Genomic DNA, 57,671 nt, shown 5'->3' with positions numbered 1-57,671 from the left:
GCGGTGCCCCACGTCCTGACCCAGCGGACACCGGGTACGGCCGCCACCGTCCAGGTCGACCTGCGCCTCGACAGCGAGGAGCCGGGGGCGCGGGCCGGGCTCGCGGTGCTCGGGGACGCGTTCGCCTGGATCGGCCTCCTGCGCGAGCCCGGGGGAGCGGTGCGGCTCGTGCACCGGTTCGCCGAACCGGCCGCCCCGGCGGCACCGGCCGTGCGTTCGGGGCGGTGCGAGGGCGAGCGCGACGCGGCTCCCGCGCGCCCGGCACCCCAGGGCCGAGCCCGGCTGTGGATCGAGATCGGCGCGGGGGCCCGCTGCCGCTTCTCCTACGACGTCGGCGGCGGCCGGCAGTCCTCGGGGCAGGTCTTCGCCGCGAGCGGCCGGGGCTGGGTCGGCGCCCTGCTCGGCCTGTTCGCGCTCGCGCCGACGGGCGCGGGGCACGCCGGGGCCGCCACCTTCACGCGTTTCCGAGTCACCGGGACCCCCTGAGGGTCACCGTCAGCCGTTCGTTCGCAGTATCTCTCCCCCCGCCAGGGGGAGTTACCGAGTCACCCCCACCCCGGCCCGAAGGCCGAGGCATCCACGGAGGAAGACCGATGAACAGAAGTCCACTGAGGAACAGCCCACTGGGAACCGGCCCGAGAAGGAACGGTGTCGGTGGAGCCAGGCGCTTCGCCGTGGCCGTCGCCCTCGGATCCGTGCTCGCGCTGACCGCCACCGCCTGCGGTGACGACGGCAGCGGCAGCGCGGGCGACAAGGGAACCGAGGGCTCCGGAAAGGGCGAGATCACCTTCTGGGACAACAACGGCGGTGTCCGCACCGACATCTGGAAGCAGATCATCGCCGACTTCGAGAAGAAGTACCCGGACATCAAGGTCAACTACGTCGGTATCCCGGCGGCCAGTGCCCAGTCCAAGTACGACACCGCCATCCAGGGCGGCGGCCTGCCCGACGTCGGAGGCGTGGGCACCGCGATGCTCGCCGAGGTCGCCGTCCAGGGGGCGCTTGAGCCGCTCGACAGCAGGATCGAGAAGAGCGCGCTGAACGGAAAGCTGAGCCGGAACCTGCTCGACGTCAGCCGGGCCGCGGGCGGCGGCGACACGCTGTACCAGGTGCCCACCTCCGCCAACAACGGCACGCTCTGGTACCGCACCGACCTGTTCAAGGGGGCCGGCCTGGACGCGCCGGCCTCCTGGTCGAAGTTCTACGCCGCCGCGGCGAAGCTCACGGACGCGGGCAAGAACAAGTTCGGCTTCACCATCCGCGGCGGCGAGGGCTCCATCGCCCCGGCGCTGGACGCGGCGTACGGCCAGACCGGCATCACCTCGTTCTGGGACGGCGACAAGACCACCGTCAACGACCCGAAGAACGTGGCGGCCCTGGAGAAGTACGTCGCCCTCTACAAGAAGGCCACCCCGTCAGCCGACGTCAACAACGACTTCACCAAGATGGTCGCGCAGTGGGACAGCGGCACCATCGGCATGCTGAGCCACAACCTCGGCTCCTACCAGGACCATCTGAAGGCGCTGGGCGCCGGCAAGTTCCGCGGCATCCCGAACCCCACGATGGACGACGGCACGCGGGTGCAGATCTCCAACCCGGTCGACGGGCTGAGCCTGTTCAAGTCCGGCAAGAACAAGGCGGCCGCCTGGAAGTTCATCGAGTTCGCCGTCTCGGCGGCGGAGAACTCCAAGTTCAACGAGTCCGCGGGCCAGGTGCCGGCGAACACCGACGCCGCCAAGGACGCCTGGGTCCAGCGGGCCGAGCCGACCAGGCTGGCCGCCGAGGCGCTGAACGGCACCGGCACCAAGATCGTGCAGCTGCCGTACTACCTGCCCGACTGGAACACCATCTCCAAGGCCGACAACGAGCCGAACTTCCAGAAGGTGCTGCTCGGCAAGATGAGCGTCAAGGACTTCCTGGACACGCTGGCCGACCAGCTGGACAAGGCGCAGGCCGACTGGAAGGCCCATCACTGATCCGGCGAGCCCACCGGGTTCGGCCGCGGTGTGTGCCGTGGCCGGGCCGGGACGGCTTCCCGTGGAACATCCCTGCCGAGCCTCTGCCGGTCCTTCGTCGAAAGGCACACGCCCGTGTCCCTCACGCGCAGACAGGTCACCTCGGCGGCCGCGGCCGCCTTACCGCTCGCCGTCGTCGCCTCCGGCCCCGCGTTCGCCGGTGCGCGTCGTGGGCCGCGCACCCTGTACATCGCCGGCGACTCCACCGCCGCCCAGAAGTACGCCGACGCGGCACCCGAGACCGGGTGGGGCATGGCACTGCCGTTCTTCCTCCACCAGGACGTCGTGGTCGCCAACCACGCGGTGAACGGGCGTAGTTCGAAGAGCTTCATCGACGAGGGGAGACTCGCCGCGATCCTCGGCGTGATCCGGCCCGGCGACCTTCTGCTCGTCCAGTTCGGGCACAACGACGAGAAGAGCGCCGACCCGACGCGCTACACCGAGCCGTGGACGACGTACCAGGACTGTCTGCGGCAGTACCTCGACGGGGCGCGGGCCCGGGGCGCCCGGCCGGTGCTCGCCACTCCGGTGGAGCGCAGAAAGTTCGACGCCGACGGCAACGCGGCGCCGACGCACGGCGACTACCCGGCGTCGATGCGCGCGCTCGGCGCCGAAGAGCGTGTGACGCTCCTCGACATCCAGGCCCAGTCCCTCGCCCTGTGGCAGAGGCTCGGCGTCGAGGAGACGAAGAGGTACTTCAACTGGACCGCGACCGAGCAGGACAACACGCACTTCAACCCGCCCGGAGCCATCGCCGTGGCCCGTCTCGTCGCGGCCGGGCTGCTGCGCCGCCGGGTGCTCGCGCGCCGGGACGTACGCCGTCTCGACGCGGAGATACCCGAGTCCTGGATCACCTGGCCCACCGCCTGACCCCTGAGCCGAAGCAGAAGACCTGACCCCCTGAGCCCAAGGAAAGAGAGGCACACCATGAACACACAGAAATGGCATGGGCATGCCACAAGCTGGCGTGCGGTCACCGTCCGCAGAGCAGCCGCGCTGATCGGCTGCACGGCCCTGGTGCTCGCCGCCACCGGCACCACCGCCGAGGCCGGTCCCCGGGAGCCCGGCCGGCAGACCCTCGCCGCGGGTGACGGCTGGGCGTCCGACGGGACCGGCACCACCGGAGGCTCTGCCGCCGGCGCCGCGCAGGTCAGCACGGTCACGACCTGGGCGCAGTTCAGGGCGGCGCTCGCCGCCGGCGGCAGCGCGCCGAAGATCATCCAGGTCAGGGGCACGATCGACGCCGGGGCCGAGGGCTGCGACTCCTTCGCCGCGCCCGGCTACGACTTCGCCCGGTACCTCGCCGACTACGACCCGGCCGTGTGGGGCTACGACAAGGTGGTCAGCGGTGAGCAGGAGGATCTGCGGGCCGCCTCCGCCGCGAACCAGGACACGGCCATCAAGGCGTACGTTCCCGCCGATACCACCATCGTCGGCATCGGACGGAACGCGGGCTTCAAGGGCGCGAGCCTCCAGATCAAGGACGTCGACAACGTCATCGTCCGCAACCTCTCCTTCGAGAGCCCCCTCGACTGCTTCCCGCAGTGGGACCCCACCGACGGCGACACCGGCAACTGGAACTCCGAGTACGACAGCGCGGTGATCTACGGGGCCACGCACGTCTGGCTCGACCACGACACGTTCACCGACGGCGCCCACCCGGACAGCTCGCTGCCGACGTACTACGGCCGGATCTACGAACAGCACGACGGCGAGCTGGACATCGTCAAGGGCGCCGACTACGTGACGGCCTCCTGGAACGTCTTCGCCGACCACGACAAGACCATCCTGATCGGCAACAGCGACAGCGCGTCCACCGCCGCCGTGGACCGCGGCCACCTGAAGGTCACCCTCCACCACAACCTGTTCACCGGGCTCGTCGAGCGCGCTCCGCGTGTCCGCTTCGGCCAAGTGGACTCGTACAACAACCACTTCGTGGCCGACTCCACGTACGGCTACAGCTACGGCATCGGGATGGAGTCCCAACTCGTCGCCGAGCACAACGCGTTCACGCTGCCGGACACGGTCAGCGCGGCGAAGGTCCTCAAGAGGTGGAAGGACGCGCCGCTGACCGCGGCCGACAACTACGTCAACGGCGTGCTCACCGATCTGATCGCCGTGCACAACGCGGAGATCCCCGCCGAGACGCTCCGGTCCGGCGCCGGATGGACCCCGGTCCTGAGGACGAAGGTCGACCCGACGAGGGCCGTCCCCGGCATCGTCGACCACCGCGCGGGCGCCGGAGAGATCTGCTGACCATGGCCGGACACCCCTTCAGCAGAAGGGCGTTCGTCGCCGCGGGCACCGGGGCCGCACTGGCCTCGGTGTTCGCGGCGCCCGCCCGCGCCACCTGGCGCCCGCCGTTCGGGCGGTACGGCTCGCCGTCCGCGCGGCTCGACGCGAGGACGCTGTACGTCCATCCGGGCGGCCTCGGCGACCACACCACCGTGCAGGCCGCCGTGACCGCCGCGACCGGCGCCGGATTCACCCTGGTCGTCGCACCCGGCGTGTACCGCGAGACGGTCTCGGTCGGAGCGATCGACCCGGCGACCGGCCTGCCCGGCGCCGCGGGCTCCGAAATGACCTGGATCGGCGCCTCAGGCGACCCGCGCGACGTCGTCGTCGTGTACGACAACGCCAACGGCACGCCGAAGCCGGACGGTTCGGGCACCTACGGCACCACGGGGTCGGCGACGACCACCGTGCGCACCGACGGCTTCACGGCCCGCTCGGTCACCTTCGCCAACGACTGGCTGCGCGCCGACCACCCGGGGATCACGGGCACCCAGGCCGTGGCGATCAAGGTGCAGGGCGACCGCTCGGCGTTCCACCGCTGCCGCTTCCTCGGCCACCAGGACACCCTGTACGCCGACTCGATCGCGCTCGGCACCTTCGCCCGGCAGTACTACCGGGACTGCTACGTCGAGGGGGACGTGGACTTCGTCTTCGGGCGGGCGACGGCGGTCTTCGAGCACTGCCGCTTCCGCACCCTGGCCCGCACGGACCTGGCCGCCGCCCCGTACGGCTTCGTGTTCGCGCCGTCCACGGCCGTCGCCGACCCGCGCGGATACCTGGTCACCCGCAGCCGGATCAGCAGTGCCGCGCCGGACGGGTACTACAAGCTGGCCCGCCCCTGGGTGCCAGGCTCGGACCCCACCGCCCGCCCGATGCTGACCGTCCGCGACACCCGCCTGGACGCCGGAATCGACGCGGTCGCGCCCTACACCGACATGTCCGCCGCCCACCCGTGGCAGGACCAGCGTTTCGCCGAGTACCGCAACTGGGGCCCCGGCGCGGTGATCGGCGTCCCGGAGAACCGCCCCCAGCTCACGGACGCGGAGGCCGAGCCGCACACCCGTGCCGCCTATCTCGGCGACTGGTGCCCGTGACCTTCCTGTTCCGTCCGACAGCACGACGAAAGGACCGTTCCTATGGGCTGAGCGGGAGTGGGTCCTGTTGCCAGGACTCGTGCTCGGTCGAACGCCCCGGACGGTGCTGGGCGTTCTGGTTGTCCGCGTTCGCTCCGCGTCCGGGCGGCACGGATCGTGTCCGTGGTCCGGGGATGCGGGGGCGGGGTCCCTCACGCCCCGGGGTTTCCGGTTCGGCCTGGAGGTCCGATGCCCCGCACGATCACTCCGGTCGTGCGGGGGCGGTGCCGTCCGTCGCCGGACCGGGTGCACTCCCGTCAGTCCGGCGTGCTCTGCCCGCGACGACCTTCCTCACCACGGGCAGCACCACCATCGGCGCGACCATGAACTGACGGCCACCGGACGGGGCGAGAGGCTCAACTCGGCCGAAAAGTATGTATCGATCCGGCAAAAGGCCTCGCGTCCACGGACGTTACGCGCGTAGAACACCTGTCATGCATAAGCCATTGCGCCTCGCGGCCGTCGCCGCAGCCTGTGCCGTCGCCGGTGCCGCCCTGTACGGCACCGGCGTCGCCACCGCCGGTCAGTCGACGGCGAACTCGACGCACGAGCCTTACAACATCGGCGTCCTCGTCAAGGACATCGACACCTACTACGGCACCACCGCCGACAGCAACGGGGTCTACCAGGCGTCCCCCGACAGCCAGTACGCCAAGGACCTGGCGCGCCTCGACGCGGCCGCGAAGCGGCACATCGACCAGGCGGCCCGCAAGGCTCACCACCGGCACGAGAAGGCCGCGGTCGTCTTCGACATCGACGACACGCTGCTGCTCTCCCTCGACTACGAGAAGAAGACCAACTACACGTACAACTCGGCCTCCTGGGCCGCCTACGTCGCCCAGGCGGACCGTCCGGCCGTCTTCGGCAGCCCCGACCTCGTCGAGTACGCCGCGTCCAAGGGCGTCGAGGTGTTCTACAACTCGGGCCTGAAGGAGTCGCAGCGCGTCTCCGCGGTCGAGAACCTGAAGAAGATCGGCGTCGACGTCAACCTCGACTCCGCGCACATGTTCCTCAAGGACGCGGCCAACCCGCCCGCCTACCTGAGCGACTGCGCCACCGCCGCCGCCTGGAACTGCACGACGGTGCAGTACAAGTCCGGCACCCGCAAGCACATCGAGTCCCTCGGGTACGACATCGTCGCCAACTTCGGCGACCAGTACTCGGATCTCGACGGCGGCTACGCCGACAAGACCTACAAGCTGCCGAACCCCACGTACTTCGTCAGCTGACACACCCCCATGGTCGAACGCCCCCACCGGTCCTCACCGGTGGGGGCGTTCGTCTGCCGGGCGGCTGTACGGGCCTTCGGGCGGCGCATGGCGGCCGGACCCGAATTCCGTAACACGGAGAAAACCTGAAACCGGTTGAACGGGGGAACAATCCAGCCAGCATCCGCACACCGAGCACGCAGGCAACGAGGAGAAACGCCATGTCCGAAGCGCAAAAGGTCGACAACCGGCCAAGTGCCGCACCACCGGCGGCAGGTGGGGTCGACGGCTTCTTCAAGATATCCGCCAGAGGCTCCACCATCGGCCGTGAGATACGTGGCGGATTCGCCACCTTCTTCACCATGGCGTACATCCTCGTCCTGAACCCCATCATCCTCGGCAGCGCCAAGGACAAGTTCGGGCACACCCTCGACACCGGCCAACTGGTCACCGCCACCGCGCTGGTGGCGTGCGTGATGACCGTCATCATGGGCATCGGCGGCAACCTCCCGCTCGCCATCGCCGCGGGCCTCGGCCTCAACGCCGTCGTCGCCTTCCAGCTGGCGCCGTTGATGAGCTGGGACGACGCGATGGGCCTGGTCGTCCTCGAAGGCGTCCTGATCTGCGTCCTGGTGCTCACCGGCCTCCGGGAAGCGATCATGAACGCGATCCCGCGGCAGCTCAAGCAGGCCATCGGCGTGGGTATCGGACTGTTCATCGCCTTCATCGGCTTCGTGGACGCCGGCTTCGTCAGCCGTATCCCGGACGTCGCGAACACCACCGTGCCGGTGCAGCTCGGTGCCGTGGGCCGGCTCACCGGCTGGCCCGTCCTCGTCTTCTGTCTCGGCGTCCTGCTGACCATCGCGCTGCTCGCCCGCAAGGTGAAGGGCGCGATCCTCATCAGCATCGTCACCATGACGGTCGTGGCGATCGTCATCAACTCGATCGCCGACATCAAGAGCTGGGGCCTGACCAGCCCGAAGGTCCCGGACAAGATCCTCGCGAGCCCGGACTTCGGACTCATCGGTCACTTCAGCCTGTTCGGCGGCTTCGCCGAGGCCGGTGTGCTCACCGCGGTCCTGCTGATCTTCACCCTGGTCCTGTCGGACTTCTTCGACGCCATGGGCACCATCGTCGGGATCAGCGCCGAGGCCGGGCTGCTCGACGAGCAGGGGCAGGTACCGGGCATCGGCCGGGTCCTGTTCATCGACGGCGCGGCCGCCGTCGCGGGCGGCCTGGGCTCGGCCTCCTCCAACACCGCCTACATCGAGTCCGCGGCCGGCGTCGGCGAGGGTGCCCGCACCGGCTTCGCCAACCTGGTCACCGGCGGCCTCTTCGGCCTCGCGCTCTTCCTCACCCCGCTGCTGACCATCGTCCCGCTCCAGGCCGCCGCGCCCGCGCTGATCGCGGTCGGGTTCCTGATGATGACCCACGTCAAGCACATCGACTGGGACAAGTACGAGATCGCGATCCCGGCGTTCCTGACCATCGTCGCGATGCCGTTCACGTACTCCATCACCGACGGGATCGGCGCCGGATTCCTGGCCTACGTCGTCATCAAGGCGGTGCTGGGCAAGGCCAAGGAGGTCAACTGGCTGCTGTGGGCCGTCTCGGCGCTGTTCCTCGTGTACTTCGCGATCGACCCGGTGGAGCAGCTGCTCGGAGTGAAGTGACCGGATCCCTACGTGAGGCGGCCCCGCACCCGGTGGGGTGCGGGGCCGCTTCATGTACGGGTCGTTTCACGTACGGGTCGTTTCACGCACGAGCCGCTTCACGTACGAGCCGCCTCACGTACGACCGTGTCACGTTGGGCCGCTTCACGTACGGGCCCGGTGCGCGTCAGCTCTTCAGCGCCGCCCGCATCATCGCCTTGGCGACCGGTGCCGCCAGTCCGTTGCCGCTGACCTCCGAGCGTGCCGCGTCCGACTGCTCGACCATCACCGCGACGGCGACCTCCTTGCCGTTCGAGTCGGACTTCGCGAACGAGGTGAACCAGGCGTACGGGGTCTTGCTGTTCTTCTCGCCGTGCTGGGCCGTGCCGGTCTTGCCGCCCACGGTCGCGCCGGGGATCAGGGCGTTGGTGCCCGTGCCCTGCTCGACGACCGTCTGCATGGCCGACCGGAGCTGCCGGGCGGTCCCGGAGCTCACGATCTCCTTGGTCGCCGTGCTGTCGTCGTAGTTCTTCAGCACATCGCCGCTGGAGTCGCTGGTCTGCGACACCATGTGCGGAGAGACCAGCTTGCCGTCATTGGCGATGGCGGCGGACACCATGGCCATCTGGAGCGGGGTCGCGGTGACGTCGAACTGCCCGATGCCGGTCAGCGCCGTGGACGACTTGTCCATGCCCGTGGGGTAGACACTGGCGAACGCCCGCACCGGCACGTCCTGCTTCGTGTCGTTGAAGCCGAACTTCTCCGCCATCGCCCTGACCTTGTCCTGGCCCAGGTCGACCGCCATCTTCGCGAAGACGTTGTTGCAGGAGTACTGGAGCGCGACCCGGATCGAGGCGTTCTCGCAGGGCGCGGACGCGTTCTCGTTCTTCAGGAGGGTCGTCGTGTTCGGCAGGGTGTACGGGTCCGGGCTGTGCGTCTTCGTGTCCACGTCCGGGTACAGCCCGTTCTCGAGCGCGGCGGCGGCGACGACCAGCTTGAACGTCGAGCCCGGCGGCAGCGGCTGCCGCAGCGCGCGGTTGACCAGCGGCTTGTCGGGGTCCTTGGTCAGCTTGTTCCAGACGCTGGTGTTGCCCGCGCTGATCGACGTCGGGTCGTACGAGGGGGTCGAGACGACCGCGAGGATCTTGCCGGTCTTCGGGTCGATCGCGACGGCGGCGCCCTTGTTGTTCCCGAGCGCCGAGTACGCGGCCCTCTGAACGGCCGGGTCGATCGTCGTGACCACGTCACCCGGGTCGGTGCGCTTGTTGGTGAGCGTGTCCAGCGGGTTCTTCAGCGTGATGTCCGAGCCGTCGAGCAGCTTCTGGTAGATGCCCTCCAGCTGGGTCGCTCCGTAGACCTGCGAGCTGTAGCCGGTGACCGCCGAGTACAGGCTGCCGTCCTTGTACGTCCGCTTGTACTTGAGGTCGCTCCCTGTCGTCCGCGCGGAGCCGGTGATCGCGTCACCGGCCACGATGATGTTCCCGAGCGGGTTCGCGTACAGCGCGATCGCGTTCCGTCGGTTGTCCTTGTCGTCCGCGAGTGCCCGCCCGTCGTAGAACTGCACCCAGGTCGCCCTGACCAGCAGAGAGAGCACGAGCAGCAGAGTGAAGACGGCGGCACGCCTGATCGTCTTGTTCATCCCGCACAGAAGGACGAGCGGTCAGGGGCGAATCGTTCCCGTCCGCCCGGTTTTCTCATCAATCCCTCATGGGCCGCCGGGCCGATCCTCCATGCGCCACCGGGCCCGTCGTCACCCGGGTCCCTCGCCCGTCAGAGCCTGCGGGTGGCCAGCGTGAGCCGGTCGCGGGCGTCGAACAGGGCGTCCTTGACCATCTGCTCGTGCGCGGGGGTGAGCCTGGCCACGGGCACCGAACAGCTGATCGCGTCACGGGCGGGCGTGCGGTACGGGATCGCCACACCGAAGCAGCGCAGCCCCAGCGTGTTCTCCTCGCGGTCCACCGCGAAGCCCTGCTCCCGCACCTGGTGCAGCTCCTCGATGAGCTTCTCCCGGTCGGTGATCGTGTGCTCGGTCAGCGCGGGGAGCGTCTCGGGCAGCATCTTGCGGACCTGCTCGTCGCCGTAGGTGGCCAGCAGCGCCTTGCCGAGCGAGGTGGAGTGGGCGGGCAGCCGCCGGCCGACCCGGGTGAAGGGGCGCAGATAGTGCTGCGACTGCCGGGTGGCCAGGTAGACGACGTTCGTGCCGTCCAGGCGCGCGAGGTGGATCGTCTCGGTGGTGTCGTCGGAGAGACGGTCGAGGGTGGGGCGGGCGGCGGCGACCACCTCGTCGCCGTCGATGTACGAGGTGCCGACCAGCAGGGCCCGTACGCCGATGCCGTACCGCGTGCCGGTCGCGTCGGTCTCGACCCAGCCGAGCTCCACGAGCGTGCGCAGCAGCATGTACAGGCTGGACTTGGGATATCCGACGGCCTCCTGGACCGCGGCGAGGGAGTGCATTCCGGGCCGGCCGGCGAAGTACTCCAGCAATTCAACGGTCCGCACCGCTGACTTGACCTGCGCCCCGCCGCCTGTCTCGCCTGCCGACATCGCCCTTGACCCCTTCGTTGGACGGGAAATAGTCTCCGACAGGAAATTCACCATCAGAGACAGCGTTCAGCATATCGAACACCCCTGGTGAGTGACACAAGAACGTGGCATCACATGTGAAGGGACCCGCGGTGGCAGCAGCACCAGTCTGGAGTGTCGACCCCCGTACCGGGAAGCAGCGGGAACAGGTCGCCGTGGAGGCCACGGGCCAGGAGGTGGACGACTCCGTCCGCGCCGCGCACGCCACGCGCCCCGCCCTCGCCGACCGCGCCGTGCGCGCCGCGTTCCTGCGTACCGCCGCCGACCTGCTCGAAGGCGCCAAGGACCTGCTCGTCGAGGCGGCCGACGCGGAGACCGCGCTCGGCCCGGTCCGGCTCACCGGTGAACTCGCCCGCACCTGCTACCAGTTGCGCGCGTTCGCCGGAATCGTGGACGAGGGTGCCTTCCTCGACGTCGTGATCAACCACCCGGACGGCACGGCCACCCCGCCGATCCCGGACCTGCGCCGCTACAAGGTGCCGCTGGGCGTCGTCGCCGTGTACTCGGCCTCGAACTTCCCCTTCGCCTTCTCGGTGGCCGGCGGAGACACGGCGAGCGCACTGGCCGCGGGCTGCCCGGTCGTCGTCAAGGCCCACCCCGACCACCCGGCGCTCTCCGAGCTGGTCGCGGCCGTGCTGCGCCGCGCGGCCGGCCGGCACGGCATCCCCGACGGCGTCGTCGGCCTGGTGCACGGCTTCGAGGCCGGCGTCGAACTGGTCAGGCACCCGCTGGTCACGGCGGCCGGGTTCACCGGTTCCGTCCGCGGCGGGCGCGCGCTGTTCGACGCGGCCTCCGCGCGTCCGGTGCCGATCCCGTTCCACGGCGAGCTCGGTTCCCTCAACCCCGTCGTCGTCACCGAGGCCGCGGCCGCCGAGCGCGCCGAGGAGATCGGCGCGGGACTCGCCGGCTCGATGACCCTGGGCGTCGGCCAGTTCTGTGTGAAGCCGGGCCTGGTGCTCGCCCCTGCCGGTGCGGCGGGCGACCGCCTGCTGAAGTCGCTGACCGACGCGGTGAGCGACACCGCTTCCGGGGTCCTGCTCGACCACCGTATGCGCGACAACTTCATCGCCGGAGTCGCCGAGCGCGCCGGACTCCCGGACGTCCAGGCCCCGGTGACACCGGGCGCGGGCGGACAGCACACGGTGAGCCCCGGTTTCCTGACCGTGCCCGCGAGCAGGCTCGCGGCCGAGGGCGAGCACGATCTGCTGCTCGAGGAGTGCTTCGGGCCGCTCACGGTCGTGGCGCGCTACGAGGACGAGTCCGAGGCGGGCGCGGTGCTCTCGCGGCTCCCCGGCAACCTCACGGCCACGGTGCAGCTCTCCGCGGAGGAGGCCGCGGGCGAGGGACGCGGTGCGGAGATCCTCGCCGAACTCACCTCCCTCGCGGGGCGGGTCCTGGTGAACGGCTGGCCGACCGGGGTCGCCGTCGCTCCGGCCCAGCACCACGGAGGGCCGTACCCGGCGACGACCTCGACGTCCACCTCGGTCGGCGGCAGCGCCATCGAGCGCTGGATGCGGCCGGTCGCCTACCAGGGGGTGCCGGAGGCACTGCTGCCGCCCGAGCTGCGCGACGACAATCCGCTGGGGCTGCCCCGCCGCTACGACGGACGCCTGGAGCGCTAGCGCCTGCCGCGGCGGGGCCGGCACCGTGACGGAACGAGCGGGCCCGGTGCCGTGACGGCCTGGCCCGGCCCGGTTCCGTGGCGGACCGGCCCGGCCTGGCCCGGTGGCGTGACAGACCGGCCCGGCCCGGTGTTGTGACGGCCCGGTCCGGTGCCGTGGTGGACCAGGACGGTCCCGTGGCGGAACCCGCCCGGTCCCGTCGTGGGCCGGCCCGTTCCGTCGCGGGCCGCGGGTGCCGCGTGGCCGGAGGCGCGACACCCCGTACCCCCCGGTCGAGCCGGACCTGAGAGACTCGGACCCATGGACGTCACACTCCCCGAACTCCCTTTCCCCCTCCGCACCTACGGCCCCGACGGGCACTGGTCGCACGAGGACGGTGTGCTCACCGGATGGGCCGGCCCCCGGCAGGACCGCTTCGTGCCGCCCACCGGCGAAGGCCTCGACCCGGCCTCCGACGCGCCCCGGCTGCTCGGCTCGCCGGAGGGGGACTTCCAGCTCATCGCCCGCGTGACGGTGGGTTTCGGGGCGGCCTTCGACGCGGGCGTGCTCTACGCCCACGTCGGGGAACGGGCCTGGGCCAAGCTGTGTCTCGAGTACTCCCCGGACGTGCCCACCGTCTGCACGGTGGTCACCCGGGAGCACTCCGACGACGCCAACTCCTTCACCGTGGAGGGCAGTTCCGTCTGGCTGCGGATGAGCCGCACCGGGCGGGCCTTCGCCTTCCACGCCTCCCGCGACGGCGAGCGCTGGACCTTCGTCCGCCTCTTCACCCTGGCGGGGGAGAAGGAGACCGGGGCGGCGCTGGTGGGCTTCATGACCCAGTCGCCGATGGGGGAGGGCTGTGTGGTGACCTACGACCACATCGAGTTCAGGCCCGACTGGCCGAGCGACCTGCGAGACGGAAGCTGAGGGCGAACGTCACCGTGAGCAGGGCCGCGCTGACGGCCAGGCTCAGCCGCATGCCGGACTCGAAACCGCCGGCGACCAGCGCCCCGAACACCGCGATCCCGAGGCCCCCGGACACCTGCCGGGCCGCGTTGAGCACACCGGCCGCCAGCCCCGCACGCTCGGCTGGCACGGCGTCCATCATCGCGGCGGTGAGCGGCGGCACCGTCAGCGCGCACCCGAGCGCCAGCGGGATCAGCAGCACGGCCACCAGCAGCGGGGGCGTGCGGGCGTCGACGCTCAGGAGGGCGAGCAGACCGGCGACGGCCACCGGCTGGCCCACCAGCATCGGCAGCCGGGGGCCGTAGCGTCCCGTGAGCTTGCCGGCCACCACGTTCGTCACCGCGATCAGGCCCGTCATCGGCAGGAACAGCAGCCCGGCCTGAAGCGCGGAATGGTGCTGGACCCGCTGGAAGAAGAGCGAGAAGACGAACACCATGCTGTAGAAGGCCACGCTGACGGCCGAGCCCACGGCGACGGTCGTGGCCACGGTCCGGTCGCGGAACAGCCCGAGCGGCACCACCGGATGCGCCTGGCGCGCCTCGACCCACAGGAACGCCGCGCCCGCGACCACGGCCACCGGCAGCGCGGCCCGGCCCGCCGTCCCGCCCTCGATCACCGCGAAGGCCAGCGCCATGAGGGCGACCACCGCGGTCAGCTGGCCGGGCAGGTCCAGCGGGGCCGGGCGGGGCCGCGAGCGCGGGGCGCGCACGAGCAGCAGCAGGATCACCGCGCCCACCGGCACGTTGACGAAGAAGATGCCGCGCCAGTCCCAGGCCGTGGTCAGCGCGCCGCCCGCCACCGGCCCGAGCGCCACCGCCAGCGAACCGCCCGCCGCCCAGGCGGCCACCGCGCGGGCCCGCCGCGCCGGTTCCGGGTACGCCTGCCGCACCAGCGCCAGCGAGGCCGGGAGCACGACCGCCGCCGCCACGCCCTGCACCACCCGGGCGCCGACGAGGGCCGGCAGGCCCGGGGCCAGTCCGCAGGCCACCGAGGCGAGTGTGAACACCGCCGTGCCCAGCGCGTACGCCCGGCTCGCCCCGGCCCGGTCCGAGAAGGCGCCGGTGGACAGCATCAGCGCGGCGAAGGCCAGGGTGTAGGCGTCCACCACCCACTGGAGACCGGACATCCCGGCGCCGAACGAGGTGCCGATCGCGGGCAGGGCCACGTTCACCACGGACGCGTCGAGACAGGTCAGCGCGAAGCCGAGCAACGCGGCGGTGAGGGTGAGCGCCGAGGAGGGCTTCCCGGACCCCGACTCCCCCTGTTCGAGGCCGGGTTCGTGGGCCCTGGACATCTGGTTCGTTGACATGTCCCCATGCTGCGGATCCGTGGCGCCGTACAGTAGTGGCCTGAATGCCATACGTCCGGAGGTTCTGGCCATGTCCGAGCGGCTCGCCCCGCACCGCGTCACCGTCATCGCCCCCTCTCCCGTCGCGCTGTTCAACCTCGCGATGCCGGAGATGCTGTTCGGCAAGGTCGACGTGGCCGGCCGGCCGGGTTACGAGGTGGTCGTCTGCACGGCCGAGCCGGGCCCCGTGCCCACGACGGGCGGACTCGACCTGTACGTCCCGCACGGTCTGGAGGCCGTTCTGGAGGCGGACACGGTGGTCGTCGCCGGCACCGGGGAGCCGTTCGAGCCGGACCCGCGGATCGTGGCCGCCCTCCGCGAGGCGGCCGCCGCCGGCAAGCGCATCGCGTCCATCTGCACCGGCGCCTTCCAGCTCGCCGAGGCGGGCCTGCTCCAGGGCCGCAGGGCCACCACGTACTGGGCGCACGCCGAGGTGATGCGCAGGCGCTATCCGCAGGTCGAGCTGCGCGGTGACGTGCTGTACGTGCAGGACGGGCCGTTCCTCACCTCGTCCGGCTACGCCGCCGGCATCGACCTGTGTCTGCACATCATCCGTACCGACTACGGCGCCGCCGTCGCCAACGAGGTCGCACGCCTCGCCCTCGTCGCCCCCGTACGGCCCGGCGGCCAGACCCAGTTCACCCAGACCCCGCTGCCCCCCGAGCGCGGCAACGCCTGTGCCGACACCCGCGGCTGGGCCATGCGCAACCTCGACAAGCCGCTCACCCTCACCGACCTGGCCCGGCACGCGGGCGTCAGCGTGCGCACCCTCACCCGCCGGTTCCACGCCGAGAGCGGGGTCAGCCCCCTCCAGTGGCTGGTCCACCAGCGCGTGGAACGCGCCAAGGAGCTCCTGGAGACCACGACCCTGTCGATGGATCAGGTGGCCGCGGCCTGCGGGCTGGGCACCGCCGACTCGCTGCGCGCCCACGTGGTCCGCCGGACCGGTCTCACCCCGAGCGCCTACCGGGCCCAGTTCAGCCGGCACGGAACCGTGACCGGAGCCGTGACGTCCTCCGTTGCATGATCAGTGAACGCCTGACCGGCGGGCTGGTGGTGCGCACCGCCCTGCCCACCGAAGCCGAGACCATCGCAGATCTGCACTTCCGGGCCCGTTCGACGTACTACCCGGACGGCGTCCCGCAGGGCGACGTCGACTGGGCCGAGGCCTGGCGCGGCTCCATCGCGCGCCGCGACGGACATGTGCTGTGCGCCGTCGCACAGGGACGGATCGTCGGCATCGCCTCGTTCCGCACCCCGGAGGGCTCATCCGCCGAGACGGTCAAGCTGTTCCAGTTCCACGTCGACCCCGGCCACTGGCGCGTCGGCATCGGTACGGTCCTGCACGCGGCCTGCGTGGAGGAGTGGCAGGCGGACGGGAAGCGCACGGCGACCCTCGACGTGCACACCGGCAATCTGCGCGCGCAGGACTTCTACGCCCGCCTGGGCTGGGCCCCCGACCCGGAGAACCCGCCCGAGGAGGGCGATCACCACCTGTATCTCCGGTACACCGTGCCCGGGCGTGCGGACGGGACCGGGGACGCGGACAGGACCGGGGAAGCGGCTGTGACCGGGGGCGCGGCCGGGGAATGACCCGAGCCGCTTGAACGTTCACCTATCGGCAGCCCCTGGAGGGTGTCCCCCATCCGCACGACCTGGAGAGAGCCGAAGAATGCGCGTCGAGATCTGGTCGGACATCGCATGTCCCTGGTGCTACGTCGGAAAGGCCCGCTTCGAGAAGGCGCTCGACGCGTTCCCGCACCGTGACGAGGTCGAGGTCGTGCACCGCTCGTTCGAGCTGGACCCCGGCCGCGCCAAGGGCGACATCCAGCCCGTCATCACGATGCTGACCAAGAAGTACGGCATGAGCGCGGCGCAGGCACAGGCGGGCGAGGAGAACCTCGGCACCCAGGCCGCCGCCGAGGGCCTCGCGTACCGCACCCGGGACCGCGACCACGGCAACACCTTCGACATGCACCGGCTGCTGCACCTCGCCAAGGCGCGGGGCCGCCAGGACGAGCTGATCGGCCTGTTCTACGAGGCCAACTTCGCCGAGGAGCGGACCGTCTTCGGCGACGACGAGCGGCTCGTGGAGCTGGCCGTAGCCGCCGGGCTCGGCGCCGCCGAGGTCCGTGAGGTGCTCGCCGACGCGGACGCCTACGCCGACGACGTCCGCGCCGACGAGCGCGAGGCCGCCGAGCTGGGCGCGAACGGCGTCCCCTTCTTCGTCCTTGACCGCACCTACGGCGTCTCCGGCGCGCAGCCCGCCGAGGTCTTCGCCCAGGCGCTGGCCCAGGCCTGGGGTGAGCGTCCGCAGCTCACGCTGATCCAGGACGAGGGCGCCGAGGCCTGTGGTCCGGACGGCTGCGCCGTTCCGCAGGGCTGACAGGCCCGGGCGGGGGTCCCGGCAGCGGAAGACGCAGGTCGGGGCCCATTCATAAGCGTCCCTTGGGGAAACCACGTAGAAGTCCGCAATGGACTTGGGCATCGTCCGGGCCCACAGTGGTCCCATGGAGACCTTCGAGACCCTCGTCCGTGCCGAGTTCGCCCCGAAGAACACCTATCTGAACACCGCGAGCACCGGCCTCCTGCCCGCTCGCACGGTGACCGCGATGCGGGTCGCCGTGGAGTCCGTGGCGGCAGGACAGCCCGCCGACATGTTCGCGGACGTCGAGGCGGCACGCTCGTCGTTCGCCCGTCTCGCCGGGGTGTCCGAGCGCCGGGTGGCCACCGGGGCCTCGGTCGCCGTGTTCAGCGGGCTGATCGCGGCCTCGCTGCCGCCGGGCGCCGAAGTCCTCACCGCCGAGGCGGACTTCAGCTCTGTCGTGACCCCCTTCCACACCCGCGGCGACCTCAAGGTCCGCGCAGTACCACTGGAGCGGATCGCCGAATCCGTGCGCCCCGGCACCGCGCTCGTCGCGGTGAGCGCCGCCCAGTCGGCCGACGGCCGGATCGCCGGACTGGAGGCGATCGGGGAGGCCGCGCGGAAGCACGGAGCCCGTACGTACGTCGACGTGTCCCAGTCCGCCGGCTGGCTGCCGCTGCGCGCGGACGCCTTCGACTTCGTGGCCGGCGTCGCCTTCAAATGGCTGGTGTGCCCGCGCGGCGTGGCCTTCCTGGTCGTCCCGGAGGACCTGGGCGGACTCACCCCGGTCTTCGCCGGCTGGGTCGCGGGCGAGGTCCCCTGGGAGAGCTGCTACGGCCCCGTCGGTGAACTCGCCCACTCCGCAAGGCGGTTCGACGAGAGCCCGGGGCTCTTCGCGTACGCGGGTGCCCGGCATTCGCTGGAACTCGTCGAGGAACTGGGCGTGGAGCGAGTACACGCCCACGACCTGGCCCTCGCCGACCGCTTCCGCGCCGGCCTGCTGGAGCGCGGCCACGAGCCGGTACCCGCCCCCGGCTCCGCGATCGTCTCCGTGCCCGGACTCGGCCGTCTCCAGGGCGAGTTGAGCCGGGCGGGGGTCGAAGTCTCCGACCGCGCGGGCCATCTGAGGGCGGCCTTCCACCTGTACAACACCGCGGACGACGTCGACCGGCTGCTCGACGTGCTGCCCGGCTGAGCCTCCGCCGCACGGCCCCGACACGACGGCGAGGTGTCCCGCCTTACGCGGAACACCTCGCCGGGCGTGTGCCCGCGGCCGGTCGGGCGGCCGGCACACGGGGAGAGCGGGTCACCGGACCGGCGTGAAGTCCCGGGACCCGATGAACTCCGGCCTGCGCACGGGCGCCGCGAACGGCTCCACCGCGGCGTTCTCCACGCTGTTGAACACGATGAAGACGTTGCTGCGCGGGAACGGGGTGATGTTGTCCCCCGAGCCGTGCATGCAGTTGCAGTCGAACCAGGTCGCCGAACCGGCCCTGCCCGTGAAGAGCTTGATGCCGTGCTCGCTCGCGAGTCGGGTCAGCGCCTCGTCGGAGGGCGTTCCGGCGTCCTGCATCTGGAGCGACTTCTTGTAGTTGTCCTTCGGCGTGGCCCCCGCGCACCCGAGGAACGTCCGGTGCGACCCCGGCATGATCATGAGGCCGCCGTTGGTGTCGTGGTTCTCGGTCAGCGCGATCGACACGGACACGGTCCGCATGTTCGGCAGACCGTCCTCGGCGTGCCAGGTCTCGAAGTCCGAGTGCCAGTAGAACCCGCCGGCCCCGAAGCCCGGCTTGACGTTGATCCGCGACTGGTGGACGTACACGTCCGAGCCGAGGATCTGCCGGGCACGGCCGACCACGCGCTCGTCGCGCACGAGACGGGCGAAGACCTCGCTGATCCGGTGCACCTCGAAGACGGACCGGATCTCCCGCGTTCCCGGCTCGACGATCGAGCGTTCGTCGGCGCGGACGGCCGGATCGGTGACGAGCCGCTCCAACTCCCGCCGGTAGACCGCGACCTCGTCCTCGGCGATGAGCTGTTCGACGGAGAGGAAGCCGTCGCGCTCGTAGGAGTGGAGGTCCGGCACCGGTATCGGGCCGGGGGTGTCCGGCGCGCCCCAGAGAACCGGGTCCTGGCGGGGCACGGCCACTTCGGTGGCGGCGCGGCTGGGGTACAGATCGGTGAGTGTGGTCATCGGTGTGTCACACCTCCTCGGGTTCGGTGAGCAGCGGGTAGACGCCGTTCTCGTCGTGGTCCTCCCGCCCGGTGACGGGCGGGTTGAAGACACAGACGCACCGGAAGTCGGTCCTCGGACGCAGGGTGTGGCGCTCGTGACCGTTCAGCAGGTACATCGTGCCCGGCTCGATCCAGTGCTTCCGGCCGGTCTCCTCGTCGGTGAGTTCGGCCTCGCCCTCGACGCAGAGCACGGCCTCGATGTGGTTCGCGTACCACATCGACGTCTCCGTGCCCGCGTACAGGATCGTCTCGTGCAGGGAGAAGCCGACCTTCTCCTTGGCGAGGACGATGCGCTTGCTCTCCCAGGTGCCGGTCGCGGCCTTCACATGCCGGTCGGTGCCTTCGACATCCTTGAACGAACGGACTATCACGGTGGTGCGATCCCTCTCTCTCGTGCTTCTCGTGCTTTCCGGCCGGCCTCGCTGCGGCAGGCTCAGACGGTCTCGCGGACGGCGCGGGCGAGAGTGCGCAGGCCATCGTCGAGCTCGTCGGGGGTGATGGTGAGCGCGGGCAGCAGCTTCACGACCTCGCTCTCGGGGCCGGACGTCTCGATGAGCAGCCCGAGTTCGAAGGCGCGATGGGCGACGCGCCCGGCGCGTGTCTTGTCCTTGAACTCGATGCCCCAGACCAGCCCGCGGCCCCGGTACTCCTTGACGTCGGCGAGGTTCTCCTCGGTGATGGCGATCAGCGCCTGCTCGACCTGCTCGCCGCGGGAGCGGGTCTGCTTCTCCATGGCGGACCCGTCGGCCCAGTAGGCCTCCAGGGCGGCGGCGGCCGTGACGAACGCCGGGTTGTTGCCGCGGAAGGTGCCGTTGTGCTCGCCCGGCTCCCAGATGTCCAGCTCCGACTTGAACAGGCACAGCGACATCGGCAGCCCGTAGCCGCTGATGGACTTGGACACGGTCACGATGTCGGGCACGATCCCCGCCTCCTCGAAGGAGAAGAACGCGCCGGTCCGGCCACAGCCCATCTGGATGTCGTCGACGATCAGCAGCATGTCGCGGCGCTCGCACAGTTCGGCGAGCGCGCGCAGCCACTCGGGCCGCGCGACGTTGATGCCGCCCTCGCCCTGCACGGTCTCGACGATCACCGCGGCGGGCTGGTTGAGGCCCGAGCCCTGGTCCTCGAGAAGCCGCTCGAACCACAGGAAGTCCGGGACCTGGCCGTCGAAGTAGTTGTCGAACGGCATCGGGGTGCCGTGCACCAGCGGGATACCCGCGCCGGCCCGCTTGAAGGCGTTGCCGGTCACGGCGAGCGAGCCGAGCGACATCCCGTGGAAGGCGTTGGTGAACGACACGATCGACTCGCGCCCCTTCACCTTCCGCGCGAGCTTGAGCGCCGACTCGACGGCGTTGGTGCCGGTCGGGCCGGGGAACATCACCTTGTACGGCAGGTCGCGCGGCCGCAGCACCAGGTTCTGGAAGGCCTCCAGGAAGCCGCGCTTCGCGGTCGTCGACATGTCGAGACCGTGAGTGACACCGTCGCGCTCCAGGTAGTCGATCAGGGCCCGTTTGAGCACGGGGTTGTTGTGCCCGTAGTTCAGCGACCCGGCGCCGGCGAAGAAGTCGAGGTACTCGTGTCCGTCCTCGTCGTACATCCGGCTGCCCCGGGCCCGGTCGAAGACCGTGGGCCAGTTGCGGCAGTAGCTGCGTACCTCCGACTCCAGGGTCTCGAAGACGCTCAGGTCGGGCTGGGTGATGGTCAAGGCGATTCGCTCCTCGAAGCGTGGGGGGAGGGGAGAAAGAGGGGTTCGGAAGGGGGCCGAAGGAGGGGAGTTGAAGCAGGGGGCTGAAGCAGGGGGGTCAGAAGGAGAACGGGCCGATGCGGTACAGCACTTCGGGGTCGTGCGGCCCGTCGGGGAACTGCTTCGTCTCGAACAGCACCTCGCGCTCGACGGCCGCGCCGTGACGCCGTGCGTACGACGTGAACAGGCGCTCGGAGGCGGTGTTGCCCGGAGTGATGGTGGTCTCGACGACGGACAGCCCGCGCTCGGCAGCCACCCGCGCGGTCAGTCCGTCGAGCAGGCGCGCGGCGAGTCCTCGGCCGCGGTGTGCCTCGTCGACGGCCACCTGCCACACGAGGAGGGTCCGTGGCCGCTCGGGGCGCACGTACGCGGTGACGAAACCGACGGGCAGCCCGTCCGCGTCGCGAGCCACCGCCGAGGTGCCGGCGAAGTCACGGCACCACAGCAGGTAGCTGTACGAGGAGTTCAGGTCGAGGGTTCGGGAGTCCTTGGCGATACGCCAGAGGGCGGCCCCGTCGGCCACCTCAGGACGGTCGAACCGAAGGCCCTCCGGCATTTCCAGGAATTCCGCTGACAGGTCTGCTCGGGCGGCGGTCATGCGGATTGAATTTACCGGCGAAAAGTTGAAATTGCATCGTCGGACGGGGTTACGTACGGCGCTCTCGCGTGTTATCACGCGCCCGTGAATGATCACCGGCAGAGGTGGCTCTATGGGAGGAATTGCCCGGAAAATACCATAGAAAACGGACCCACTGTGGAGCGTGTCACAGGGGGGAAATGTGGAGGAGGTCTCCTCGAATCACACCTGCCCGCGTCCGCGAAACCTTTGCGTTTAGGTGCAGGGAGAACGGGAAGGAGAATGCGGGAAGCTGTATCAAAAGAATTCGGGTACGAATTGACGTCAGGATAGTGGAGGGAAGGGGAATTGCAATTCCCGCCGCGTCGCCGTCCGAGATCCCGGGGACTCCTCGGCCCGGCGGAGGCGCGGACCCCTCCGCCGGTCGCCGACGGGTCAGCCCCAGGCCAGTGCCACGGCCCGGCGCGCCCCCTCCGGGTCCACCTCGAAGCCGGACTCGGCCAGCGCCGCGCCGAGCCCCGCGAGGCTGGAGTGGACCGCGCCGCGGGTGGCGTCGGGGCCGTAGTGGTTCACGCGGATCATCGACTGCGCGAGAGCGCCGCCGCCCGAGGCGAGCGGCAGCGCGGGATCCGCGGCCAGCGCCTTCGCGACCACCGAGGACGCGTCCACGTCCTGCGGCACCCGCAGGGTGGTGGCGACGGGTGCCGCGTCGGAGGCGGCGTCCACGTACGGCGCGAGACCGCTGCCGAGGGCCAGGGCGCCCGCCCGGGTCGCCGCGGCGGCCGAGGCGTGACGGGCCATCACTGCGTCCAGTCCCTCGCCCTCGATCCGCTCGACGCACGCCTCCAGCGCCAGCATCTCCAACTGCGCCGGAGCGTGCAGCAGCGCCTTGCGGCCCCCGTCGACCCACCGCTCCTTCCAGTCCAGCAGCGAGAGGTAGGAACGGCGCGGCGCGGCGGGGTTCGCAGCCATCCGCGCCCACGCCCGCTCGCTCACCGACACCGCGGACACCCCGGCGGGGCCGCCCATCGCCTTCTGCGCCCCGATCACGCACAGGTCGACGCCCCAGGCGTCCGGCAGCACCGGCTCGGCGCCGATCGACGCGACGGCGTCCAGGTAGAAGAGGGCGCCGTGTTCGCGTACGACCTCGCCGATCTCACCCACGGGGTTGGTGTTGCCGGTGGCGGCCTCGGCGTGCACGAGCGAGACGAAGTCGATCGACGGGTGCTCGGCGAAGGCCTCGCGGACCTGCTCGGCGGTGGCCGCGGTGTGGAACGGGACCGCCAGATCGATCACCTTCGCCCCGCAGTCCCTCAGCCAGTTCCCGAACGTCTGGCCGTAGGGGCCGGTGATGACGTTCAGGGCGGTGGTGCCGGGACCGGCCGTCCCCCGGATGGCCCCTTCCAGGGGGAGCAGCGCCTCGCCCTGCATGATCACGACGTTCTGCTCGGTCGAGAGCAGGCGGGCGACGCGGTCCTCGATCGACGCGAAACGGGCGGCGCTCAGCGGGGCGAGGTCCAGGAAGGGGTGTGTCACGACGGTGCTCTCTTCACTCACTGGGGTACAGGTGACGAGATTAACTGTCGCGCCCCCGCCCCCGCCTACTGATGACTTCTTAGGTCGAACGGCCCTGTAGCCATCGGTTTGATTTGAGTACCTCAAACTTCTCCTTATAATCGGAACCCACAGTTCCCTGACAGGAAGGCCCGCCGTGAACACCCTCCCCGGCCGCCGGACCCGAGTCCTGGCCGCCATCACCCTGACGGCCGGGCTGACGCTCGTCGCTGCCTGCACCTCGAGTGGCAGCGGCGGCAGCGGCTCCAAGACCGCCTCCGGCGGGGTCGAGCTCGTCAAGGCGGGCCAGCTCACCACGTGCACCCACCTGCCCTACCCGCCGTTCCAGTCGGAGATCGACGGCAAGGTGCAGGGCTTCGACGTGTCCCTGATCGACCTTGTCGCCAAGAACCTGGGCGTGAAGCAGCAGATCCTCGACACACCGTTCGAGAACTTCAAGACCGGCGCCTTCCTCAACTCCGGCGACTGCGACCTGGCCGCGGCCGGTATGACGATCACGCCCGAGCGTGCGAAGAACGTCGACTTCTCCGACCCCTACTTCGACGCCACCCAGGCCGTCCTGGTCGACAAGGGCGCGGGCGTCACCTCGCTCGCCGACGTGAAGTCCAAGGGCGTCAAGCTCGGCGCCCAGGCCCAGACCACCGGCGAGGACTACGCCAAGAAGCAGGGCTTCGACCCGGTTTCCTTCGAGACCTCCGACGCCGTCCTGAACGGCCTGCGCACCGGCCAGGTCAAGGCCGTCATCATCGACTACCCGGTCGTCCAGGGCTGGCTGAAGAACAAGGCCAACGCCGACGCCTTCAAGGTGGTCGACAACCTCAACACCGGTGAGCAGTACGGCTTCACGGTGAAGAAGGGCAACACGAAGCTGGTCGCCGCGATCAACAAGGCGCTGGCGGACGCGAAGGCCGACGGCACCTACAAGAAGCTGTACGAGAAGTGGATCGGGCCGTACGACGCCTCGGCGGCCTCCCCGTCAGCCTCGGCCTCCTGACCCCATGGCCGGTATCGACCTACAACTCCAGCCAAGCAAAAAGGGCCTGACCCGGCGTCAGAAGCGCCGCCTGTCGCGCGGCGTGCAGTACGTCGTATTCGTCGCCGTCGTGATCGCCCTCGCGGTCACGGCGGACTGGGGCCGGCTGAAGAACCAGTTCGCCCAGTGGACCATCGCCCGGCAGATGTTCCCGGACGTCCTCACGCTGGCGTTGAAGAACACCGTGATCTACACGGTGTCCGGCTTCGTCGTCGGCCTGGTGCTCGGTCTGGTCATCGCGCTGATGCGGCTGTCCTCCGTGGGCCCGTACCGCTGGGTGGCCGGTGTCTACATCGAGATCTTCCGCGGTCTGCCCGCCCTGCTGATCTTCGTCTTCATCGGGGTGGCCGTCCCTCTCGCCTTCCCCGGCACGGAGATCGTCGGCGGCACCTACGGCAAGGCCGCCCTGGGCCTCGGTCTGATCGGCGCCGCGTACATGGCGGAGACGTTCCGCGCGGGCATCCAGGCCGTACCCAAGGGGCAGATGGAGGCGGCCCGTTCACTGGGCTTCTCGCCCGCCCGCGCGATGGTCTCGGTCATCATCCCGCAGGCGTTCCGGATCATCCTCCCGCCCCTCACCAACGAGCTGATCATGCTCTTCAAGGACTCCTCCCTCGTTCTGCTCCTCGGGGTGACGCTGGAGGAGCGCGAACTGTCCAAGTTCGGCCGCGACCTGGCCAGTACGACCGCCAACTCCACGCCGATCCTCGTCGCCGGCCTGTGCTACCTGCTGGTGACCATCCCGCTCGGTTTCGTCGCGCGGCGTCTAGAGGCGAACCGGAAGGGGGCCGCTCAGTGAGCACACCCGAGATCCAGGTCAAGGACCTGCACAAGTCCTTCGGCGACAACGAGGTGCTGAAGGGCATCGACCTGGAGATCGGACAGGGCGAGGTCGTCTGCGTCATCGGCCCGTCCGGCTCCGGCAAGTCGACCCTGCTGCGCTGTGTGAACCTCCTGGAGGAGCCCACCAAGGGGCAGGTGTTCGTCGGAGGGACGGAGATCACGGACCCCGACGTCGACATCGACGCCGTACGCCGCCGCATCGGCATGGTCTTCCAGCAGTTCAACCTCTTCCCCCATCTGTCGGTGACCGGGAATCTCACGCTGCCGCAGCGCCGGGTGCTGAGGCGGAGCAAGGACGAGGCCGCCCGGATCGCCGCCGAGAACCTGCGCCGCGTGGGCCTGTCCGAGAAGGCGGACGCGTTCCCGGCCTCCCTCTCCGGAGGCCAGCAGCAGCGCGTCGCGATCGCCCGCGCGCTCGCCATGGGGCCCGGCGTGATGCTCTTCGACGAGCCGACCTCCGCGCTCGACCCCGAACTCGTCGGGGACGTCCTCGCCGTCATGCGGATGCTCGCCGACGAGGGCATGACGATGATGGTCGTCACCCACGAGATGTCCTTCGCGCGGGAGGTCGCCGACCGGGTCGTCTTCATGGACGGCGGTGTGATCGTCGAGGAGGGCGCCCCGGCGCAGGTCATCGGAAACCCCGCCCACGAGCGGACGCGGCACTTCCTGTCCCGGCTGCTCGACCCGGCGATGGCGGACGTCGAGGAGGGCAAACCGGACCGGACGGACCAGGAGTAGGTCCGGGCGCGGCGAGACGGGGGAGCCGCCTCACTAAGGTGCGGTGCATGAGCGATCACCCGGTACTGCACGTGAAGGGGCGGGTCCTCGTCGGACCCGACGACGTCCGCGACGAGCTGTGGGTCGTCGGCGGCCGGATCTCGTACGAGCGCCCCGGCGGCGCCCGTGACGTCCGCACCGTCGAGGGCTGGGCGCTGCCCGGCCTGGTCGACGCGCACTGCCATGTCGGGCTCGACGCCCACGGCCCGGTACCGGCGGACGTCTCCGAGAAGCAGGCGCTGACCGACCGCGACGCCGGCACCCTCCTCGTCCGGGACGCCGGTTCACCCTCCGACACCCGCTGGATCGACGACCGCGACGACCTCCCGAAGATCATCCGTGCGGGCCGGCACATCGCCCGCACCCGCCGCTACATCCGCAACTACGCCCACGAGATCGAGCCCGAGGACCTCGTCGCGTACGTCGCCCAGGAGGCCCGGCGCGGTGACGGCTGGGTCAAGCTCGTCGGTGACTGGCTCGACCGCGGCACCGGCGACCTGGGCGCCTGCTGGCCGCGTGAGGCCGTGGAGGCGGCGATCGCCGAGGCGCACCGGCTGGGCGCCCGGGTCACCGCGCACTGCTTCGCCGAGGACTCGCTCCGGGACCTGGTCGAGGCGGGCATCGACTGCGTCGAGCACGCCACCGGCCTCACCGAGGACACCGTCCCGCTCTTCGCCGAGCGCGGTGTCGCCATCGTCCCGACCCTCGTGAACATCGCCACCTTCCCGCGGCTCGCGGACGGCGGCGAGGCCAAGTTCCCGCAGTGGTCGGCGCACATGCGACGCCTGCACGAGCGCCGCTACGACACCGTGCGGGCCGCGTACGACGCCGGGATCCCGGTCTACGTGGGCACCGACGCGGGCGGCTCCCTCGCGCACGGCCTCGTCGCGGCCGAGGTCGCCGAGCTCGTCACCGCCGGCATCCCGCCCGTCGAGGCGCTCTCCGCCACCGCCTGGGGCGCCCGGCGCTGGCTCGGGCGGCCGGGGCTCGACGAAGGGGCGCCCGCGGACCTCGTGGTCTACGACGGGGACCCGCGCGACGACGTACGGGTCCTCGCGGATCCGCGCCGTGTGGTCCTGAACGGGCGGATCGTCGGCTGACCGGGCTCACACCTTCCGGGGCGGGCGAAGTGGCCCTGGTTGACGGAGCGTTATGGACGGGGTGGAGCGCTCGTTACCCACCATCGGGCGTGCTCCGGCGCGTCGGCGGTTCACGGCCGGCGCGTCAACCGGCAAGTCGGGCCGGGTGCGTTGAGCGAGTGACGGTGGGGAACAGTCGTGCCCCGAGATTCGAAGGCGTGAGCGGGAAACCCACGATGGAGTGAACTCACGTCAGGTGGCTGACTGTTCACTCTCAGTGCGTAATTCTTTCCGGGTCCCAGGCTTTCTCCTATGGGGGTCCCACCCTTGAACAGCATCAACCACCGCATGCCCGCACGCCGTCTCGCCGTCACCGCGGCCGCCACCGTCCTCGCCGCGGGTCCCACCGCGCTGGCCGGCGCGGGCTCGGCCCGGGCGAGCGACGACCACGGCCGCGCGAGCGCCGTCGTGCTCCGCACCGAGCTCGACGTGTCCCTCCTCAAGAAGACCGTGGACGTCCCGCTCGTGGTCTCCCTGAACGAGGTGCAGGCACCGCGGAGTGCCGAGAAGACCGCGCTCACCGCCCAGTTGGACGGCGTCGACGGCGGGCGTCCGTTCAGCGTGCTGCGCGCGGGCGTCGCCACCGCCGAGGCCACCGTCTCCGCCTCGAAGGCCGAGGCGTCCACCCGTCTGGCGCATGCTCGCGTCCACGTCCCGGGACTGCCGCTGCTGTCACTCATCGAGGTCGAGGACGTGACCTCGAAGGCGACCTGCGAGGCGGGCAGGAAGCCCGTCGCCACCGCGAATCTGCTGGGATCCGTCACCGTTCTCGGCAAGAAGGTCACGCTGACGACGGGCGGACCCACGCGGGTGAAGGTCCCCGGGGTCGGGGAGGTGCGGCTCGATCTCTCCAGGACCGGGACGACCTCCCGGACGGCCGCCGCGTCGGCGCTCGAACTCGACGTGTCCGTCGACCCGTTGAAGCTGGGCGTGGCCGCGGTCGAGGGCACGGTGACACTGGCGAGGGCCACCTGCGAGTCGCCGGCCGCGCCCGCCGCCCAGGGGGCGGCCTCGGCCGGTCCCTCCGAGGAGGCGACCTCGGCCGGTCCGTCCGAGAGCGCCGCCGCCCCGGTGGCCGAGGCGACCCCGCAGGGCGCTCACGCGAAGCAGGGGCTCGCCGAGACCGGGGGCGGCTCCATGACGCCGTACCTGGCCGGCGGCGCGGCGGTGCTGCTCGCCGCGGGCGGCGGAGCGGTCGCCGTCTCCCGCCGACGAAGGGGCTGACGCCCGCGCCGGCCGGTCAGGCCGAGGAGGAGGCGCGTGGTGGCTCCGGGTGCGGGCCGGGCGAGGGCGCCGTGGGCTGCCGGGGCGGAACGATCCCCGTTCCGCGCCCGGCGCCACCACCGGTCCCGCCGCCACCGGTTCCTCCGCCGGCTCCGGCCGCCCCGGTTCCGCCCGCACCGCCACCGGCCTCGGTTCCGCCCCCGCCGACCGAGGTTCCTCCACCGGCTCCGCCGATCCAGGTTCCACCGGCCCCGGTTCCTCCACCGCCTCCGCCGACCCAGGTTCCACCGGCCCCGGCGACCCCCGCCCCGTCCCCGGCGACGGTCATCGCCCGGTCCAGGGCCTGGAGGAACCGGTTGACCGTCGTCCGGTCCCGTACCGCGATACGCAGCCAGTCGGCCCCGAGCCCGGGGAACGTGTCACCGCGCCGCACCGCGAACCCGAGACCGCGGAGGGCGCGGCGCACCCCGGCGGCCCGCGGCAGCCGGACCAGGACGAAGGAGCCCTCCGCGGGTTCCACCACCCGCAGTCCGTCGGTGCAGATGAACTCCCGCAGCCCCGCGACGAGATGGTCCCGGTCCTTGGCGATCCGCCGTGCCGCGTGCGCCGCCTCCGCGAGAGCCTGCGAGGACACGCACGCCTCCGCCGCGGCGAGCGCGGGAGTCGAGACCGGCCAGAGCGGCTGGGCGCGCTCCAGCCGGGTGACCGTCCCGGGCTCGGCGAGCACATAACCGATCCGCAGCCCCGCGAGCCCCCACGTCTTCGTGAGACTGCGCAGTACGACGAGACCGGGGACGTCGGTCCGCCCGGCCAGGGTCTCGCGTTCGCCCGGCACCGCGTCCATGAACGCCTCGTCGACCACCAGTACCCGTCCGGGGCGGGCCAGTTCGGCCAGGGTCCCGGCCCGGTGCAGTACCGATGTCGGGTTCGTCGGATTGCCGATCACGACGAGATCGGCGTTCTCGGGGACGGCGGCCGGGTCGAGCCGGAAGCCGTCCTCCTCGCGCAGCAGGACCCGGCCGACCGTGTGGCCGGCGTCCCGCAGCGCGGCCTCGGGCTCCGTGAACTGGGGATGCACGACGACCGGACGGCGTATCTCCAGCGCCCGCGCGAGCAGCACGAACGCCTCGGCCGCGCCCGCCGTGAGCAGCACCCGTTCCACCGGCAGCCCGTGCCGCGCCGCCACCGCTGCCCGCGCGGCCCGCCCGTCCGGGTAGGCCGCCAGCGACGGCAGGGACGCGGCGATCCGGTCCAGCAGCCACGCGGGCGGGGTGTCGGCCCGGACGTTCACGGCCAGATCGGTCAGCTTGGAACCGTCGTCGCGCACCTCGGCGTCGCCGTGGTGCCGCAGATCGTGCCCGCCCTCGGCGGCCTCTTCAGTGGGCATGGGAATGTGTGTGTCCCCCGTGATGGTGGTGACCGTGTCCGTCGTGCCCGCCGTCGTCGTCCGGGTGGAAGTGCGGCTGCTGGGGGAGTCCCACCTTGTCCTCGAAACCGGGCAGCGCGATCCGGTAGACGCAGGAGTCGCAGTTCATCCGAAGGTCGCCCGCGACGGCCTCCCGGTAGCGCTCCATGACCAGGTCGAGCAGTTCGGGCTCGGGACCGATGACCTCGGCGGAGCCCACCTCGACCCCCGGGTGCGCGGCGGACCAGTCCTCCGTCTGGCGCCGCACCCGTTCCGGGAGGATGCCGGTGAACAGGAAGTAGGGCAGGACCACGATCCTGCGCGCCCCCAGCCTCACGCACCGGTCGAGCCCGGCGGGCACGTCCGGTGCGGCCAGGGACACGAACGCGGTCTCGACGCCCGCGTATCCCCGGCCCTCCCACAGCAGCCGCGCGGCCTTGTGCACCTCGGCGTTGGCGTCCGGGTCGGTCGACCCGCGGCCCACGAGCAGTACGGTCACCTCGGCCCGCTGCTCCGGGGTCGTGACACTGTCGCCGAGGGCCTCGTCCAGCCGCCGCTCCAGCACGGCGAGCAGCGACGGATGCGGGCCCAGCGGACGCCCGTACGTGTAGGAGATCCCGGGGTGCCGCTCCTTCTCGCGGGTCAGCGCCGCCGGGATGTCGCCCTTGGCGTGCCCGGCGGACACCAGCATCAGCGGCACGGCGGCGAAACGCCGTACCCCCTGTTCGACGAGTTCGCTCACGGCGTCGCCCAGCGGCGGCGGCGACAGCTCGATGAACCCGCCGGCGACGGGCAGTTCGGGATGGCGGCGGCCCAGCTCCCGTACGAAGGAACGGAAGGCCTCGGCTCCGGCCTCGTCCCGGGTGCCGTGTCCGGCGATGAGCAGGGCGGGGGGCGGGGTGGTCACGATGTCTCCTCGGCGGCGGGGTGGGCCGCGGTGGTCGTCGGGGCCCGGTCGGCCCCAGCGGTCTTCTTCGAGGCCTGGACGGCCTGCGGGACAGGGGGGTGCGGCGGGGTGCCGGCGCGCTTCCGCCCGCCGGGGTGCGCGGCCCGGGTCACGGGCCGCACCTGGTTCACGGGGCTCACTCGGCCTCCTTCTGCCAGCGGTAGCCGCGCGGTGTCACCATGCGCCCGGCGATCTCGCGGGTCGCCGTGTTGCCCACGGTCACCACGGTCATCATGTCGACGATTCCCGGATCCAGGGACCCCAGCGTCGTGACCCGGCTCGATTCGTCCGGGCGGGAGGCGTTGCGTACGACCCCCACGGGCGTCGCCGGTTCCCGGTGCTCCGCGAGGACCGCGAGCGCCTTGGGGAGCTGCCAGTCCCGGCCCCGGCTGCGCGGGTTGTAGAAGGTCACGACGATGTCGGCCTCGGCCGCCGCGCGCACCCGGCGTTCGATGACCTCCCACGGCGTGTGCAGGTCGGACAGGCTGATCGACACATGGTCGTGGCCGAGCGGCGCGCCGAGGATCGCCCCGGCCGCGAGCGCCGCGGTCACACCCGGCACCCCGACGACGTCGATGTCGTCGGACGCCTCGGCCAGCGCGGGCGACGCCATCGCGTACACGCCCGCGTCGCCGCTGCCGATCAGCGCGACGGCCTGCCCGCGGCGCGCCTCGGCCACCGCCGTGCGCGCCCGCTCCTCCTCGGCGCCGAGTCCCGACTCCAGGATCAGGGTGCCGGGCCGCAGCAGGTCGCGGATCTGGTCGACGTACTGGTCGAGCCCGACGAGCACCGCGGCCCGCCGCAGTTCCGCCGTCGCCCGCGGGGTGAGCAGATCGCGGGCCCCGGGGCCGAGGCCGACGACCGCGAGCCGTCCGCGCGCGGGGCGGCGCACGACCGCGCAGGTCGCCATCGCGGGCTGCCCGTCCGCCCGCGCCGACTTCCGCTTGGGTACGAGGAGTTCGCCTCCGCCGATCAGCGCGGCGGCCTCCGCCACGGACGGCGTCCCCACGGCGGCGAGCGGCGCGCCGGAGGGGTTCGGGACCGTCACCGCGGCCAGTTCCCCGGCGCCGTACGTGACGACCGGGACGCCGAGGCGCTCGGCGGCCCCGACGATGCCGGGCTCCCCGGACTTGGCTTCCACGGTGGTGAGTTCGGCCACCGACCGCACGGAGAGACCGGCCTCGCGCAGGGCGTCCTCGACGAGCCCGAGGACCTCCTCCACGGGCGCGCCCCGGGAGGCGCCGACACCGACGACGAGGGACGGCGGGCGCAGGACGGCCTCGCGCGCGGCGGCCTCCCGGACGCGGTCCGAGACACGCAGGACGGCGGCGCCCGGCTCCGCCGGGCTTCCCACGTTCGGCGGCAGCGCGGGCAGCGGCCAGCCCGACTCCCGCTCCAGCACCACGGGTTCGCCGTCCAGCATGGCCCGTGAGACCCCGGCGACATCCCCCTCGACCGGGAGACCGAGGGTGTCGAGACCGGGCACCCCCACGGCGTCGCTCGCCGTCGTCACCACCGGCTCGGCAGCGAGCAAGTCACCCACTTCGCGGGCGAGTTCGTTCGCGCCGCCCGCGTGGCCGCCGACCAGCGACACGGCGAACCTGCCCGCCTCGTCGACGCACACCACCCCGGGGTCGGTCCTCTTGTCGGCGAGCAGTGGCGCGACGAGCCGTACGACCGCGCCGGTGGCGAGGAAGCACACCAACTGGTCGCACTCCGCGAAGGCCCGCCGTACGGCGTCCGCCACGGGCCCGTCGTACACCCGGGTACGCGTGGGCCAGGCCGTGGCGAGCCGGTCACGGGCCGCCGCGCCCGCCGCCGTGGCGGAAATCAGGCCGATCACTGGGGGACTCCTTCGGTACGGGCCGGGGGCCGGACGCCCCACAGCACGAAGACGGGGTTGGCGGCCGCGAGCCGGGAGACGTCACCTGGCAGCGGGGCGAGCCGCGAGGACTGCAACAGGACGCCGTCGCAGGTGAATCCGGCGGCGGTGAGCGCGTCCCGGGCGGCCGGCACCCGGTCCAGCGAGGCCATCGCGATCACGACGGCCCGCCTGGCCCGCCGCGCGCACACCGAGACGATGGCTGGCAGTTCACGTCCGCCGCCGCCGATGAACACCGCGTCCGGATCGTGGGGGCCGTCGAGGCCGGGCAGCACGGCGGGCGCGGTCCCGTGCACGACCCGCACGTCCACGCCGTGCGCCGCCGCGTTGGCGCGGACACGGCCGCAGCCGTCCGGGGTCTTCTCGACCGCGGTCACCGCGGCGCCGAACCGCGCGCACTCCACGGCGACGGAACCGGAGCCCGCGCCGATGTCCCACACCAGGTCGCCTAGGCGCGGTCCGATCCGGGCCAGCACGAGCGCCCGCACCTCGAACTTGCTGATCATCGAGTCGCGGTGGGCGAACTCGCCCTCGTCCAGGGCCCAGCGGTCCGGTCCTGCCACCGGCCCGGCGACGGTCCGCACGGGCGCCAGGGCCCGCGCCTCGTCCAGGCACAGCACGACACTGACCGCCGGACCCCAGTCGCGGGCGGCGGCCTCGGCGGGCGTGACCCGCTCCACCCGCTCGCGTTCCGGGTCGCCGAGGGCGCTCGCCACCACCAGGACGCGCTCCGCGCCCGCGTGGGCGAGGGCCGCGCCCAGCTCGGCGGGCCCGGACCCGGGAGCGGTCAGCACGGCCACCTTGGGCCGCGACCGGCAGATCATGACGGCCGTCCGCGGATCACGCCCGTGCGCGCTGACCACCACCGCGTCGTCCCAGGGCAGCCCGAGCCGGGCGAAGGCCGCGGCCACGGACGAGACACCGGGGCGCACGTCCAGCCGCCCGGCCCCGAACCGCTCCGCGAGCGCCCGGACGATCCCGAAGAACCCGGGGTCGCCCGAGGCGAGCACCACGACCGGGCCCCCGCGCGCGCCGCCGTCCGCGTACCGTTCGATCCGGTCCAGGGCCGGTGCCAGCGGCCCGAGCGCCACCTGCTCCGCTCGCTCCGGGAGCCGGGCCGCCGCCAGATGCCGCCGGGCACCCACGACCAGCCCGGCCCCCGCGAGCACCTCCTCGGCGTCCGGGAGCAGCGGTGCCCCCGTGCCCGTACCGACGACGGTGATCACCCCGGAGCGCTCCGCCGGACCGGAGGACTCGCGCTCCGCGCCGGCCGGCCGCCCTTCCGCCCCGGCTCTGGAGGTGTCCACGCTCACGACGCGGGTTCCTGCGCACTGCCGGACGGACTGCCCGACGCACCGCCCGCACCGCCGCGGCGCGCGGCACGCAGCTCGGCGCGCGCCGCGGGGTCCGCCTTGCGGAAGCCGTGGAAATGACCGGGGTGGTAGAGGTGCGAGCGGGTGCCGCTCGCGTCGAGCGCCGGGCCGACCAGGAAGAGCGTGTGCTTCCAGAGCTTGTGCTCCTTGACGGTCTCCTCCAGCGTGCCGATCGTGCACTTCACGATCAGCTCCTCCGGCCAGGTCGCCTGGTAGGCGACCACGACCGGCGTGGTCGTCGGATAGCCGCCCTCCAGCAGCTCCCGCACCAGCTGCCCGCTGCGCGCCGCCGACAGGAACAGCGCCATCGTCGTGCCGTGCTTCGCGAACTCCCGCACGTCCTCACCGGGAGGCATCGGTGTCTTGCCGCCGCCGAGCCGGGTGAGGATCACGGACTGGGCGACCTCGGGGATCGTCAGCTCGCGCTGCGCGATCGCGGCCACCGCGGAGAAGGACGAGACACCCGGCACGATCTCGGTCTCGATGCCGAGCCCGGCGCACCGGTCGACCTGCTCCTGCGTACCGCCCCACAGGGCCGGGTCGCCGGAGTGGATCCGCGCCACCCGAAGGCCCTCGGCAAGGGCCCGTTCGTACACGGCGACGACGTCCTCCAGCGACATGGTCGCCGAGTCGAGGATCTCGGCGCCCTCGCGCGCGTGGTCCAGGACCTCGGCCTGCACCAGGCTGGCCGCCCAGATCACGACATCGGCCTCGGCGATGGCGCGTGCGGCGCGGAACGTCAGCAGGTCGGCGGCGCCGGGGCCGGCACCGACGAAGGTCACTTTGCCGGTGGGGGCATCGGCCATGGGAATCGGTCCTCTCCTACGAGAAATCGGGGGTGCTGCGAAGACTTAGGTGGGCCCGGGGCCGGCGTCTGAGGTGCGGACCCGGGGGTGGATCGGATAGCAAGGGCGTATGGCGGTCCTCGTAGCGCTCGGCGCGTTCCTGATGACGCTGGCCGGCGGCTGGACGGCGCAGCGGGTGACAGACCGCCGCCATCTGGTGCTCGGCCTGGCCGGCGGCCTGATGCTCGGCGTGGTCGGCCTCGACCTGCTGCCGGAGGCGCTGGCCGCGGCGGGCACCGAGGTGTTCGGCGTACCGGCGGCGCTGCTCCTGTTCGTGGCGGGCTTCCTGCTGGCCCATCTGGTCGAACGACTGCTCGCCCATCGCCAGGCCGCTCACGGCGGCGGGGAGCACGACGGGCGCGCGCCCGAGGTGGGCCTCACGGCGGCCGCCGCCATGGTCGGCCACAGCGCGATGGACGGTGTCGCGATCGGCGCCGCCTTCCAGGTCGGCGGCGGCATGGGGCTCGCGGTGTCCCTCGCGGTGATCGCCCACGACTTCGCGGACGGCTTCAACACGTACACGATCACGAGCCTGTACGGGAACGCCCGCCGCAAGGCCCTGCTCATGCTGTACGCGGATGCCGCGGCCCCCATGATCGGCGCAGCCTCCACCCTCTTCTTCACCATCCCCGAGCGGCTGCTCGGCGGCTACCTCGGCCTCTTCGGCGGCGTACTCCTCTACCTCGCCGCCGCCGAGATCCTCCCCGAGGCACACCACGACCACCCCGCCCGCTCGACCCTGCTTTTCACGGTCGCGGGCGTGGCCTTCATCTGGCTGGTGGTGGGCCTCGCGGGCTGATCCCGCACGGTCCACCGGGCGCTGCGGGCGCGCGAGCCGCGACCCGCGCGCCGGACGCGGTGCGCGCGCGAGATCCGACCCGCGCGCCGGGTGCGAGAGGGTCACAGCTTTCCGCCGCGGGTCCCGTCGCGGCGCGCGGGCGCGATGAGCGTCGAGAGGTACGGGAGCGGCCCGCCGTCGAGCTCGGCCGCCGCCCGGATCGACTCGTCCTCGAGACCGAGCGCCGACCCCCAGACGGCGTCGTCGAGCCGCCCGCTGTCCCGCAGCGCCTCGGCCACCTCGGCGGCCTGCCGCCCGAACTTGTACGCGACCACCGTGCCGGGCCCGTTCAGCGCGTCCTTGAGCACGGCCGCCCCCGCGGTCACCGGGACGAGCGTGAGCGGCTCGGTCCCCTCCGTGAGCACCGCCCCCGACCGCGCGGCGAGATCCTGCATGGCGGTGATGCCGGGCACGGTCTCCACGACCGTGCCGGGAACCAGCTCGCCGATGGTGTGGGCGAGATACGTGAACGTCGAGTACACATTGGGGTCGCCGATGGTGGCGAAGGCGACCGTGCCGTGCCGGCCGAGCAGACCCGCGACCCGCCGGCCGGCCGCGTCCCAGGCGGCCTCGCGGCGCCCCCGGTCGTTCCGCTCGTTCAGCGCGAACACCACCCGGACGACCTTCTCCTCGGACACGTAGTGCAGGACGGTCGCCTCGGCCCGCCCCCGCTCGCCGCCGTCCTCCCCGCCCGGCGCGGCCATGACGGGGACGACGACGACGTCCGCGGCGCGCAGGGCGTTGACGCCCTTGACGGTCACCAGCTCCGGGTCGCCGGGGCCCACCCCGACTCCGATCAGCTTGCTGCTCATGACGTCAGGCACCTCTCGACGAACCGACGGGCCACACCGGGCTCGGACGCCCAGTGCGTGTGCAGATAACTCGCGTGCACGCCTTGCTGCACGAAACCTTCGACGCGCCGCTCGGGGGAGCGCAGCCCCCAGGCGGGTTCCGCCCCGGCGCCGGGCTCCACGACCGTCCGGTGGAACTCGTGCCCGTGCATCCGGGTGCCGGCCGCGGCGAGCGAGCTGTCGCCGAGGGCCACGGCGTCCCGGTAGCCGAGGGTGAGCCGCGCGTCCATCCGGGCCACGGCGTCGATCACCCCGCACATGGGGCGGCCGTCGAGCTCCCGTGCGAGATACAGCAGTCCGGCGCACTCGGCCGCGACCGGCGCCCCGGCCGACGCCAGCTCCGCGACCGCCTTGCGCAGCGGCTCGTTGGCGGACAACTCGGGTGCGTACACCTCGGGGAACCCGCCGCCGATGACCAATCCGCCGGTCCCGTCGGGCAGTTGCTCGTCCCGGAGCGGGTCGAAGGTGACGACCTCGGCCCCGGCGGCGGTGAGCAGTTCGGCGTGCTCGGCGTAGGAGAAGGTGAAGGCCTCCCCGCCGGCGACGGCCACCACGGGCGCCCGCCGCCCGCCCGAGCGAGTCGGGCGGTCGGTGAACGCCTCCCCACTCGCGACAGCCCTCAGCGGTCCCCGCTTCTCGGCCGAGCGAGTCGGTTGGTCGTGGGTGGGCGGGCCGACGGCCTCGGCCGCGTCCCAGGCCGCGCCCGGCAACGTACCGGCACTCCGCGCCAGCGCCGCCAGCGCGTCCAGGTCGCACCCTTCGGCGACCTGCGCGGCCATCGCCGCAACGGCCGCGACGGCCTCCGCCCGCCGCTCGGCGACCGGGACAAGACCGAGGTGCCGCGACGGCGTGTCCACCCGCGGTGCCCGCCGCAGCACCCCCAGCACCGGAACCCCGGAGGAGTCCAGCGCGTCGCGCAGCAGGTCCTCGTGCCGGTCCGAGGCGACCTTGTTCAGGATCACGCCCGCGATCCGCACCTCGGGGTCCCAGGAGGCGAACCCGTGCACCAGCGCGGCCACGGACCGCGACTGCGAGGACGCGTCGACGACCAGCACCACCGGCGCCCGCAGCAGCTTCGCCACCTGCGCCGTGGACGCGAGCTCCCCCTCGCCCGCCGCCCCGTCGTACAGCCCCATCACGCCTTCGACGACCGCGAGATCGCACCCGCGCGCCCCGTGCGCGAACAGTGGCCCGATCAGCTCCGTGCCGCACAGGTACGCGTCGAGATTGCGTCCCACGCGCCCGGTGGCGAGCGCGTGATACCCGGGGTCGATGTAGTCGGGCCCCACCTTGTGCGGGGACACGGCGAGCCCCCGCGCGGCGAAGGCCGCCATCAGCCCCGTGGCGACGGTCGTCTTGCCGCTGCCCGAGGAGGGCGCGGCGACGACCAGCCGGGGAACGGAGGACATCACCACTCGATGCCCCTCTGGCCCTTCTGGCCGGCGTCCATCGGATGCTTGACCTTGGACATGTCGGTCACCAGATCGGCGAGGTCGACCAGCTTCTGCGGCGCGTTGCGCCCGGTGATCACGACGTGCTGGGTGCCCGGCCGGTCCCGCAGCACCGAGACGACCTCGTCCGTGTCGATCCAGCCCCAGTGCATCGGGTACGCGAACTCGTCGAGCACGTACAGCTTGTACGTCTCGGCGGAGAGGTCGCGCTTGACCTGCTCCCAGCCCTCGCGGGCCTTCTCCTCGTTGTCCATCTGGGAATCCCGCTGGACCCAGGACCAGCCCTCGCCCATCTTGTGCCAGTCGACGGACCCGCCCTCGCCCGAGGCGCCGAGCACCCGCAGCGCGTTCTCCTCGCCGACCTTCCACTTCGCCGACTTGACGAATTGGAACACCCCGATGGGCCACCCCTGGTTCCAGGCGCGCAGCGCGAGCCCGAACGCGGCGGTGGACTTGCCCTTGCCGATCCCCGTGTGCACGACGACCAGCGGCCTGTTACGACGCTGACGAGTCGTCAGTCCGTCGTCCGGTACGACGTCCGGCTGTCCCTGCGGCACTACGCGGCCCTCCTCGAAGTCCCCTGCACATCCCTGACGAGACCGGCGATGGAATCCGCCCGCAGCTCGTCCAACGTCACCGCCGTACCGCCCAGTTCGCCCGCGAGCCGGCCCGCGAGACCGAGCCTGACGGGTCCGCTCTCGCAGTCGACGACCACCGAGGCGACCTGCTCGGCCGCCAGCAGCCGCGCCGCGCGCCCGGCCAGCGCCACCGGCTCGGTCCCGCCCGTGGCACGTCCGTCCGTGACCACCACGACGAGCGCCCGCCGCGCCGGATCCCGCAGCCGCTCCACCCGCAGCACCTCGTGCGCCCGCAGCAGCCCGGCCGCGAGCGGAGTGCGCCCGCCCGTCGGCAGCGACTCCAGCCGGACCGCCGCCGCGTCCACCGAGGAGGTGGGCGGAAGCGCGACCTCGGCGGCCGACCCGCGGAAGGTCACCAGGCCCACCTTGTCCCGCCGCTGGTAGGCGTCGAGCAGCAGCGACAGCACCGCGCCCTTGACCGCGCCCATCCGCTGCCGCGCCGCCATCGACCCGGAGGCGTCCACGACGAACAGCACGAGGTTGCCCTCACGGCCCTCCCGCGTCGCCTGGCGCAGATCGTCCCGCCGTACGACCAGACCCCGGCCCGACCGGCCGCGCGCCAGCTGGTGCGGGGCGGCGGCCTGCACGGTCGCCGCCAGATGCAGCTTGGTGAGCGCCCCGCGGGGCCGCCGCGACCCCGTCGTGCGGCCCTGCTCGGTCCGCGCCCGCGAACGCCGCCCGGCGGCACCCTCGCCCAGTCCGGGCACGCTCAGCGCCTTCGTGCGAAAGGGCTCGGCGGCCCGTACGGGCGACTGCTCGCCGCCCTGTCCGGCCGGCGCCTTCCCGTCGTCCGTGGGCTCGCCCTGCGCGGGCACGTCACCGGCCGGAGTGCCCTCGTCAGGCCCGTCCTGCGGCGGCCGGCCGCCACCGCCCGGACCGTCCGGGTCGGGGTCGGGGTCCGGGTCGTCGTCCCGCTCGCCGTCCGCGCCCCCGAACTCCTCCAGCGTCTCGTCGAGCTTGTCCTCGTCGATCCCGGGAGCGTCGAACGGATTGCGGCGGCGCCGGTGCGGCAGCGCGAGCAGCGCCGCCTGCCGTACGTCCTCGGCGATCACCTCGGTGCGCCCCGCCCAGGCGGCGAGCGCGGTCGCGGTCCGCGCCATCACGATGTCGGCGCGCATGCCGTCCACCTCGAAGGCTGCGCAGGTCGCCGCGATCTGCCGCAGCGGCCCGTCACCGAGGCGCACAGCAGGCAGCAACTTCCTTGCCGCGAGGATGCGTTGACGCACGGCGGCCTCCTCGTCGGCCCAGCGCGCGGCGAAGCCGTCCGGGTCGTCGTCGTACGCGAGGCGCCGCCGTACCACCTCCACCCGCTGGTCGGGTTCGCGCGAGGCGGCGACCTCGACGGTCAGCCCGAACCGGTCGAGGAGCTGGGGCCTGAGCTCGCCCTCCTCCGGGTTCATGGTCCCCACGAGCAGGAACCGCGCCGCGTGCCGTACGGAGACGCCCTCGCGCTCGACGTACGAGGCGCCCATCGCGGCGGCGTCCAGCAGCAGGTCGACGAGATGGTCGTGGAGAAGGTTGACCTCGTCGACGTAGAGGATCCCGCGGTGCGCGTCGGCGAGCAGTCCGGGCTCGAAGGCCTTCACGCCCTCGGCGAGCGCCCGCTCGATGTCGAGGGCGCCCACCAGCCGGTCCTCGGAGGCGCCGACGGGCAGTTCGACCATGCGGGCCTGGCGTTGCGCGCCCGTCCCCGCCTCGTGCGGTCCGTCCGGGCACGCCGGATCGGGACCGGCCGGATCGCACGAGAACCGGCACCCGGGGACGACGGGCACCTCCGGCAGCAGCGCGGAAAGGGCCCGCACCGCGGTGCTCTTGGCGGTGCCCTTCTCGCCGCGCACCAGCACGCCGCCCACGGCGGGCGAGACGGCGTTCAGCAGCAGCGCGAGCCGCAGGTCGTCCTGGCCCACCACCGCCGTGAACGGGAACGGGGTACTCACTGGTCGTCGCCCTCCAAGTCGCCTTCGAGCTCCAGATAGGTGGCGCGCAGCCGCTCCAGGGTCTCGGCGTCCGGCTCCGCCCACAGCCCGCGGTCCGCCGCCTCCAGCAGCCGTTCGGTGATCCCGCGCAGCGCCCAGGGGTTGGACTTCTTCATGAAGTCCTGGTTCTCCGCGTCGAAGACGTACTCGGCGCTGAGCTTCTCGTACATCCAGTCGTCCACCACCCCGGCCGTGGCGTCGTAGCCGAACAGGTAGTCCACGGTCGCCGCCATCTCGAAGGCGCCCTTGTAGCCGTGCCGGCGCATCGCGGCCATCCAGCGCGGGTTGACCACCCGGGCGCGGAACACCCGGTGCGTCTCCTCGCCGAGCGTGCGGGTCTTCACCTGGTCGGGCACGGCCGAGTCACCGACGTAGGCCTCGGGGCTCGCCCCGGTCAGATGCCGGACCATGGCCACCATGCCGCCGTGGTACTGGAAGTAGTCGTCGGCGTCGACGAGGTCGTGCTCACGGGTGTCGACGTTCTTGGCGGCGACGGCGATCCGCCTGAACGCGGTCTCCATGTCCCCGCGCGCGGCCCGCCCGTCGAGCCCGCGCCCGTAGGCGTAGCCGCCCCACACCGCGTACACCTCGGCGAGGTCGGCGTCCGAGCGCCAGTTGCGGGCGTCGATCAGCGGCAGCAGACCCGCGCCGTACGCGCCCGGCTTGGAGCCGAAGATACGGGCGGTCGCGCGCCGCCGGTCGCCGTGTTCGGCGGTGTCCTCGTCGGCGTGCCTGCGCACGTAGTTCCGGTCCGCGGGCTCGTCCAGCTCGGCCACCGCCCGTACGGCGTCGTCGAGGAGACCGACCACGTGCGGGAACGCGTCCCGGAAGAAGCCGGAGATGCGGACCGTGACGTCGATGCGCGGGCGGCCGAGCTCGTCGAGCGGGACGATCTCGAAACCGGTGACCCGGCGCGAGGCGTCGTCCCACACCGGGCGGCAGCCGAGCAGCGCGAGGATCTCCGCGATGTCGTCGCCCTGGGTACGCATGGCGGACGTGCCCCACACCGTCAGTCCGACGGACGTCGGATAGGCGCCGGTGTCCTGGAGATACCGTTGGACCAGGGAGTCGGCCAGGGACTGCCCGACCTCCCAACTCAGCCTGGAGGGAATGGCCTTGGGGTCGACGGAGTAGAAGTTGCGGCCGGTCGGCAGGACGTTGACGAGTCCGCGGGTCGGTGAGCCCGACGGGCCCGCCGGGACGTAACCGCCGTTCAGGGCCTTGAGGATGTGCCCGATCTCGTCCGTCGTACGGGCGAGGCGCGGTACGACCTCGCGGCAGGCGAACTCCAATACGGCCACGGCGTCGGGCAGTTCGGTGCCGAGAACCTCACGCACGAGCGCCGGGACGGCGGCCGGGTCCCAGCCCCGCTCCTCCAGGCCGAGTGCCGCCCGGCGGCACAGCTGCTCCAGCAGGTCGATCGCGTCGGCCGCCGTGCGGGAGGGACCCTCCACGAGGTCCGTCAGCTCGACGGGCGCCTTGACCGGAGCGCCCGGCTCGGCGAGCAGCTCCTTCTCCACCAGGCCGAAGTGCCCGGCGAGAGCGGCGCGCAGACCGGGCAGCGCGTTCGCCGCACCGCCCCACACCTGCGAGGCGCGCAGCACGGCGAGCACCAGGTTCACCCGCGGTTCGGCCTCCGGGCCGCCGCCCAGGATGTGCAGGCCGTCGCGGATCTGCACGTCCTTGATCTCGCACAGATAGCCGTCGATGTGCATCACGAACGCGTCGAAGTCGCCGTCGTCCGGCTGGTCGTCGACATGCAGGTCGTGATGGAGCTCGGCGGCCTTCACGAGCGTCCAGATCTGCGCGCGGACCGCAGGGGCCTTCGTCGGGTCCAGGTCGGAGACCAGCGCGTACTCGTCGAGGAGCTGCTCCAGCTTCGCGAGGTCACCGTAGGTGTCGGCGCGGGCCATCGGCGGTACGAGGTGGTCGACGACGGTGGCGTGCCCGCGGCGCTTGGCCTGCGTGCCCTCACCGGGGTCGTTGACGATGAACGGGTAGACCAGGGGGAGTTCGCCGAGGACCGCGTCGGGTGCGCAGCCGCCGCTGAGCCCGAGTCCCTTGCCCGGCAGCCACTCCATGGTGCCGTGCTTGCCCATGTGCACGACGGCGTCCGCGCCGAAACTGTTCTCCAGCCAGCGGTAGGCGGCCATGTAGTGGTGCGACGGCGGCATGTCGGGGTCGTGGTAGATCGCGATCGGGTTCTCGCCGAAGCCGCGTGGCGGCTGGATCATCACGACGACGTTCCCGAACTCAAGGCAGGCCAGGACGATGTCGTCGCCGTCGATGTAGAGGGAGCCCGGCGGCTCGCCCCACGCCTCCAGCATGCCCGCGCGCAGGCCGGGGTCGAGCGTGTCGAACCAGGCCCGGTAGTCGGCGAGCGGCACGCGCGCCGGGGCGGCGGCGAGCTGCTCCTCGGTCAGCCACTCGACGTCGTGGCCGCCGGCGGCGATCAGCCGGTGGATCAACTCGTCCCCGTTGTCGGGGTATTCGGTCAGGGAGTAACCCGCGTCCCCGAGCGCGTCGAGGACCCGTACCGCGGAAGCGGGGGTGTCGAGGCCGACGGCGTTGCCGACCCGTGAGTGCTTGGTCGGGTAGGCGGTGAAGACGATCCCGAGCTTCTTCTCGGCGTTCGGCTTGTGCTTCAACCGGGCGTGCCGCAGGGCGATTCCGGCGACCCTGGCGGCCCGCTCGGGGTCGGCGACGTACACCGGGACGTCGTCCGGGCCCTGCTCCTTGAAGGAGAACGGCACCGTGATCAGACGGCCGTCGAACTCCGGGATCGCGACCTGCATCGCCGCGTCCATGGGGGACAGGGCCGCGTCGGACGCGTCCCAGGCGCTCTTCGACGAGGTCAGGCAGAGCCCCTGGAGCACCGGGACGTCGAGGTCGGCGAGCGCCCCGATGTCCCAGGCCTCCTCGTCGCCGCCCGCGGACGCCTTGGAGGCGTGGGTGCCGCCCGCCGCGAGGACGGTGGCGACGAGCGCGTCGGCCCGGCCGAGGATGTCGTACAGCGCCGGGTCGGCCCCGCGCAGTGAACCGCAGTACACGGCGAGGGCGTTGGCGCCGCGCGCCTCGATCGCGTCGCACAGCGTGTCCACGAACGCGGTGTTCCCGGACAGTTCGTGGGCCCGGTAGAACAGCACGCCGACGGTCGGCCGGCCTTCGACGAAGGCCCGTTCGCCGTGGACGCCGAACTCCGCGGTCCTGTGCGGCTCCTCGAACCCCTCACCCGTCAGCAGCACGGTGTCGGAGAGGAACCGGGCGAGCTCGGCCAGGTTGGCGGGGCCGCCCTCGACGAGATAGCGCAGCGCCTCCGCGACCACACCCGCGGGCGCCGACGACTCGGCCATCAGCTCGGCGTCCGGGACGGACTCACCGCCCAGCAGCACGGTCGGGATCCCGGACGCCTTCAGGAACGCCAGTCCGTCCTCCCAGGCCCGCTTTCCGCCCAGCAGCCGTACGACGGCAAGGTCCGCGCCCTCGACGAGCGCGGGGAGTTCGCCGGTGACGTCCACCCGGGTCGGATTGCCGATCCGGTAGGCGGCGCCACTGGCGCGGGCCGCCAGCAGATCCGTGTCGGCGGTCGACAACAACAACACAGTGCTCATGCGGGTGCTCCCGGTGGAATGAAGGGCAGTCCTCGTGGCGCGCCGGACTCGATGAGCCGCCACAGCGCGTCGGTGTCCGCGTGTTCCTCGATCAGGTCGCCGAGCCGGTCCAGCTGCTCCTCGCGCAGCGCCGCGAACGACGTGTCGGCCGCCGGCACGAAGCGGCGGCCCGCGGCGGCGGCCACCTCGCGCAGGAAGGCCCGCCGGAAACCGTCCGACTCCAGTGATCCGTGCCAGTGCGTGCCCCAGACGGCGCCGGCCCGGCACCCGTCCAGGCCGTGTCCCTCGCCGTCGGACATGAACGCCTCGCCGCCGGTCACCTCGGCGACCCCGTGGTGGATCTCGTATCCCTCGACGTGCTCGCCGAGGGCCGTGCCCACCGGCCGTGCCAGTGTCTTCTCCCGCGCGAACCGCACGCGTACGGGCAGGAGTCCGAGCCCGTCGACCTGACCGGCGCGGGATTCGACCTCGTCCTCGATGTGCTCCCCGAGGAGCTGGTAGCCGCCGCAGATGCCGAGGACGGGCCGCCCCTCGGCGGCCCGGCGCGCGATGGCGTCCGCGAGACCCCGCTCACGCAGCCACGCCAGCGCCTTCACCGTGCCCCGGGTGCCGGGTACCACGACCAGGTCCGCGTCGGCCAGTTCCTCGGCCCGGTCCACGAACCGCACGACGACGCCCGGTTCGGCGGCCAGCGCGTCCACGTCGGTGAAGTTGGACATCAGCGGTACCCCGCAGACGGCGACCCGCAGGACGTCCGCGCCGACGGGGGAGGAGACCGCCGACTCCCGGACCGCCCCGCGCAGCGAGACCCGCAGGCCGTCCTCCTCGTCGATGCCCAGACCGTGCTGGAAGGGCAGGACGCCGTAGGAGCGGCGCCCGGTGAGGCCGTGCAGCATGTCGAGGCCGGGTTCAAGCAGGCTGACGTCACCCCGGAACTTGTTGACGAGGAACCCGGCGACGAGCGCCTGGTCCTCGGGGGACAGCAGCGCGACCGTCCCGAAGAACGAGGCGAACACCCCGCCCCGGTCGATGTCGCCGACGACGAGCACGGGAAGGCCCGCGTTCCGCGCCACCCCCATGTTCACGATGTCGGTGCGCCGCAGATTGATCTCGGCCGGACTGCCGGCTCCTTCACAGATCACCGCGTCATACGTGCCCCGCAACTGCGCCAGACAGTCGAGGACCGTCGCCAGGAGTGCTTCCCGGTGCCCCCCGCGGAGCCGTTCCCCGGGGGACGCCCCGGCCGACGACGGCCGCTCGGCGGGTCCGGCGGTTCCGAAGAACCCGCGCGCGCTCATCTCGCCCACCGGCCTGCCCATCAGGACGACCTGGCTGGTGCGGTCGCCGCCCGGCTTGAGGAGTACGGGATTCATCAGCGCGGTCGGCTCCACGCGGGCGGCCTGCGCCTGCATGGCCTGCGCCCGCCCGATCTCGGCGCCCTCGCGCGTCACGAACGAGTTCAGCGACATGTTCTGCGCCTTGAACGGCGCGACCTTGACGCCCTGGCGCGCCAGCCACCGGCAGATCCCGGCGGTGACGACGCTCTTGCCCGCGTCGGAGGTGGTCCCTGCGATCAGCAGCCCGCCGCTCATGCGGTGCGCCCCTTCCTGGTGGACAGGGCCCGTCCGGCTCCGGCGAGCAGAACCCGTCCGGCGGCGCTCACCCCGAGCGCGAGCCAGCCGACGCGCCGGGAGAGCCGTACGGCCCGTTCGATGTCGTGGACCTCCACGGCGCGCCCCGGGCCGTTGAGCACGGGCCGGTGCTCGACCCGTCCGGCGTACGAGAGGGTGCCGCCGAGCCGTACCCCGAGCGCGCCCGCGAACGAGGCCTCCACGGGACCGGCGTTGGGGCTCGGGTGCTTTCGGGCGTCCGCCCGCCAGGCGCGTACGGCGCCGCGCGGATCAGGACCGGCCACGGCCGCGAGGACGGCGGTCAGCCGGGCACCCGGCCAGCCGGCGACGTCGTCGAGCCGGGCGGAGGCCCAGCCGTAGCGCCGGTACCTCGGGGACCTGTGGCCGACCATGGCGTCGAGCGTGTTCACGGCGCGGAAGGCGACGAGCCCGGGCACACCGCCGACGGCGCCCCAGACCAGGGCGCCCACGACGGCGTCGGAGGTGTTCTCGGCGACGGACTCGACGACGGCGCGCGCGACACCGTCGGCGTCCAGCGCCTGCGGATCGCGTCCGCACAGATGCGGCAGCCGCTCCCGGGCGACGTCGAGGTCACCGGCCGCGAGCGCGCCGCCGATCGCCCGGGCCTCGCGGCCGAGGGAGGTCCCTCCGACGACGGACCAGGTGGCGGCGGCGGTCAGGGCGACGGAGGCGGTGCGTGAGGTGCGTACGCCATGGCTCGCGAGCGCGGCGAGTCCGGTGGCGCCGCCCACGCAGAGGGCCGTGTGCAGCGCGCCCCACCCGCGGTGGTCCCGCCACAGAGTCCGCTCGACGGCAGCGGCGGCCCGCCCGAACACGGCGACCGGATGCCCACGGCGGGGATCGCCGAGCAGCAGGTCGCCGAGGAGGCCGGCGGCGGCGCCGTACGCGAAGACGCGATCGGCACGCACGGGGTCAGCCGGCCGTGGGGTGGAGCGGAACCTTCGTACTCAGCGAAACGGGCAACGGGCAGCCGCGCATGGCGATATGTCCTCACTCAGGGTGTCCACGCCCTGGTTCGACGAGACCGGCGGTGAGAGTTCCTGGCTCCCGGGGAGTTTCTTCCCCGATGACAGTGGCGGGACCGCGCCGGATTCGCACCGGCTTCCTCTCATGCCGCCGTACTTGGCTCCGGCAGTCCACCACGGGGCGAGAACGGCAGTCAACTGGCTGTTGACCTGCGGAGGGACAGTGTGCGCAGGCCCACATACGCGTGGGGTGCGGGACGGTGATCCGTCCCGCACCCCACGTGCGGTACCGCTCTGCGCAACCCGGTTCCGGGCCGCCGGGACTTTCGTCGTCCGGGCCCCGGTGCCGGGCTACTTGGTGATGATCAGGGAGATGCCGTACGCCACGGCCGCGGCGCAGGCCGCGAAGCAGACGTACGCGCCGGTGGCCGCCGCGACCGCGGAACCGCCCTGGGCCGACTCCTTCTTGGAGAGGCCGGCGACGCCGAGGGTGAAGAGGGCGACGAGGGCCACGGTCACTCCGAGGCTGACCCCGAAGACGGACCCGAGGGCTGACCAGTCGATGTTCATGCTGTTGCTTCCTTTGGGTCTCAGGCCACTCGGGACTGGGCCGACGGGTTCGCCGTGGGCTCGGCCGGAGCCGGGATGGTGGCCGTGAGGCCTTCGGCCACGGGACCTGCCGGGGGCGGGGTGACGGCGGCGATGGCCTGCGTCACCACACCGGCGGGCTCCTCGGAGTCGTTCACGTTGTTGTGGTCGATCACCTCGCGGCGCGAGCGGCGCCAGATCGCGAAGCTGGAGCCCACCAGGAAGACCGCGACGAGGGCGGTGCCCCAGGCGCCGAAACCGGTCACCCATTCGGCGCCCGCGCCGACCAGGGCCGCGGCGGGCAGCGTGAGGACCCAGGCGACGACCATGCGGGTGGCGGTGGACCAGCGGACCACACCGCCCTTGCGGCCGAGGCCCGCGCCCATCACGGAACCGGAGACGGAGTGCGTGGTGGAGAGGGAGAAGCCGATGTGCGAGGAGGCCAGGATGACCGTGGCCGCGCTGGTCTGGGCGGCGAAGCCCTGCTGCGGCTGGAGGTCGGTCAGGCCCTTGCCCATCGTGCGGATGATGCGCCAGCCGCCCAGGAAGGTGCCGAGCGCGATCGCGACACCGGCCGAGAGGATGACCCAGACCGGCGGGTTCGAGTCGGGAGCGACGGCGCCACCGGCGACCAGGGCCAGGGTGATGATGCCCATCGTCTTCTGCGCGTCGTTGGTGCCGTGGGCCAGCGAGACGAGGCCCGCGGAGGCTATCTGGCCGGCGCGGTAACCCTTCTTGGTGGCCTTGGTGTCGGCGTCACCACTGAGCTTGTACGACAGCCGGGTGGCGACCAGGGCGGCCAGACCGGCGACGACCGGGGCCGCGACGGCGGGCAGGAGCACCTTGCCGACCAGGACGTCCCCGTGCACCGCGCCGGTACCGGCGGAGGCGATGGTGGCGCCGACCAGGCCGCCCATGAGGGCGTGAGAGGAGCTGGACGGGAGTCCGACCAGCCACGTCACCAGGTTCCAGAGGATCGCGCCGACGAGCGCGGCGAAGATCACCTCCGGCCGGATGCCTGTCTCGTCGACGAGGCCTTTGGAGATCGTGTTGGCGACCTCGACGGAGAGAAAGGCGCCGACAAGGTTGAGGGCGGCAGACATCGCCACCGCGACCTTGGGCTTGAGCGCGCCGGTCGAGATGGTGGTGGCCATCGCGTTGGCGGTGTCGTGGAAACCGTTCGTGAAATCGAACACGAGAGCGGTGACGATCACGATTCCGAGGAGGAGCGTGATGTGTTCCATTTACCCAGGCTTCTGTTGGACGTCAGTGGCAGGTGGACCGTAGGCAACCTGGGTGAACGGAAGGTGAACTGGGCGGGGCTTCATGGTGTCTCGAACGGTGGACGGTCATTCCGCTTGTGTCGAGGGCCGGTTCGGCGGGTTCGAACGGATGCGGAATTCCGTGCTCCGCTTGGGGTCCGCGCGTCGGGTTCGCGGTTCGGGTCGCGGCGGGTTTGGACGACGAGATCCCCGTCACGCCCAGGCTGTAGCCGTCGTCACGCCGCCCGGGGGCCCGGAAGGGTCGCCCCGTCGGCGGTGCCGGAGCGCCGGCGGGGTCGTGATGGGTCGACCACGGGGTGTGATCCGCGGCAAATGTCCGACCGGGGTGACGTCGGCGCCCCGTCGGTGTGACGTGATGTAAATCACATACAACCGTGGGGTCTTGGGGGCCCGGATCCGTCCCGCACCCCTCCCGAAGCCCGCCCGCACGGGTGCGCGGAGAGCCGCGACTGGCAGGATCGCGTCATGACTGAGCGGCACGGGGACGCACGGGACGGGCACGAACACCCACGGACGACGGGCGAGCACGGGGGGCGGGGCGAGCAGGGTCCGCCGGACGCGCCGGACGCCCCGGACGTCCTTCGCCCGGCCTGGGACGAGTTGGTCTCCACGGCCCGCCGCACGGTCGCCGACGGTCTGGTCGTCGGCACCTCGGGCAACGTCTCCGTCCGTGTCGGCGACACCGTCCTCGTCACGCCCACGGGCGTGCCCTACGACCGGCTGACGCCCGACGACATCGTCGGCGTCGGTCTCGACGGCCGGCAGGTGCTCGGCTCGCTGCGCCCGACCAGCGAACTGCCGATGCACCTCGCCGTGTACGGCGCGACGGAAGCGCGGGCCGTCGTCCACACCCACGCACCGCACGCGACCGCGGTCTCGCTCCTGGTCCCCGAACTCCCGCTCGTCCACTACATGGCGGCGGCCATGGGCGGCCCCGTCCGCGTCGCCCCCTACGCCGCCTACGGCACACCGGAACTGGCCGAGAACACGCTCCGGGCCCTGACCGGCCGCACCGCCTGCCTCCTCCGGAACCACGGCACCATCGCCCACGGGGCCTCTCTGGACCGGGCGTACGACCGCACGGCCCAGCTGGAATGGATGTGCCGCGTCTGGCTCCTGGCCTCCTCGGTCCCGGGCCTCACGCCCGCCCTGCTCTCACCGGAACAGCTGGCGGAAGCGGGGGAGCGGCTGAGGGGGTACGGCCAGCGACGCTGAGGCCCCACCCCACCGTGGCCCCGCCGCGCCCCATCACGCCGCACCATTCCCCACCGAGCGGCGCCCCACCACGCCGCTCCCCGACGTACCGTCCCCGGCCGCATCGCCCCCGCCGAACCGTCTGCCGACCCGCTTTTCGACGTGCCATCCCTTGCCCACGCTCTCTTCGGCGCGGCCGGCAAGTGAGCGTCGGGCGTCACCCTTGGAGGCGCTTCCGCTGGCCGATGGCCGGGTACCCCGGGAAACTGGTCGGGTGCGCACCCTAAGAGCCACGGCAGCGGCCGTCACCGTAGCCATAGCCGCGGGCGCGGCCTCCGTGGCGGCGGGCCGGTTCGCCAGCGACGCCGCGCTGAAGACGAGACCCGGCAAGCCCCTGCCCACCGAGCCCCGGCTCACCGTGCACGCCACGACGGCGGGCGGAATCACTCTCACCAGGGCCCTCGCCTCCCGGCGCCCGGGAACCTACGGCCTCGCCGGCGACGGCTCCCACGCGGTCGTCGGCCCGCTCCAGAACTCCGTGCCCCACACCGCCGACACCGTCGTACGCAGCCTGGAGCGCGTCACGCACGGATCCCTTGAGCCCGGCGACAAGGTGTGGCTCACCCCGAACCTGTACGTCGGCGACCCCGGGTCCGCCCTCGGACTCGAACACGCCGACGTCGACGTGCCCGGCGAGCTCGGCGCCCTGCCCGCCTGGTTCGTGCCCGCGGTCCGCGACACCTGGATCATCACCGTCCACGGCCTGGGTGCCACCAGGGAACACCCCATGAACCTGATGGGGTTCCTGAACGACCGGCGCTTCCCCGTCCTCGACCTCGCCTACCGGGGCGACCTCGGGGCACCCCGCCCGCCGGACGGCCTGAACCACCTCGGCGAGACCGAGTGGCGCGACCTCGACGCGGCCATCCGCTACGCCGTGCGGTTCGGCGCCGAGCGGGTCGTGCTGTACGGCTGGTCCACCGGCGCCACCATGGCCCTGCGCGCCGCCGCCCACTCCGCGCTGCGCGAGCGGATCTCCGGGCTCGTCCTCGACTCCCCGGTCCTCGACTGGGAGACCACGCTGCGCGCCCTCGCCGGCGCCCGCCACACCCCGGGCTTCCTGCTGCCGCTCGCGGTGCGCGCCGCACAGGGCCGCACCGGCGTACGCGGCGACCGCATCGCGCACGCCGCGCACCCCGACCAGGTCAAGGTGCCGACCCTGCTGGTGCACGGCCCGGACGACGGCATCGCCCCCTGGGGCGCGTCCCGCCGCCTCGCCGCCGACCGACCCGACCTCGTGACCCTGCACACCGTCCCGAACGCCCCCCACGGCGCCATGTGGAACGCCGACCCGGCGAGCTACGAAGAAGCCCTGCGCCGCTTCCTCACCCCCCTGATGTGAGCCACGGCGCCCCACACCCCCCGGCGTCCGGCCGGCGCGAAGGGGCACTTCCGGTTCGGTCCGGGGCAACTCCACGCGGCACACTTTCCCGCGTGCCGGGCACCTGGACAGGGGTCCGCTCCAGGTGCCCCCGTGGCCTGCGACGGCATTCCGTTTGGGTTTTCGGACTGTCAACCGCAAGACTGCACCCGTGACGTCCCGTAACCCGCGCGACTCCAGGCTCCGACTCGTCAGCCCGCGGTCCCTCGCGACCGCTCCCCGAGCGGTGACCCAGCGCCGCACCCGCCGCCCCGCACCGCGACCGCCGGAAGGCACACCGCCGCCCGCGGAACTCGCCCGTATGGCGCGCACCGGCCTGTCCGACGCGGCCCGCGTGGCGCGCTGGGCCGACGCCGCGCTGCGCCCGGGGCGCGACGGCCCGAACCCCGACGGCCCGAACCCCGACGGCAAAGGCACCCTCTCCGACGCCACCGCCGAACGGGCCGCCACGGATCTCGGACTGACCCCGGTCCAGGTCCGCGCCGACTGGGACACCGCCCGCCTGGCCGGCCTCATCGAGGTGCACGGCGACGACGCCCGTCCGGGCTGGCGGCTGCGGGCCTGGAGCCGCGACGACAGCGCCGTCCTGCGCGGCTGGGTCGCCCTCTTCGACGCCTGGTCCCTCGCGTACCCCGAGCCTGCGGACCGCGAGCCCGCGGCCGTCGCCGAGGTCGTCTCCGCGATGCCCCAGGTCCTCTCCTTCCTCCAGCTCTCCGCCGGACCCGTCCCGGTGGACCAGCTTCTCGACCTCCTCGGGCAGCGCGTCACGGAACTGCGCACCGAGCGGTGCGAGATCACCTACGGCCCCGAGCCCGGGACCGACCCCGCCCCGCAGCCCGCCGAGGTCCCGGACGCCCCCCTCGCCCCGCTGCTCGAATGGGCCCTGGAGGCCCTCGCCTCCATCGGCGCGCTCACCTGCGGCGAAGGACAGGCCACCCTCACCGCTCTCGGCAGCTGGGCGGTCTGGGTCAAGCTGGAACAGATCTGCGTCGCCGCCCAGAGCCCCGCCGGCAACATCGAGCAGTCCGCCGAGGACATGCTCCGCGGCTGCGCCCAGCTCCGCCCCAACGCAGCCCGCGCCGAGTACCGCGCCTGGCTCGCCGCCCGCCCGGTCGGCGGCGCCGTCATCGAACTGATCGACGCGGCCCGCGGCGAGGACGCCCTCACGCGCGGCCTCGCCTTCGAGGCGCTGCGCGTGGTCGGCGCCCCCGCCGAGCCGGATGTGCGCTCGGTGGTCGAGGAGACCCCGCTGCGCCCCTACGCCCTGCTGTGGCTCGCCGAGCACGACGGCTACGACCCCGAGGACGCCCACGAGGTCCTCACCCGCGCCGAGTCGACCTGGCTGTGGGTCGACACAGCGGCCGCCGTCGCCGACCACGGTGAGGCCCCGCTCCTCGTCCGCCATCTGGAGTCCGCGGTGCAGCCCACCGTGCCCGCGCTCCTCGACGAGGTGCGGTCGGTCGGACACCCGCGCACGGTGCAGGTGCTGGTCGCGCTCGCCGCCGCCCACCCGGACCCGGCGCTCGCCAAGGCCGTACGAAGAGCCGCCTTCCAGGTGCACACCGGAGGGAGCTGACCGGCCCGGGGGGCCGGGACCGCGGCGGGCCTGCGGCCGGGAACCAGGGTGGCGGGCCGGCGGCCGGGACCCCTGCGGGCCGGACGCCGGGAGCGTTCCTACGCGCCTATCTCCGGGGCGTAGGTACCGAAGCTCCAGATGTTGCCCTCGAGGTCGCGGGCCATGTAGTCCCGCGAGCCGTAGTCCTGATCGGTCGGGGCCATCAGGATCTCCGCGCCGTGGTCCACGGCCCGCTGGTGGTGCGCGTCGACGTCGTCCACGACGATGTACACCCCGCACGGGCCCGCGCTCTTCATCGCCTCGTCGAAGCGGCCGCCGCGGCCCTTGGAGCCGAGCATCACCGCGCCGTTGCCCTGCACGAGCTCGGCGTGCATCACCGAGCCGTCCTCACCCTCGTAGACGGCCAGCTCCGTGAAGCCGAACGCCTCCGTGAGCTGCCTGATCGCCGCCTTCGCGTCGGCGTACAGCATCGAGGGGTAGATGCTCGGGCGCGTGCCGTTCCTGCCGGCCATACCGATCACTCCGTCCCGTCACAAACTGCCGGATTCCGATCCGCTGCCCAGTCTGGCACCGGCCACTGACAACGCCCCGCGACCCGCGGCAGACAGTCCGGCGGACCGCCCCGGCGTACCGGCACGGCTCCCGCGGGCTCACCTCACCGGAAGGTGTCGCACTGCGCCATGTCACCGCTGGTGAATCCCTGGTAGAACCACTGCTGCCGCTGCTTGGCCGACCCGTGGGTCCACGTCTCCGGTGTCACGCGGCCCTGGTACCTCGTCTGGATCCGGTCGTCGCCGACGGCCGCGGCCGCGTCGAGGCCGTCGCGGATGTCGGCGTCCGTCAGCGAGGTCAGCAACGGCTTGCCCGTCGAGGAGGACGGTGTGGTGGTCGCGTGCCGCGTCCACACCCCCGCGTAGCAGTCGGCCTGGAGCTCCGCCTTCACCGAGCCGCCGTTCGCGCCGGTCACGCCGTCCTGGGACCGGGCCGGCGTGCCCATCAGGTTCTGCACGTGATGCCCGTACTCGTGCGCCACCACGTACGCCTGCGCGAAGGGTCCGCCGCCGGCGCCGAACTTCGTACGAAGATCGTCGAAGAAGCCGAGGTCCAGATAGACCTTGCGGTCACCAGGACAGTAGAAGGGCCCGACGGACGACGACGCCGTACCGCACGCGGTGCCGACCCGGCCGCCGAAGAACACCGTCGGGGCGCGGGTGTAGGCGCCGCCCCTGCGGGCGAACTCCTGGTTCCAGTAGGCCTGGACGCTGTTGACCACCGCCACGGTCCGGCAGTCCTCCCGGGCGTTGGCGTCGCGCCCGGTCCGGCAGGTCCGCTGCACCTGCGCGAGGGAGGAGGCGCTCGTCCCGGACCGGTCGCCGTCCGAGGTGAGCCCGAGCTGGTCGGGACCCACCCCGAAGAGCAGTCCGAGGACCAGGGCGACCAGACCGGCGAGGCCGCCGCCGATGGTCGCCCTGCCGCCGGGGATCCGGCTGCCGCGCACGTCCTGCACCTCGGAGGTGTCCAGGCCGGCGTCGTCGTCGAACTGCATGGGCACCCGCTTTCGTCGTTCCGTGGCGCCATCCTCGTACGCTCCCGGAGGCCCGGCCCCGGCCCGCGGTCCGAACGGGCGACACCGTCCCGGCCGCCCGGCCGGTGGGATCCGGGCACCCGGCCGGCGCCCCGCAAAGGGGGCGAGCGTCACAGTGCCGGACGCCCGCACACCGGAAAAGTGGTTGCACCGCCCCGTTAGACTCGAACCATGGCCTGTCTCCTCGCGCATTAGACGGCGGGAACGCCCTCAGCCGTCCACCCCGCCAACAATCCGCCCTGGAGTAAGTCCGTGATTTCCGCCTCCGGTATCGAGCTGCGCGCCGGCGCCCGCATGCTCATCGAGTCCGCCACCTTCCGCATCATGAAGGGCGACCGCATCGGCCTCGTCGGCCGTAACGGCGCGGGCAAGACGACCCTCACCAAGGTCCTCGCGGGTGAAGGCCAGCCCGCCGCGGGCACCGTCGCCCGCTCCGGCGAGGTCGGCTACCTGCCTCAGGACCCGCGTACCGGCGACCTCGACATCCTCGCCCGCGACCGCGTCCTGTCCGCCCGCGGCCTCGACAGCCTGATCCGCAAGATGCGCGAGAACGAACAGCGCATCGCCAACGGCTCGGGAGCCACCCGCGACAAGGCCATGCGGCAGTACGAGCGCCAGGAGACGGAGTTCCTCACCAAGGGCGGGTACTCCGCCGAGGCGGAGGCCGCCACCATCGCGGCCGCGCTCAACCTCCCCGACCGGGTGCTCGGCCAGCCCCTGCACACGCTCTCCGGCGGTCAGCGCCGCCGTATCGAGCTGGCCCGCATCCTTTTCTCGGACGCCGACACCCTGCTGCTCGACGAGCCGACGAACCACCTCGACGCCGACTCGATCGTCTGGCTGCGCGACTACCTGAAGACCTACCGGGGCGGCTTCATCGTGATCTCCCACGACGTCGACCTCGTCGAGACGGTCGTCAACAAGGTCTTCTATCTGGACGCCAACCGCGCCCAGATCGATGTCTACAACATGGGCTGGAAGCTCTACCAGCAGCAGCGCGAGGCCGACGAGAAGCGCCGCAAGCGCGAGCGGCAGAACGCAGAGAAGAAGGCCGCGACGCTCAACGCGCAGGCCGACAAGATGCGCGCCAAGGCCACCAAGACGGTCGCCGCGCAGAACATGGCCAAGCGCGCGGACCGACTGCTCGCCGGCCTGGACGCCGTCCGTGTCTCGGACAAGGTCGCCAAGCTGCGCTTCCCGGAGCCCGCGCCCTGCGGCAAGACCCCGCTCATGGCCGAGGGCCTGTCGAAGTCGTACGGCTCCCTGGAGATCTTCACCGACGTCGACCTGGCCATCGACAAGGGCTCCCGCGTCGTCATCCTCGGCCTGAACGGCGCCGGCAAGACGACCCTCCTGCGTCTCCTCGGTGGTGTCGAGAAGCCCGACACCGGCGGCGTCGTCGAGGGCCACGGCCTCAAGCTCGGCTACTACGCGCAGGAGCACGAGACCCTCGACCCCGAGCGCACGGTCCTGGAGAACATGCGCTCCGCCGCCCCCGACCTGGACCTGGTCGAGGTCCGTAAGACGCTCGGCTCGTTCCTGTTCTCCGGCGACGACGTCGACAAGCCCGCCAGCGTGCTCTCCGGTGGCGAGAAGACCCGGCTCGCGCTCGCGACCCTCGTCGTCTCGTCCGCGAACGTCCTGCTGCTCGACGAGCCGACGAACAACCTCGACCCCGCCAGCCGCGAGGAGATCCTCGGGGCGCTGCGCACCTACAAGGGCGCCGTCGTCCTCGTCACTCACGACGAGGGCGCCGTCCACGCGCTCCAGCCGGAGCGGATCATCCTGCTGCCGGACGGCGTCGAGGACCTGTGGGGCGCCGGTTACGCCGACCTGGTGGCGCTCGCCTGATCCCGTGCGCGGCCTCCCGGAGGGGGCCGACGCCGCTTGATCGAATGACTGATCCACTGCGTATGGATCATTCGGCCGATCCGTGATCCATCATCTGTGTGAGATCTCCTCGTACCGAGGTGTGTCGTACACCGATTTCACGGCCGAGTCCTTTGTTCCCAAGGGCTCGGCCGTCCTGCGTCGCTGACCAGGTACTTCGCGGAGGAACCCCGTTCGGCCGCACCGGCGGCACCACCCGGAATCATTGATTCCACTCGTGGGGACGGGCTCCTGTCGTCAAAACCTTGTCTTACGGACCTTGCCGAATGGGTGGCCATGACGCCCGAAAGGGGTGATCATGAGAGTCCAGAGCGCACTTCCCATGAGGAGGACCGGGTGGCCGAGACTCTGAAGAAGGGCAGCCGGGTTACCGGCGCCGCGCGCGACAAGCTCGCGGCAGACCTGAAGAAGAAGTACGACTCCGGTGCGAGCATCCGAGCGCTGGCCGAAGAGACCGGCCGCTCGTATGGCTTCGTGCACCGGATGCTCAGCGAGTCGGGTGTCACGCTCCGAGGGCGTGGCGGTGCGACGCGGGGCAAGAAGGCCGCCTCGGCCTGAGGCCGGGCGTCCCCATCGGCTTCGGTGGTGACCACCCGGTCGGTCGGGTGACCGACCGGGTGGTTACTGTGCAGTCACTTAGGTGCGTTCCTCGTGTCTTCGCGAGGCGCGCGTCTGATCCGACCGCACCCATCGGAGGCACCCATGGCTTCGCTCGACAAGGATCTCGACCCGGTACTCGACCAGGACGGCGTACGGCTCACCGTCGACGGCGCGATCGCCACGGTGACGCTGACCAATCCGGCCAAGCGCAATGCCCAGAGTCCCGCTCTCTGGCGGGCCTTGTCGCAGGCCGGTCGGTCACTGCCGGGCTCCGTCCGCGTGGTCGTCCTGCGTGCCGAGGGCCAGTCCTTCTCCGCTGGGCTCGACCGGCAGGCGTTCACGCCCGAGGGCTTCGACGGGGAACCGTCGTTCATCGACCTCGCGCGCGGCTCCGACGCCGAGCTCGACGCGACCATCGCCGAGTACCAGGAGGCGTTCACCTGGTGGCGGCGCAGCGACATCGTGTCCATCGCCGCCGTCCAGGGGCATGCCATCGGTGCCGGGTTCCAGCTCGCGCTCGCCTGTGACCTGCGCGTCGTCGCCGACGATGTGCAGTTCGCCATGCGCGAGACGAGCCTTGGCCTGGTGCCCGACCTCACGGGGACGCACCCGCTGGTCAGCCTCGTGGGCTACGCCCGCGCGCTCGAAATCTGTGCCACGGGCCGCTTCGTCCTGGCCGAGGAGGCCGAGCGCACCGGGCTCGCCAACCTCGCCGTGCCCGGCGAGCAGCTCGACGCCGCGGTCGGCGACCTGGTCGCGGCG

The 57,671-nt window shown here is 72.1% G+C and carries 49 protein-coding genes, 2 pseudogenes and 1 riboswitch (2 of these 52 running past the window's edge); of the genes and pseudogenes, 25 read left to right on the top strand and 26 right to left on the bottom strand.

The genetic code is table 11. The annotated features are described in order from the left end of the window. The 5 genes from ABZV42_RS11080 to ABZV42_RS11060 form a co-directional block, all read left to right on the top strand. Positions 1–486, top strand: partial view of a family 43 glycosylhydrolase gene (locus ABZV42_RS11080; protein ID WP_355983952.1) — the 3' end only. 1,170 nt of this gene lie to the left of the window's left edge; only the last 486 of its 1,656 coding nucleotides appear in the window; the start codon falls outside the window, past its left edge; its stop codon occupies positions 484–486. Positions 487–593: 107 nt separating this feature from the next. Next, entirely contained in the window at positions 594–1,976 is a 1,383-nt protein-coding gene (locus tag ABZV42_RS11075; RefSeq protein ID WP_356051689.1) for a sugar ABC transporter substrate-binding protein, read from the top strand. Positions 1,977–2,090: 114 nt separating this feature from the next. After that, entirely contained in the window at positions 2,091–2,885 is a 795-nt protein-coding gene (locus ABZV42_RS11070; RefSeq protein WP_356051688.1) for a rhamnogalacturonan acetylesterase, read from the top strand. A gap of 57 nt (positions 2,886–2,942) precedes the next feature. Next, entirely contained in the window at positions 2,943–4,271 is a 1,329-nt protein-coding gene (locus tag ABZV42_RS11065) for a pectate lyase (protein WP_356051686.1), read from the top strand. A gap of 2 nt (positions 4,272–4,273) precedes the next feature. After that, entirely contained in the window at positions 4,274–5,404 is a 1,131-nt protein-coding gene (locus ABZV42_RS11060; RefSeq protein WP_355983948.1) for a pectinesterase family protein, read from the top strand. 40 nt (positions 5,405–5,444) lie between these two features. On the opposite strand, the pseudogene ABZV42_RS11055 reads toward ABZV42_RS11060, so the two are convergent. After that, positions 5,445–5,692 (bottom strand): annotated as a pseudogene (locus ABZV42_RS11055) (IS200/IS605 family accessory protein TnpB-related protein); the annotation flags it as partial. A 185-nt stretch (positions 5,693–5,877) separates the two neighbouring features. Between ABZV42_RS11055 and ABZV42_RS11050 the strand changes: the two are divergent. Continuing rightward, positions 5,878–6,672 carry an HAD family acid phosphatase gene (locus ABZV42_RS11050; RefSeq protein WP_356051684.1) on the top strand — a complete coding sequence of 265 codons (795 nt, stop codon included), beginning with the start codon at positions 5,878–5,880 and terminating at the stop codon, positions 6,670–6,672. Between the two features lie 200 nt (positions 6,673–6,872). Further along, entirely contained in the window at positions 6,873–8,324 is a 1,452-nt protein-coding gene (locus ABZV42_RS11045; protein WP_355983946.1) for an NCS2 family permease, read from the top strand. 166 nt (positions 8,325–8,490) lie between these two features. Here the strand turns inward: ABZV42_RS11045 and ABZV42_RS11040 are convergent, their stop codons facing one another. Both ABZV42_RS11040 and ABZV42_RS11035 read right to left on the bottom strand, forming a co-directional pair. Then, entirely contained in the window at positions 8,491–9,942 is a 1,452-nt protein-coding gene (locus tag ABZV42_RS11040) for a penicillin-binding transpeptidase domain-containing protein (protein WP_355985708.1), read from the bottom strand. Between the two features lie 131 nt (positions 9,943–10,073). Further along, positions 10,074–10,847, bottom strand: a complete 774-nt coding sequence (locus ABZV42_RS11035) for an IclR family transcriptional regulator (RefSeq protein ID WP_151470389.1) — start codon at positions 10,845–10,847, stop codon at positions 10,074–10,076. Between the two features lie 131 nt (positions 10,848–10,978). On the opposite strand from ABZV42_RS11035, the gene ABZV42_RS11030 reads away from it, so the two are divergent. Continuing rightward, on the top strand, positions 10,979–12,508 hold the full coding sequence (locus tag ABZV42_RS11030) for an aldehyde dehydrogenase (NADP(+)) (protein ID WP_355985706.1): 1,530 nt from the start codon (positions 10,979–10,981) through the stop codon (positions 12,506–12,508). A 300-nt stretch (positions 12,509–12,808) separates the two neighbouring features. Beyond that, a complete protein-coding gene (locus tag ABZV42_RS11025; RefSeq protein ID WP_355985703.1) occupies positions 12,809–13,417 on the top strand; it encodes a DUF1349 domain-containing protein in 609 nt (202 codons plus the stop codon). On the opposite strand, the gene ABZV42_RS11020 is transcribed toward ABZV42_RS11025, so the two are convergent. Further along, entirely contained in the window at positions 13,377–14,765 is a 1,389-nt protein-coding gene (locus tag ABZV42_RS11020) for an MFS transporter (RefSeq protein ID WP_355985701.1), read from the bottom strand. The two genes, ABZV42_RS11025 and ABZV42_RS11020, sit on opposite strands and share 41 nt — an antisense overlap. Positions 14,766–14,835: 70 nt before the next feature. Between ABZV42_RS11020 and ABZV42_RS11015 the strand changes: the two genes are divergently transcribed. From ABZV42_RS11015 to ABZV42_RS11000, 4 genes are all read left to right on the top strand, one after another. Next, positions 14,836–15,831 (top strand): helix-turn-helix domain-containing protein, encoded by a 996-nt coding sequence (locus ABZV42_RS11015; RefSeq protein ID WP_356051682.1) that lies wholly within the window; start codon positions 14,836–14,838, stop codon positions 15,829–15,831. Then, a complete protein-coding gene (locus ABZV42_RS11010; protein ID WP_356051680.1) occupies positions 15,828–16,397 on the top strand; it encodes a GNAT family N-acetyltransferase in 570 nt (189 codons plus the stop codon). The genes ABZV42_RS11015 and ABZV42_RS11010 overlap by 4 nt, the downstream gene beginning before the upstream one ends. Before the next feature lie 79 nt (positions 16,398–16,476). Then, entirely contained in the window at positions 16,477–17,190 is a 714-nt protein-coding gene (locus ABZV42_RS11005) for a DsbA family oxidoreductase (RefSeq protein ID WP_355985694.1), read from the top strand. A gap of 124 nt (positions 17,191–17,314) precedes the next feature. Further along, entirely contained in the window at positions 17,315–18,364 is a 1,050-nt protein-coding gene (locus ABZV42_RS11000) for an aminotransferase class V-fold PLP-dependent enzyme (RefSeq protein ID WP_355985691.1), read from the top strand. Positions 18,365–18,475: 111 nt separating this feature from the next. Here ABZV42_RS11000 and thpD read toward each other — a convergent pair whose 3' ends face one another. The 5 genes from thpD to ABZV42_RS10975 all read right to left on the bottom strand — a co-directional run bounded on the left by thpD (position 18,476) and on the right by ABZV42_RS10975 (position 23,261). Next, the gene (gene thpD, locus ABZV42_RS10995) at positions 18,476–19,363 is read right to left on the bottom strand and encodes an ectoine hydroxylase (protein WP_355985689.1); all 888 of its coding nucleotides are present in this window, start codon (positions 19,361–19,363) and stop codon (positions 18,476–18,478) included. Between the two features lie 7 nt (positions 19,364–19,370). Then, positions 19,371–19,775: an ectoine synthase gene (locus tag ABZV42_RS10990; protein WP_355985687.1), complete on the bottom strand. Its 405-nt coding sequence runs from the start codon at positions 19,773–19,775 to the stop codon at positions 19,371–19,373. Between the two features lie 62 nt (positions 19,776–19,837). Then, the gene (gene ectB, locus ABZV42_RS10985) at positions 19,838–21,109 is read right to left on the bottom strand and encodes a diaminobutyrate--2-oxoglutarate transaminase (protein ID WP_356051679.1); all 1,272 of its coding nucleotides are present in this window, start codon (positions 21,107–21,109) and stop codon (positions 19,838–19,840) included. A 97-nt stretch (positions 21,110–21,206) separates the two neighbouring features. Next, on the bottom strand, positions 21,207–21,746 hold the full coding sequence (ectA, locus tag ABZV42_RS10980; RefSeq protein ID WP_355985683.1) for a diaminobutyrate acetyltransferase: 540 nt from the start codon (positions 21,744–21,746) through the stop codon (positions 21,207–21,209). A 414-nt stretch (positions 21,747–22,160) separates the two neighbouring features. Beyond that, the gene (locus ABZV42_RS10975) at positions 22,161–23,261 is read right to left on the bottom strand and encodes an aminotransferase class V-fold PLP-dependent enzyme (protein WP_355985721.1); all 1,101 of its coding nucleotides are present in this window, start codon (positions 23,259–23,261) and stop codon (positions 22,161–22,163) included. Between the two features lie 175 nt (positions 23,262–23,436). On the opposite strand from ABZV42_RS10975, the gene ABZV42_RS10970 reads away from it, so the two are divergent. The 5 genes from ABZV42_RS10970 (at position 23,437) to ABZV42_RS10950 (ending at position 28,319) form a co-directional block, all read left to right on the top strand. Further along, complete coding sequence (locus tag ABZV42_RS10970; RefSeq protein ID WP_355985681.1) at positions 23,437–24,294, top strand: transporter substrate-binding domain-containing protein; 858 nt, start codon at positions 23,437–23,439, stop codon at positions 24,292–24,294. A gap of 4 nt (positions 24,295–24,298) precedes the next feature. Continuing rightward, positions 24,299–25,132 carry an amino acid ABC transporter permease gene (locus tag ABZV42_RS10965; RefSeq protein WP_355985679.1) on the top strand — a complete coding sequence of 278 codons (834 nt, stop codon included), beginning with the start codon at positions 24,299–24,301 and terminating at the stop codon, positions 25,130–25,132. Beyond that, complete coding sequence (locus ABZV42_RS10960; protein WP_356051676.1) at positions 25,129–25,917, top strand: amino acid ABC transporter ATP-binding protein; 789 nt, start codon at positions 25,129–25,131, stop codon at positions 25,915–25,917. The genes ABZV42_RS10965 and ABZV42_RS10960 overlap by 4 nt, the downstream gene beginning before the upstream one ends. Positions 25,918–25,964: 47 nt before the next feature. After that, positions 25,965–27,056 (top strand): amidohydrolase family protein, encoded by a 1,092-nt coding sequence (locus ABZV42_RS10955; protein WP_355985674.1) that lies wholly within the window; start codon positions 25,965–25,967, stop codon positions 27,054–27,056. Positions 27,057–27,383: 327 nt separating this feature from the next. Next, positions 27,384–28,319, top strand: a complete 936-nt coding sequence (locus ABZV42_RS10950) for an SCO1860 family LAETG-anchored protein (protein ID WP_356051674.1) — start codon at positions 27,384–27,386, stop codon at positions 28,317–28,319. A 316-nt stretch (positions 28,320–28,635) separates the two neighbouring features. Here ABZV42_RS10950 and cobC read toward each other — a convergent pair. The 6 genes and pseudogenes from cobC to cobM all read right to left on the bottom strand — a co-directional run. After that, positions 28,636–29,706, bottom strand: a pseudogene (gene cobC, locus ABZV42_RS10945) (Rv2231c family pyridoxal phosphate-dependent protein CobC); the annotation flags it as partial. Beyond that, positions 29,696–30,631 carry a sirohydrochlorin chelatase gene (locus tag ABZV42_RS10940; RefSeq protein ID WP_355985670.1) on the bottom strand — a complete coding sequence of 312 codons (936 nt, stop codon included), beginning with the start codon at positions 30,629–30,631 and terminating at the stop codon, positions 29,696–29,698. The pseudogene cobC and the gene ABZV42_RS10940, both read right to left, overlap by 11 nt. Then, complete coding sequence (locus tag ABZV42_RS10935) at positions 30,628–30,810, bottom strand: hypothetical protein (RefSeq protein WP_355985668.1); 183 nt, start codon at positions 30,808–30,810, stop codon at positions 30,628–30,630. Before ABZV42_RS10935 ends, ABZV42_RS10940 begins: the two co-directional genes overlap by 4 nt. Continuing rightward, positions 30,807–32,513, bottom strand: a complete 1,707-nt coding sequence (gene cobJ / locus ABZV42_RS10930) for a precorrin-3B C(17)-methyltransferase (RefSeq protein ID WP_356051672.1) — start codon at positions 32,511–32,513, stop codon at positions 30,807–30,809. The genes ABZV42_RS10935 and cobJ overlap by 4 nt, the downstream gene beginning before the upstream one ends. Beyond that, the gene (cbiE, locus tag ABZV42_RS10925) at positions 32,510–33,778 is read right to left on the bottom strand and encodes a precorrin-6y C5,15-methyltransferase (decarboxylating) subunit CbiE (protein WP_355985718.1); all 1,269 of its coding nucleotides are present in this window, start codon (positions 33,776–33,778) and stop codon (positions 32,510–32,512) included. Before cbiE ends, cobJ begins: the two co-directional genes overlap by 4 nt. 83 nt (positions 33,779–33,861) lie before the next feature. Further along, entirely contained in the window at positions 33,862–34,731 is an 870-nt protein-coding gene (cobM, locus tag ABZV42_RS10920; protein WP_355985664.1) for a precorrin-4 C(11)-methyltransferase, read from the bottom strand. Between the two features lie 109 nt (positions 34,732–34,840). Here cobM and ABZV42_RS10915 point away from each other — a divergent pair, with 109 nt between their 5' ends. Further along, a complete protein-coding gene (locus tag ABZV42_RS10915; protein ID WP_355985662.1) occupies positions 34,841–35,569 on the top strand; it encodes a ZIP family metal transporter in 729 nt (242 codons plus the stop codon). Positions 35,570–35,670: 101 nt separating this feature from the next. On the opposite strand, the gene cobI is transcribed toward ABZV42_RS10915, so the two are convergent. The 9 genes from cobI to ABZV42_RS10870 all read right to left on the bottom strand — a co-directional run bounded on the left by cobI (position 35,671) and on the right by ABZV42_RS10870 (position 48,584). Further along, positions 35,671–36,420: a precorrin-2 C(20)-methyltransferase gene (gene cobI, locus ABZV42_RS10910; RefSeq protein ID WP_356051670.1), complete on the bottom strand. Its 750-nt coding sequence runs from the start codon at positions 36,418–36,420 to the stop codon at positions 35,671–35,673. After that, positions 36,417–37,868 carry a cobyrinate a,c-diamide synthase gene (locus tag ABZV42_RS10905; RefSeq protein ID WP_355985658.1) on the bottom strand — a complete coding sequence of 484 codons (1,452 nt, stop codon included), beginning with the start codon at positions 37,866–37,868 and terminating at the stop codon, positions 36,417–36,419. Before ABZV42_RS10905 ends, cobI begins: the two co-directional genes overlap by 4 nt. Continuing rightward, positions 37,868–38,467, bottom strand: coding sequence for a cob(I)yrinic acid a,c-diamide adenosyltransferase (cobO, locus tag ABZV42_RS10900; RefSeq protein WP_355985656.1), 600 nt, complete (start codon positions 38,465–38,467; stop codon positions 37,868–37,870). The genes ABZV42_RS10905 and cobO overlap by 1 nt, the downstream gene beginning before the upstream one ends. Then, on the bottom strand, positions 38,467–40,485 hold the full coding sequence (locus ABZV42_RS10895; protein ID WP_356051668.1) for a putative cobaltochelatase: 2,019 nt from the start codon (positions 40,483–40,485) through the stop codon (positions 38,467–38,469). The genes cobO and ABZV42_RS10895 overlap by 1 nt, the downstream gene beginning before the upstream one ends. Next, positions 40,482–44,135 carry a cobaltochelatase subunit CobN gene (cobN, locus tag ABZV42_RS10890; RefSeq protein WP_356051666.1) on the bottom strand — a complete coding sequence of 1,218 codons (3,654 nt, stop codon included), beginning with the start codon at positions 44,133–44,135 and terminating at the stop codon, positions 40,482–40,484. Before cobN ends, ABZV42_RS10895 begins: the two co-directional genes overlap by 4 nt. Next, positions 44,132–45,727: a cobyric acid synthase gene (locus ABZV42_RS10885; protein ID WP_356051664.1), complete on the bottom strand. Its 1,596-nt coding sequence runs from the start codon at positions 45,725–45,727 to the stop codon at positions 44,132–44,134. Before ABZV42_RS10885 ends, cobN begins: the two co-directional genes overlap by 4 nt. Next, entirely contained in the window at positions 45,724–46,695 is a 972-nt protein-coding gene (locus tag ABZV42_RS10880; RefSeq protein WP_355985648.1) for a cobalamin biosynthesis protein, read from the bottom strand. The genes ABZV42_RS10885 and ABZV42_RS10880 overlap by 4 nt, the downstream gene beginning before the upstream one ends. A 104-nt stretch (positions 46,696–46,799) precedes the next feature. Next, a riboswitch (cobalamin riboswitch) is annotated at positions 46,800–46,945 on the bottom strand. Positions 46,946–47,103: 158 nt separating this feature from the next. Next, positions 47,104–47,322, bottom strand: coding sequence for a hypothetical protein (locus ABZV42_RS10875; RefSeq protein ID WP_328556277.1), 219 nt, complete (start codon positions 47,320–47,322; stop codon positions 47,104–47,106). Positions 47,323–47,342: 20 nt separating this feature from the next. Continuing rightward, positions 47,343–48,584 (bottom strand): inorganic phosphate transporter, encoded by a 1,242-nt coding sequence (locus tag ABZV42_RS10870; protein ID WP_355985646.1) that lies wholly within the window; start codon positions 48,582–48,584, stop codon positions 47,343–47,345. 504 nt (positions 48,585–49,088) lie between these two features. Between ABZV42_RS10870 and ABZV42_RS10865 the strand changes: the two genes are divergently transcribed. From ABZV42_RS10865 to ABZV42_RS10855, 3 genes are all read left to right on the top strand, one after another. Next, complete coding sequence (locus tag ABZV42_RS10865; RefSeq protein ID WP_356051662.1) at positions 49,089–49,838, top strand: class II aldolase/adducin family protein; 750 nt, start codon at positions 49,089–49,091, stop codon at positions 49,836–49,838. A gap of 253 nt (positions 49,839–50,091) precedes the next feature. Beyond that, the gene (locus ABZV42_RS10860) at positions 50,092–51,219 is read left to right on the top strand and encodes an alpha/beta fold hydrolase (RefSeq protein WP_355985642.1); all 1,128 of its coding nucleotides are present in this window, start codon (positions 50,092–50,094) and stop codon (positions 51,217–51,219) included. Positions 51,220–51,409: 190 nt separating this feature from the next. Next, positions 51,410–52,834, top strand: a complete 1,425-nt coding sequence (locus ABZV42_RS10855; RefSeq protein ID WP_355985640.1) for a hypothetical protein — start codon at positions 51,410–51,412, stop codon at positions 52,832–52,834. Positions 52,835–52,932: 98 nt separating this feature from the next. On the opposite strand, the gene ABZV42_RS10850 is transcribed toward ABZV42_RS10855, so the two are convergent. Together ABZV42_RS10850 and ABZV42_RS10845 are read right to left on the bottom strand one after the other, a co-directional pair. Then, positions 52,933–53,346: a VOC family protein gene (locus ABZV42_RS10850; RefSeq protein ID WP_355985638.1), complete on the bottom strand. Its 414-nt coding sequence runs from the start codon at positions 53,344–53,346 to the stop codon at positions 52,933–52,935. A gap of 143 nt (positions 53,347–53,489) precedes the next feature. After that, a complete protein-coding gene (locus ABZV42_RS10845) occupies positions 53,490–54,380 on the bottom strand; it encodes a neutral zinc metallopeptidase (RefSeq protein WP_356051660.1) in 891 nt (296 codons plus the stop codon). Between the two features lie 291 nt (positions 54,381–54,671). Here ABZV42_RS10845 and ABZV42_RS10840 point away from each other — a divergent pair, with 291 nt between their 5' ends. The 3 genes from ABZV42_RS10840 to ABZV42_RS10830 form a co-directional block, all read left to right on the top strand. After that, complete coding sequence (locus tag ABZV42_RS10840) at positions 54,672–56,270, top strand: ABC-F family ATP-binding cassette domain-containing protein (protein ID WP_355985634.1); 1,599 nt, start codon at positions 54,672–54,674, stop codon at positions 56,268–56,270. 375 nt (positions 56,271–56,645) lie between these two features. Then, positions 56,646–56,867 carry a helix-turn-helix domain-containing protein gene (locus ABZV42_RS10835; RefSeq protein WP_006123601.1) on the top strand — a complete coding sequence of 74 codons (222 nt, stop codon included), beginning with the start codon at positions 56,646–56,648 and terminating at the stop codon, positions 56,865–56,867. A 144-nt stretch (positions 56,868–57,011) separates the two neighbouring features. Then, a protein-coding gene (locus ABZV42_RS10830; RefSeq protein ID WP_355985633.1) for an enoyl-CoA hydratase/isomerase family protein crosses the window boundary here: on the top strand, positions 57,012–57,671 show its 5' portion. The gene runs 144 nt beyond the window's last position; 660 of the gene's 804 nt are visible here — the first part of the coding sequence; its start codon is at positions 57,012–57,014; its stop codon lies beyond the right edge, outside the window.

Origin of the sequence: Streptomyces sp. NPDC005281, assembly GCF_040607495.1 — a bacterium.
Lineage (GTDB): Bacteria > Actinomycetota > Actinomycetes > Streptomycetales > Streptomycetaceae > Streptomyces.
This window is presented reverse-complemented; position numbering and strand designations above follow the sequence as displayed.

Coding starts and splice junctions, on each gene's coding strand:
- ABZV42_RS10875 (WP_328556277.1), bottom strand. CDS start 47,322: ATGAACATCGACTGGTCAGCCCTCGGGTCCGTCTTCGGGGTCAGCCTC.
- cobN (WP_356051666.1), bottom strand. CDS start 44,135: ATGAGCACTGTGTTGTTGTTGTCGACCGCCGACACGGATCTGCTGGCG.
- ABZV42_RS11025 (WP_355985703.1), top strand. CDS start 12,809: ATGGACGTCACACTCCCCGAACTCCCTTTCCCCCTCCGCACCTACGGC.
- ABZV42_RS11020 (WP_355985701.1), bottom strand. CDS start 14,765: ATGTCAACGAACCAGATGTCCAGGGCCCACGAACCCGGCCTCGAACAG.
- ABZV42_RS10865 (WP_356051662.1), top strand. CDS start 49,089: ATGACTGAGCGGCACGGGGACGCACGGGACGGGCACGAACACCCACGG.
- ABZV42_RS11065 (WP_356051686.1), top strand. CDS start 2,943: ATGAACACACAGAAATGGCATGGGCATGCCACAAGCTGGCGTGCGGTC.
- ABZV42_RS10965 (WP_355985679.1), top strand. CDS start 24,299: ATGGCCGGTATCGACCTACAACTCCAGCCAAGCAAAAAGGGCCTGACC.
- thpD (WP_355985689.1), bottom strand. CDS start 19,363: ATGACCACACTCACCGATCTGTACCCCAGCCGCGCCGCCACCGAAGTG.
- ABZV42_RS11060 (WP_355983948.1), top strand. CDS start 4,274: ATGGCCGGACACCCCTTCAGCAGAAGGGCGTTCGTCGCCGCGGGCACC.
- ABZV42_RS11075 (WP_356051689.1), top strand. CDS start 594: ATGAACAGAAGTCCACTGAGGAACAGCCCACTGGGAACCGGCCCGAGA.
- ABZV42_RS10870 (WP_355985646.1), bottom strand. CDS start 48,584: ATGGAACACATCACGCTCCTCCTCGGAATCGTGATCGTCACCGCTCTC.
- cobM (WP_355985664.1), bottom strand. CDS start 34,731: ATGGCCGATGCCCCCACCGGCAAAGTGACCTTCGTCGGTGCCGGCCCC.
- ABZV42_RS10845 (WP_356051660.1), bottom strand. CDS start 54,380: ATGCAGTTCGACGACGACGCCGGCCTGGACACCTCCGAGGTGCAGGAC.
- ABZV42_RS11005 (WP_355985694.1), top strand. CDS start 16,477: ATGCGCGTCGAGATCTGGTCGGACATCGCATGTCCCTGGTGCTACGTC.
- ABZV42_RS10905 (WP_355985658.1), bottom strand. CDS start 37,868: ATGTCCTCCGTTCCCCGGCTGGTCGTCGCCGCGCCCTCCTCGGGCAGC.
- ABZV42_RS10950 (WP_356051674.1), top strand. CDS start 27,384: ATGCCCGCACGCCGTCTCGCCGTCACCGCGGCCGCCACCGTCCTCGCC.
- ABZV42_RS10955 (WP_355985674.1), top strand. CDS start 25,965: ATGAGCGATCACCCGGTACTGCACGTGAAGGGGCGGGTCCTCGTCGGA.
- ABZV42_RS10885 (WP_356051664.1), bottom strand. CDS start 45,727: ATGAGCGGCGGGCTGCTGATCGCAGGGACCACCTCCGACGCGGGCAAG.
- cobI (WP_356051670.1), bottom strand. CDS start 36,420: ATGAGCAGCAAGCTGATCGGAGTCGGGGTGGGCCCCGGCGACCCGGAG.
- ABZV42_RS11050 (WP_356051684.1), top strand. CDS start 5,878: ATGCATAAGCCATTGCGCCTCGCGGCCGTCGCCGCAGCCTGTGCCGTC.
- ABZV42_RS11045 (WP_355983946.1), top strand. CDS start 6,873: ATGTCCGAAGCGCAAAAGGTCGACAACCGGCCAAGTGCCGCACCACCG.
- ABZV42_RS10850 (WP_355985638.1), bottom strand. CDS start 53,346: ATGGCCGGCAGGAACGGCACGCGCCCGAGCATCTACCCCTCGATGCTG.
- ABZV42_RS11015 (WP_356051682.1), top strand. CDS start 14,836: ATGTCCGAGCGGCTCGCCCCGCACCGCGTCACCGTCATCGCCCCCTCT.
- ABZV42_RS11040 (WP_355985708.1), bottom strand. CDS start 9,942: ATGAACAAGACGATCAGGCGTGCCGCCGTCTTCACTCTGCTGCTCGTG.
- ABZV42_RS10915 (WP_355985662.1), top strand. CDS start 34,841: ATGGCGGTCCTCGTAGCGCTCGGCGCGTTCCTGATGACGCTGGCCGGC.
- ABZV42_RS11000 (WP_355985691.1), top strand. CDS start 17,315: ATGGAGACCTTCGAGACCCTCGTCCGTGCCGAGTTCGCCCCGAAGAAC.
- ABZV42_RS11035 (WP_151470389.1), bottom strand. CDS start 10,847: ATGTCGGCAGGCGAGACAGGCGGCGGGGCGCAGGTCAAGTCAGCGGTG.
- ectA (WP_355985683.1), bottom strand. CDS start 21,746: ATGACCGCCGCCCGAGCAGACCTGTCAGCGGAATTCCTGGAAATGCCG.
- ABZV42_RS11010 (WP_356051680.1), top strand. CDS start 15,828: ATGATCAGTGAACGCCTGACCGGCGGGCTGGTGGTGCGCACCGCCCTG.